The organism is Vibrio sp. 10N.286.49.E11, assembly GCF_041469505.1.
Taxonomy (GTDB): Bacteria; Pseudomonadota; Gammaproteobacteria; order Enterobacterales; family Vibrionaceae; genus Vibrio; species Vibrio crassostreae_C.
In genome coordinates this window covers 1-48941 of the sequence record NZ_JBFRKQ010000061.1, presented here as the reverse complement: position 1 = coordinate 48941, position 48941 = coordinate 1, and the positions used below count along the sequence as shown (strand labels likewise).

Annotated in this window: 39 protein-coding genes; 21 read left to right on the top strand and 18 right to left on the bottom strand. The window is 44.6% G+C overall.

The window, feature by feature from the left end; all coding sequences use genetic code 11:
• Window positions 1-51 precede the first annotated feature (51 nt).
• The 4 genes from AB4167_RS14965 to AB4167_RS14950 all read left to right on the top strand — a co-directional run bounded on the left by AB4167_RS14965 (window position 52) and on the right by AB4167_RS14950 (window position 5056).
• Window positions 52-1416, top strand: a complete 1365-nt coding sequence (locus AB4167_RS14965) for a PTS transporter subunit EIIC (RefSeq protein WP_136982093.1) — start codon at window positions 52-54, stop codon at window positions 1414-1416.
• A 45-nt stretch (window positions 1417-1461) separates the two neighbouring features.
• Window positions 1462-2898 carry a sucrose-6-phosphate hydrolase gene (locus AB4167_RS14960; RefSeq protein WP_372136701.1) on the top strand — a complete coding sequence of 479 codons (1437 nt, stop codon included), beginning with the start codon at window positions 1462-1464 and terminating at the stop codon, window positions 2896-2898.
• 79 nt (window positions 2899-2977) lie between these two features.
• Window positions 2978-4096: a carbohydrate porin gene (locus AB4167_RS14955; protein ID WP_372136700.1), complete on the top strand. Its 1119-nt coding sequence runs from the start codon at window positions 2978-2980 to the stop codon at window positions 4094-4096.
• A gap of 30 nt (window positions 4097-4126) precedes the next feature.
• A complete protein-coding gene (locus tag AB4167_RS14950) occupies window positions 4127-5056 on the top strand; it encodes an aminoimidazole riboside kinase (RefSeq protein ID WP_017060372.1) in 930 nt (309 codons plus the stop codon).
• Window positions 5057-5558: 502 nt separating this feature from the next.
• On the opposite strand, the gene rplY is transcribed toward AB4167_RS14950, so the two are convergent.
• Window positions 5559-5837 carry a 50S ribosomal protein L25 gene (rplY, locus tag AB4167_RS14945; RefSeq protein ID WP_017060373.1) on the bottom strand — a complete coding sequence of 93 codons (279 nt, stop codon included), beginning with the start codon at window positions 5835-5837 and terminating at the stop codon, window positions 5559-5561.
• A gap of 367 nt (window positions 5838-6204) precedes the next feature.
• Between rplY and AB4167_RS14940 the strand changes: the two genes are divergently transcribed.
• Window positions 6205-6933: a glycosyltransferase gene (locus AB4167_RS14940; RefSeq protein ID WP_017070601.1), complete on the top strand. Its 729-nt coding sequence runs from the start codon at window positions 6205-6207 to the stop codon at window positions 6931-6933.
• A gap of 14 nt (window positions 6934-6947) precedes the next feature.
• A complete protein-coding gene (locus AB4167_RS14935) occupies window positions 6948-8255 on the top strand; it encodes an LssY C-terminal domain-containing protein (protein WP_136978087.1) in 1308 nt (435 codons plus the stop codon).
• Window positions 8256-8332: 77 nt separating this feature from the next.
• On the opposite strand, the gene AB4167_RS14930 is transcribed toward AB4167_RS14935, so the two are convergent.
• The 4 genes from AB4167_RS14930 to AB4167_RS14915 all read right to left on the bottom strand — a co-directional run bounded on the left by AB4167_RS14930 (window position 8333) and on the right by AB4167_RS14915 (window position 12846).
• A complete protein-coding gene (locus AB4167_RS14930; RefSeq protein WP_017068035.1) occupies window positions 8333-9679 on the bottom strand; it encodes an ATP-binding protein in 1347 nt (448 codons plus the stop codon).
• Between the two features lie 104 nt (window positions 9680-9783).
• Entirely contained in the window at window positions 9784-10443 is a 660-nt protein-coding gene (locus tag AB4167_RS14925) for a response regulator transcription factor (protein ID WP_017060377.1), read from the bottom strand.
• Window positions 10444-10524: 81 nt separating this feature from the next.
• Window positions 10525-10923 (bottom strand): PepSY domain-containing protein, encoded by a 399-nt coding sequence (locus AB4167_RS14920; protein WP_137001717.1) that lies wholly within the window; start codon window positions 10921-10923, stop codon window positions 10525-10527.
• A gap of 180 nt (window positions 10924-11103) precedes the next feature.
• Window positions 11104-12846, bottom strand: a complete 1743-nt coding sequence (locus tag AB4167_RS14915) for a DEAD/DEAH box helicase (RefSeq protein ID WP_136982096.1) — start codon at window positions 12844-12846, stop codon at window positions 11104-11106.
• A gap of 97 nt (window positions 12847-12943) precedes the next feature.
• Here AB4167_RS14915 and rsuA point away from each other — a divergent pair, with 97 nt between their 5' ends.
• The 3 genes from rsuA to AB4167_RS14900 all read left to right on the top strand — a co-directional run bounded on the left by rsuA (window position 12944) and on the right by AB4167_RS14900 (window position 15716).
• The gene (gene rsuA, locus AB4167_RS14910; RefSeq protein ID WP_017060380.1) at window positions 12944-13639 is read left to right on the top strand and encodes a 16S rRNA pseudouridine(516) synthase RsuA; all 696 of its coding nucleotides are present in this window, start codon (window positions 12944-12946) and stop codon (window positions 13637-13639) included.
• Between the two features lie 200 nt (window positions 13640-13839).
• The gene (locus AB4167_RS14905; RefSeq protein WP_017060381.1) at window positions 13840-15057 is read left to right on the top strand and encodes a Bcr/CflA family multidrug efflux MFS transporter; all 1218 of its coding nucleotides are present in this window, start codon (window positions 13840-13842) and stop codon (window positions 15055-15057) included.
• Window positions 15057-15716 (top strand): DUF2913 family protein, encoded by a 660-nt coding sequence (locus tag AB4167_RS14900; RefSeq protein ID WP_017060382.1) that lies wholly within the window; start codon window positions 15057-15059, stop codon window positions 15714-15716. The genes AB4167_RS14905 and AB4167_RS14900 overlap by 1 nt, the downstream gene beginning before the upstream one ends.
• Before the next feature lie 124 nt (window positions 15717-15840).
• Here AB4167_RS14900 and AB4167_RS14895 read toward each other — a convergent pair whose 3' ends face one another.
• Window positions 15841-17271, bottom strand: coding sequence for a DUF2867 domain-containing protein (locus AB4167_RS14895; RefSeq protein ID WP_372104065.1), 1431 nt, complete (start codon window positions 17269-17271; stop codon window positions 15841-15843).
• A 98-nt stretch (window positions 17272-17369) separates the two neighbouring features.
• Between AB4167_RS14895 and AB4167_RS14890 the strand changes: the two genes are divergently transcribed.
• From AB4167_RS14890 to nhaA, 5 genes are all read left to right on the top strand, one after another.
• Complete coding sequence (locus tag AB4167_RS14890) at window positions 17370-18743, top strand: MATE family efflux transporter (RefSeq protein WP_372136699.1); 1374 nt, start codon at window positions 17370-17372, stop codon at window positions 18741-18743.
• 122 nt (window positions 18744-18865) lie between these two features.
• A complete protein-coding gene (locus AB4167_RS14885) occupies window positions 18866-19537 on the top strand; it encodes an ABC transporter ATP-binding protein (protein ID WP_017060385.1) in 672 nt (223 codons plus the stop codon).
• Window positions 19518-21971, top strand: a complete 2454-nt coding sequence (locus AB4167_RS14880) for an ABC transporter permease (protein WP_137001714.1) — start codon at window positions 19518-19520, stop codon at window positions 21969-21971. The genes AB4167_RS14885 and AB4167_RS14880 overlap by 20 nt, the downstream gene beginning before the upstream one ends.
• Window positions 21961-23109, top strand: coding sequence for a lipocalin-like domain-containing protein (locus AB4167_RS14875; protein ID WP_017068753.1), 1149 nt, complete (start codon window positions 21961-21963; stop codon window positions 23107-23109). The genes AB4167_RS14880 and AB4167_RS14875 overlap by 11 nt, the downstream gene beginning before the upstream one ends.
• Window positions 23110-23384: 275 nt before the next feature.
• Entirely contained in the window at window positions 23385-24551 is a 1167-nt protein-coding gene (gene nhaA, locus AB4167_RS14870; protein ID WP_010441484.1) for a Na+/H+ antiporter NhaA, read from the top strand.
• A gap of 275 nt (window positions 24552-24826) precedes the next feature.
• Here nhaA and AB4167_RS14865 read toward each other — a convergent pair whose 3' ends face one another.
• Window positions 24827-25438 carry an OmpA family protein gene (locus tag AB4167_RS14865; protein ID WP_136978082.1) on the bottom strand — a complete coding sequence of 204 codons (612 nt, stop codon included), beginning with the start codon at window positions 25436-25438 and terminating at the stop codon, window positions 24827-24829.
• Entirely contained in the window at window positions 25438-26745 is a 1308-nt protein-coding gene (locus AB4167_RS14860) for a TolC family outer membrane protein (protein WP_372136698.1), read from the bottom strand. The genes AB4167_RS14865 and AB4167_RS14860 overlap by 1 nt, the downstream gene beginning before the upstream one ends.
• 755 nt (window positions 26746-27500) lie before the next feature.
• On the opposite strand from AB4167_RS14860, the gene AB4167_RS14855 reads away from it, so the two are divergent.
• The 3 genes from AB4167_RS14855 to fabV all read left to right on the top strand — a co-directional run bounded on the left by AB4167_RS14855 (window position 27501) and on the right by fabV (window position 31881).
• Window positions 27501-28130: a TetR/AcrR family transcriptional regulator gene (locus AB4167_RS14855; protein ID WP_017065403.1), complete on the top strand. Its 630-nt coding sequence runs from the start codon at window positions 27501-27503 to the stop codon at window positions 28128-28130.
• Between the two features lie 55 nt (window positions 28131-28185).
• Window positions 28186-30468 (top strand): acyl-CoA dehydrogenase, encoded by a 2283-nt coding sequence (locus tag AB4167_RS14850; RefSeq protein ID WP_017071963.1) that lies wholly within the window; start codon window positions 28186-28188, stop codon window positions 30466-30468.
• A 210-nt stretch (window positions 30469-30678) separates the two neighbouring features.
• Window positions 30679-31881 carry an enoyl-ACP reductase FabV gene (gene fabV, locus AB4167_RS14845; protein ID WP_017060392.1) on the top strand — a complete coding sequence of 401 codons (1203 nt, stop codon included), beginning with the start codon at window positions 30679-30681 and terminating at the stop codon, window positions 31879-31881.
• Between the two features lie 306 nt (window positions 31882-32187).
• Here fabV and AB4167_RS14840 read toward each other — a convergent pair whose 3' ends face one another.
• Together AB4167_RS14840 and AB4167_RS14835 are read right to left on the bottom strand one after the other, a co-directional pair.
• On the bottom strand, window positions 32188-33870 hold the full coding sequence (locus AB4167_RS14840; RefSeq protein WP_017060395.1) for an aspartate:alanine antiporter: 1683 nt from the start codon (window positions 33868-33870) through the stop codon (window positions 32188-32190).
• 249 nt (window positions 33871-34119) lie between these two features.
• Window positions 34120-34383: a GrxA family glutaredoxin gene (locus tag AB4167_RS14835; protein WP_009847069.1), complete on the bottom strand. Its 264-nt coding sequence runs from the start codon at window positions 34381-34383 to the stop codon at window positions 34120-34122.
• Window positions 34384-34789: 406 nt separating this feature from the next.
• Between AB4167_RS14835 and AB4167_RS14830 the strand changes: the two genes are divergently transcribed.
• The gene (locus AB4167_RS14830) at window positions 34790-36082 is read left to right on the top strand and encodes an iron-containing alcohol dehydrogenase (RefSeq protein ID WP_372136697.1); all 1293 of its coding nucleotides are present in this window, start codon (window positions 34790-34792) and stop codon (window positions 36080-36082) included.
• A 124-nt stretch (window positions 36083-36206) separates the two neighbouring features.
• Here AB4167_RS14830 and AB4167_RS14825 read toward each other — a convergent pair whose 3' ends face one another.
• The 5 genes from AB4167_RS14825 to AB4167_RS14805 all read right to left on the bottom strand — a co-directional run bounded on the left by AB4167_RS14825 (window position 36207) and on the right by AB4167_RS14805 (window position 41766).
• The gene (locus tag AB4167_RS14825) at window positions 36207-37061 is read right to left on the bottom strand and encodes a MurR/RpiR family transcriptional regulator (RefSeq protein WP_004734686.1); all 855 of its coding nucleotides are present in this window, start codon (window positions 37059-37061) and stop codon (window positions 36207-36209) included.
• A gap of 360 nt (window positions 37062-37421) precedes the next feature.
• On the bottom strand, window positions 37422-39065 hold the full coding sequence (panP, locus tag AB4167_RS14820) for a pyridoxal-dependent aspartate 1-decarboxylase PanP (protein WP_136982100.1): 1644 nt from the start codon (window positions 39063-39065) through the stop codon (window positions 37422-37424).
• A 118-nt stretch (window positions 39066-39183) separates the two neighbouring features.
• Window positions 39184-39711, bottom strand: a complete 528-nt coding sequence (locus AB4167_RS14815) for a hypothetical protein (RefSeq protein ID WP_017066066.1) — start codon at window positions 39709-39711, stop codon at window positions 39184-39186.
• 174 nt (window positions 39712-39885) lie between these two features.
• Window positions 39886-40791: a lysine exporter LysO family protein gene (locus tag AB4167_RS14810; RefSeq protein WP_136982101.1), complete on the bottom strand. Its 906-nt coding sequence runs from the start codon at window positions 40789-40791 to the stop codon at window positions 39886-39888.
• Between the two features lie 54 nt (window positions 40792-40845).
• A complete protein-coding gene (locus tag AB4167_RS14805) occupies window positions 40846-41766 on the bottom strand; it encodes an HDOD domain-containing protein (protein ID WP_017066065.1) in 921 nt (306 codons plus the stop codon).
• Window positions 41767-42123: 357 nt separating this feature from the next.
• Between AB4167_RS14805 and AB4167_RS14800 the strand changes: the two genes are divergently transcribed.
• Window positions 42124-42705 carry a TfoX/Sxy family DNA transformation protein gene (locus AB4167_RS14800; RefSeq protein ID WP_017060401.1) on the top strand — a complete coding sequence of 194 codons (582 nt, stop codon included), beginning with the start codon at window positions 42124-42126 and terminating at the stop codon, window positions 42703-42705.
• Window positions 42706-42866: 161 nt separating this feature from the next.
• Here AB4167_RS14800 and AB4167_RS14795 read toward each other — a convergent pair whose 3' ends face one another.
• From AB4167_RS14795 to AB4167_RS14785, 3 genes are all read right to left on the bottom strand, one after another.
• The gene (locus AB4167_RS14795; protein WP_017060402.1) at window positions 42867-43409 is read right to left on the bottom strand and encodes a hypothetical protein; all 543 of its coding nucleotides are present in this window, start codon (window positions 43407-43409) and stop codon (window positions 42867-42869) included.
• Window positions 43410-43695: 286 nt separating this feature from the next.
• A complete protein-coding gene (locus AB4167_RS14790; protein ID WP_017071960.1) occupies window positions 43696-44193 on the bottom strand; it encodes a response regulator in 498 nt (165 codons plus the stop codon).
• Window positions 44186-46129 (bottom strand): ATP-binding protein, encoded by a 1944-nt coding sequence (locus AB4167_RS14785; RefSeq protein ID WP_136982102.1) that lies wholly within the window; start codon window positions 46127-46129, stop codon window positions 44186-44188. Before AB4167_RS14785 ends, AB4167_RS14790 begins: the two co-directional genes overlap by 8 nt.
• Before the next feature lie 183 nt (window positions 46130-46312).
• Here AB4167_RS14785 and AB4167_RS14780 point away from each other — a divergent pair, with 183 nt between their 5' ends.
• Window positions 46313-47575 carry a DUF945 family protein gene (locus AB4167_RS14780; protein WP_136982103.1) on the top strand — a complete coding sequence of 421 codons (1263 nt, stop codon included), beginning with the start codon at window positions 46313-46315 and terminating at the stop codon, window positions 47573-47575.
• Between the two features lie 163 nt (window positions 47576-47738).
• Window positions 47739-48833, top strand: a complete 1095-nt coding sequence (gene serC / locus AB4167_RS14775) for a 3-phosphoserine/phosphohydroxythreonine transaminase (protein WP_017065411.1) — start codon at window positions 47739-47741, stop codon at window positions 48831-48833.
• Window positions 48834-48941: the final 108 nt, after the last annotated feature.

The window sequence follows — 48941 nt, the reverse complement described above, 5'->3', positions numbered from 1 at the left end:
ACAAGTTAAATACAGGTTGTTATTTCTTTGCACTCTTTGGAGACGAAAATTATGGCGCGAGATGCGAAAGTTGTAGCGAATAGAGTTATGGCCTTGCTGGGAGGTGAGGGCAATATCGCACAACTGAATCACTGTGCAACACGACTGCGTGTTGTGGCCAAGGACGATGAACAAGTCGATGCTGAAGGACTCAGCGCAACAGAAGGTGTACACGGGTACTTCTTCCAAAATGGTCAGCACCAAGTGATCTTGGGTACCGGATTTGTGGGTAAGGTTTTTGCCATTATGAAAGGCAATGAAGCCATTGAAGAAGCCCCACAAACTGAAGAGAAAAAAGACAAAGTCAGCACGTTCCAAACAGTAACACGTACTTTCTCTGACATCTTTGTTGCCATCATCCCAGCGTTGGTTGCAACTGGCTTACTTATGGGCTTGCGTGGGCTGTTGGTTAACGGCTTCGGTATTGAACTGTCGCCACAGTTAAATACGTTGTCTCAAGTTTTAACCGATACTGCCTTCATCTTTATTCCAGTATTGGTGACATGGTCTGCCATGCGCGTGTTTGGTGGTAACCCAGTGCTCGGTATTGTATTGGGCTTGATGCTGGTGGCACCGCAACTCGCCAATAAATGGGATGTCGCCTTTGGTAACGCCGAAGCGATGATGATTCCATTCATGGGTTTCGAAATTGCGGTGACTGGTTTACAAAGCTCGATTCTTCCTGCGGTGTTTATGGGGTGGTTTGCTGCCTTAGTTGAGCGCACATCACGCAAACACATCCCTGAAGTTCTGGATTTGATTCTGACACCATTTATTACGTTGTTGGTCTCTTTGATTGCTGGCTTGGTGTTCGTTGGTCCAATCCTACTCGGCATTGAAAAACTCATTACCGAAGCCGTGCTCTACTTCTTACAAATCCCATATGGCATTGGTGGCTTGATTTACGGCGGCGCAATTCAATTCATGGCGGTAACAGGTATGCACCACACCATCGTGCCTATCACTATTGCGATGGTGACAGACACTGGCTTTGACTACATCAACCCATTGGGTACCGCTGCAATCGCAGGCCAGTTTGGTGCGGCAATGGCGGTGATGTCGATGCAGACAGACAAAGTGAAGCGTACAGGTATGTTTGGTGCAGCGTTGCCAGCTCTGTTTGGTATCACTGAACCAGCGATGTTCGCGATTACTCTACCTCGCGTAAAACCTTTCTTGTATGGCTGTATTGGCGGTGCGTTAGGTGGCTGTTTGGGCGCGATTGCGGGTATAGGCTCTGCGGGTACGGGCGCAACTATGTTACCGGGTATTCTGCTTTACCTTGGCGGCGGTCTAGGAATGTATGTGCTTGTTATGTTGGTGGGTGCGGCTTCGGCTTTCGCATTAACAAAGCTGCTTTACAAAGAGCCTAAATAATTTTTCACCACCCATTTGAGTGAATATCTTTTTCTTGGAGTTGTTATGGATTTTTCTAATCGTCAAAACCGCTTTGTCCGAATTCACGAGGTGAGCGAGGAGTATTTGGCGGATATTGAGCACAAAACACAAACAGACCCGTTTTACCCGAGCTACCATATTGCACCAAAGCACGGCCTGTTGAATGACCCGAATGGTTTGAGTTACTTCAATGGCGAGCACCATATTTTTTACCAGTGGTTCCCGCTTGGTCCAGTGCACGGTTTGAAGCACTGGTACCACGTATCGACCAAAGATTTCGTGAACTTTACTGACCGCGGTATCGCGTTGTACCCAGACCAAGATTACGACCATCATGGTTGTTATACCGGTGTTGGTGTACCACACGATGACCAGTTGTACATTTTCTACACGGCGAACTTGAAAAAGGAGAATGATCAACGTCATCCGACTCAAGTTCTCGCGATTATGGACAAGCAAGGTAACGTGGAAAAGAAAGGCGTAGTCGTGGATTTCGATCCAAATGCCTACACTGCAGAGATTCGTGACCCAGTGCTGGTTTGTCGTGACAACGATTATCACATGTTGATTGGCGCTCAAGATCACAACGAAAAGGGCACGCTGGCTTATTATCACGGCAACGATATTGATGATTACCACCATATGGGTGACATCGATGTGGGTCTCGAAGACTTTGGCTATATGTGGGAGTGTCCTAATTACTATGAAACCGATGAAAACGGGGTTTATATCTTCTCACCTCAAGGCGTGAGCTCAGATAATAAGTATGATCTTAAGAACGTCTTCTCAGTGGTTTACATGGTCGGTGAACGTATTGATTTTGAATCAAAAGTCTTCAACAACCAAGGCTACCATGAGCTTGACAAAGGCTTCGATTTCTACGCGCCACAAACTTATCTGGATGACCAACAACGTCGCATCCTTATTGGCTGGCTGGGCAACTCAAAAAGTGACTACCCAACCGATAAGAATGGCTGGGCACACATGTTGACTCTGCCACGTGAGTTGACGATTGATGGTAGCTACCTAATTCAGACACCACTGAAAGAGCTTGAAGCGCTGCGTCAAAACTCAGTGGATGTTGAAGGCTCTATACCGGTGGAATTAACGTCACGTTCGTTTGAGTTAGAACTGAATGTGGATGAGTCTTTCACTCTGACTCTGGCTAACCAGAAAGGTGAGCAGATGGTGTTCCAAGGTGATCGCGATGAGCTGATTCTGGACCGCGCTCACGTTTCACATCTACACGCGGAAGCATACGGCACGGTTCGTTATGCACAGCGCCTAGAGCAAGCACAAACTATTCGCATCTTTGTCGATAACTCAGCGATGGAAATTTTTGCTGACAACGGCAAGACAGTGTTCACCTCTCGCATCTTCATCGATGAGCTGTCTCTGGTCGCGCTCAATAATGCGACTGGCGCACTGCATTACATGTCTGCGATACAGGCTGCTCGCTAGCCACCAATAAATTATTCCAAAACAAAAAATAAGGCCCTCGTCGGGGAGGGCCTCTTATTGCCAAAATATAGGGTTTAGCATGAAAAATACACTAAAAATGTCGCTCGCTGCGGCTTCAGTAATGGCTGCAATGACAGCGAACGCTGGAATCAGCATTGTTGATACGGAAGAAGGTAACTTCTCTGTTGGCGGTAACGTGGAGTTGAACTTCAACTACCAAGACCGTGAATCACACGATAATAATGACAGCGAATTTAACCAAGACGGCCGCGTTCTAATTGAATTTGCTGGCGAAAAGTACACGAGCAATGGTCACTATGTGGGTGTGAAAGCACAGCCTTTGTTTGAGAGCACAGGCAATATTGCACTGGATGATGCGTACTTTGAGTTTGGTAAGAAAGACGATTGGGCTATTAAAGCGGGTCGCTTTGAAGCTTACGACATGTTCCCTGTTGGTCTTGATGTATTCCTAGAGTACTCAGGTGACACAGCGAACGACCTGTATTCAGACGGTGCGGCTTACACGTACCAAGCGAAAGAGGCGCGTGGTCGCGGCTCAGACGGCCAAATTATGTACAGCCAAACTTTTGGCAACTTGTATGTTGAAGTCGGCGCAATGCTCGGTGACCGCTCTAACTTGTTCGATGGCGGCATTGAAGGTAAATACCACGGTGAGCAAATCGACACAGTTAAAGATTCATTCCTAGTGCGCCCAGTTGTGGCTTACCAAATGGGTGATTTCAAGGTAGCCGCTTCGGTGGAAACCAACCTAGTTTCAGACGCGATTGTGGCGAATGGTGTTGATATCTCAGATCGTACGGGTTACGGCTTGACTGGTAACTGGACCAACGGCGATTGGAGTGTAAATGCGAATGTTGCTTACATGGATGCTGTAGACGAAAACAACCTAACAGCGGGTGTTAACGCACTTTGGAATAACTTTGGCCTAGGCTACATTCACGCAATCAATGAGTATGAAAACAAAGAGTTTTCTTCTTGGGCTGAAGGCGACGTAAACGTATCAACATGGTATGCATCTTACGCATTCCGTGATGTACTTGAAGTACAAGACTTTTCAATTCTTCTAGGTACATACTACACGATGGTTGATAACAAACTGGACCAACAATCGGACGCATCCGCCTTTGCTGAAGAAGACGATTTCGGTGCTCGTGTACGTCTGTTCTACGAATTCTAATTTAAACGTCGTTACTAGAGGCAAAGTGATATGAACAAGGTTTGGGTAACTGGAGATGCTGTTGTGGATTTGATTCCAGATGGCGAGGCTCGTTATTTAAAATGCCCTGGTGGCGCACCAGCAAACGTTGCTGTGGCCATCTCTCGATTGGGTGGTGATACCGCTTTCTTTGGTCGAGTTGGGCAAGATCCGCTAGGACGCTTTATGAAGCAAACCCTAACGGATGAGAAGGTGAATACCGATGACATGCTGCTGGATGAAGCTCAGCGAACATCTACGGTGATTGTCGACTTAGATGATGATGGTGAACGCAGCTTTACCTTTATGGTTAAGCCAAGCGCCGACCAATTTTTCAGCGTCGAAGACATCCCAACATTTGCATCTTGGCAATGGATGCACAGCTGTTCGATCGCTTTGGCTAACGAGCCATCACGCAGCGCAACGCTTGAAGCGATGAAGCGAATGAAATCAGCAGGCGGCTTCATCAGCTTTGACCCTAATCTAAGAGATGAGGTATGGTCAGACCCATCTCAGATCCAAGAAGTGGTGATGAATGCGGTCAATCTGGCAGACGTAGTGAAGTTTTCTGAAGAAGAACTGACGTTCCTGACAGACACTGATACCCTCGATACGGCTTTAGATGCATTAAATGCGGCGCCTAACAAGCTGATCATCGTGACGCTAGGCGCTCGTGGTGCGTTGGCGGTTTACAATGGTGAACGTCGAGTGATTGAGGGCACTAAAGTTGAACAAGTTATTGATACAACAGGTGCTGGTGATGCATTCGTTGGAGGCTTGCTAGCCAAGCTGTCTCAGAATACGGACTGGTGTTCTTGGAGTCAGGTTGAAGCTGCGGTGCACTGGGGTAACGGCTGTGGCGCACTTGCGACGACGCAAAAAGGTGCTATGACGGCACTGCCAAGTTTGGCTCAACTTACGAAGTTAGTTAGAGAGTTGTGATTATTGTCTTTTCACTTTCTGAAAAAAGTCGCTCAACAAGAGCGACTTTTTGTTATCTAAAGAGTGGGCAATATGCCGCAACATAACTGAAGGTGCTTGTTCTTTACTTGCTCATTATTAATGACTTTCCATACCTGTAGTTATTCATAAATTGCTAATGTTCGATTTTCTGAGGCTGATGTTTGTCCAGAAACGACTTAGACAGTTTTTCCTATATTTAAATTTGGTTAGAAATATGCCTAGCATTTTAAACAAGAAAAACTACTGTATAAGTCCACCTTTCGTCCACCCAAGCAAAGCTGAGATAAAGTGGGGAAGGGGAAAGTTGATTATTTTCAGTGTATTGAGCGAGATTTACGACGTTTTTGAGGGCTCAAAAACGGTGAAACCCCGATGTTGGTAGCATCGGGGTTTCGAATTTCTAGATTTCTCGACTGGTAAGATCGATTATCTTTTCTATGCAGAAGGCTGGATTAATCCAATCTTATTCCTTGGTAGGGAATTAGATGCGGATGAAGTCCATGTGCTCAACTTTTGGCTTGAACGCGTGACGTTGAACGTCTTGTGGCTTAACCTTAACTTCTGCGCCGTCAATCAGTAGAGTGATTGCTTCGTAGAATTCAGGCTTGTCCATTTGGTTGATCACGTCAGCGTGAACAAGTTCGATAGCTACAGCTTCAGCTTCGCCACCGTAGATTACAGCTGGGAATTTACCAGCGTGACGTAGGCGGCGGCTCGCACCTTTACCTAGTTCAGTACGTACTACTGCTTCAAATTTCATAGTTTTACTCTCAAATTAGTAAAAATTAACTTCACACCTCAATGCGACCTTGAGTGTGTGGTAATGCTTAAACATAAAAGTTCATGCTTAAGCGAGCGCGGATACTAACATCACATTCCAATATGAGCAAGTCAGAAGCCCATCTCAAAGTGAATTTCCTTCGATAATGGGTTCGTTTGGAGATAAAACGTTCGCTAACGCTTGTTTAGCGCATTTTACTCCCTTTTACATCGCAATCCTTATCTATTTATATCACTGCTAAATCATCAAGTTAATGAACGGAAAATGAATGTTTGCCTAAGACTTGGTTAAGTCTTAGTTCGTTAATCTTAGTGTTAATTAAACAGCAGAATGAATAGGTGAAAATATGAAACCGGTAAGCATTGTCGTAATTACGCTAAACGAAGAGAAACGCATTAGCCGCTTAATGGAAGAGTTGAGCGTGCAAACCCACCAAGAGTTTGAAGTGATTGTTGTCGACTCGAACAGTGAAGATAACACCAGAGAAGTGGCGCAAGCTTATGAAAACGCGTTGCCAAAATTAACGGTGCATCACATGGAAAACCGTGGTGTGAGCCTTGGCCGAAACACGGGTGCTTCATTGGCGCAATACAACCGAATCCTTTTCTTAGATGCTGACGTGAGCTTGCCTCGAAACTTCCTTGCGAAAGCGCTTTATGAACTAGAAGAGAAGAAGCTTGAAGTGGCGGGTGTGTACATGAGCTCGAAAGGTTTGCCGCTTGTACACAAGTTTGGTTACGGGCTATTTAACGCAGGCTTGTTTACTACTCAGTTCTTTTTCCCGACGGCGATTGGCGCATGTATTTTCTCGACTAAACGGGCGCATGATGAGATCGGCGGTTTTGATGAAGAGATCGTCCTGTGTGAAGATTGTGACTACGTAAAACGTGCGAGCAAAACATGGCGATTTAGATTCCTAAATATGACTTTTGGTTTTGACCCACGTCGCTTAGACCAAGATGGCGTTGTGAAGACAGGCTCTACTTATCTTAAAGCCAATGTAAGACGCTTCTTTAAAGGAGAAATGCGTAATAACGAGATGAACTACAAGTTTGGTCACTACAAAGAACAGTAAGCGTTGAGGTTGTTATGTTTGATGGACTAGGGTTGTTTCTGGGAGCATTGGGTGATGCTCTCATTGGCCCAAACCTATTTGTACCGGGAGAGCCGTTCTTTATCGCAGCGGGCTTTCAACTGTATTCAGGTGCATGGATGGCGTTGGTTTTGGTGATGCTAGGTGGTTTGCTTGGTGATCAACTCAGTTATTTCATTGGTTATAAATACGGTGTTAAGGTGCAACGAAGGCTCATTAAGTTTCGCCCTAAAACCAAAAGATTAATTGCGCGCTGCCGCTATCTGGTTGCTCGCAAAGGCACATACATCATTCTTTTTGCTCGTTTATTAGGGCCTATCGCTTGGGTTGTGCCATTTATAGCTGGCTCGCATCGTGTACCGTGGCGTAATTTTAGTGTGTTGGCGTTTATCGGTTTGGCCCTTGGTGGAGGGCAGTTCATTGCTTGGGGCATGTTACTGGCGCACGGCGTTGAAAACTTCCCGTGGCTTAATAGCCTTAAGATATTTATCTCGGAGCATAATAGCTTGATCGTTGGTGTGTTCGCGGTATTAGTCTTCACCATTATCGGTTACCGAATGAAGTGGCGATGCTTAGTACTTAAGTCTAGTGCGCTGTTGTTGGCGTGGGTATTGTTTGCGAACTACGCTCACTTTTTCTGGAAAGCGGATGACTTTCAGAATCAACCAGATACGGCTCAAATAAACAAAGTCGACTGGAACTCGGTTACCTATAAAGCGTTCCCCGGTAAATCTTCGTTCTACTCGGCGCAAGCGATCAACGTAATTTATGTTGGAGCAACCCCAAGAGACTTAATGAAGCAATTAGGCTGGATAGAGAATCAAACCTTCTCTCGAAATGAGATTGAATGGGTTGGTTATCTCGCATTGCTTAGAGAAAAAACGCCGCCAGTGTCTGATTTATATTGGCGAGACAAGCCGCAAGATATGGCTTTTCAATTGCCGGGTAACCTGATGAAGCGCAGCCATATTCGTTGGTGGCGTGCAGGTGTTGATATTAAAAGTAACCAGCCTCAGTGGTTAGGCGCAATTAGCTATGATGATGGCCTTAAAGTCACGCCTTACTCAGGCATTGTGACCGTGCTTCATAACATTGACCCTAATGTTGATGAAGAGCGAGATCGGCTTGCTAATCAGATACGAACGTTACTACCAGACATCGAGTTAGACAAGTACCCATTAGCAACGGTGGAAGTGATCAATGACGATCATGACTATTACACTGATGGCCGGGTATTAACGATTGGAGCAACGACCCTTAGTGATAATTCACAAACTTTGGATGTTGCTGTGAACGATATATAGAGTTGTATATAAGGTCGATAGAATTAAGCCCTAGCATTACGTTAGGGCTTATTGTGTTTAACTTTTACTTAGCTTGTTCAGCCTTTACTTACTTTAAGCACCAGAGAAGCTTTTAAGCCGCCCATTGAGCTCTTGCTGAGCGTTAGGCTGCCTCGGTAACTGTGTGCCATTTCATTTACGATATTAAGCCCTAAGCCTGTTCCTGGTGTGGTTTCATCAAGTCGGACGCCACGTTTGGTCACTTGCTCAAGCTTCTCTTCAGGAATGCCTTGGCCATCATCTTCAATCACCAACTCTATGTTGCCATCGTCGAGTTCATTTGCATGGACGCGAATAATGCTGCCAGCCCACTTGTAACTGTTCTCGAGTAGGTTGCCGACCATTTCATCAAGGTCGGTTTTTTCTACCGCCACTTCAATCTCAGAGTCTAGCTCGTTAATCATGGTGACTTCATTGGCAGCGTAGACTTTATCAAACGCCATTGAGATAGCTTCGACACGCTCACAAGGTGAAGACTTCACCGAAAGAATGTTCATTGCACCTGCCATACGAGCGCGGCCAAGGTGATAATCAATTTGGCTTTGAATCTGATGAATGGGCTGTTGCAGCAGTGCCTTGTCATCCTCTGGAAGTCGCTCTATCTCATTTTTTAGAACTGAAAGCGGTGTTTTCAACGCATGAGATAAGTTACCCGCGTGGTTACGAGCTCGTTCTAATAACTCTTGATAGTGAAAGAGCAGGGCATTGAGGTCAGAGACTAATGGAGAAACCTCTTTCGGGTAGTTATCGCTTAACCCTTGTTGCTCGCCGTTTCTTAGCATTACCAGTTCGCGTTGCATCTTGCTGAGCGGTAATAACGACCAACTGACTTGAATACCGATCAACATCAGCACGCCAACAAACAGCAACATTAGGATCAACCAGACTTGACCAGTAAGCTCTGTCAGTGTGGATTCTAATGGATCTTCATCAATACCAATGGTGATCGTGACAGGGTCGCTCAGTTCAGGCAGGTAGATATCTTGCTCGATGTAAATCAGCTTTTCTTTCTCTGGCCCTTTGACTGATGTGTGAATCGGTGAACGCTTGATGGTGAGGTCTTTATCCCATAGCGAGCGAGATCGAATGATCTGCTCTTGGGTAGCGGCGCGCCAATAAATACCACTGTAGGGCTGGTTGAACCTAGGATCAGACAGACGCTCTGCCATGATCAGGTTACCACTGTCATTGGTTTCGATATTGGCGGTTAACTCATCCATGGTTAAGCCAAGCTGCTGCTTCATGTCATCGACGAGGTAGTCGTTAACCAGTTTCGGAATCCCGACACCAGCCGCTAATATCATCGCACCTAGCCAAAAAGCCGCAGCAAGGAGCAAGCGGCTTTTTAAACTGATGTTTTTAAGTGTTCGTTTCTTTAGATTCATGCATTTCCAACCTGCCTTTGCTCATCGTAACTTATCGTATTGCGATGATCAGAACAGGCTGTCCACTTAATTAATGGTTGCTCTTGGCGTGATTGACGACTGAGCTATTCAGCATTCAGTTGGTAGCCAAGGCCACGAACGGTTTTGATGATCTTTGGTGCGATTTTCTTACGAATACGACCGATGAACACTTCAACCGTGTTTGAGTCTCGGTCGAAGTCTTGCTTGTAGATATGCTCAACCAACTCAGTGCGCGAGATAACCTTGTTTTGGTTATGCATGAAGTACGCGACAACTTTATATTCCAGCGCCGTGAGGCTAACTGCTTGACCTTGCCACAACACTTTAGAACTGCGTGTGTCTAGGCTTAGATCACCGATTTGAAGTATCGGAGCAGCACTGCCTGATGCTCGGCGCAGTTGAGCTCGGATACGGGCAATCAGCTCGACCATCTCAAATGGCTTAGTTAGGTAGTCATCAGCACCGGCGTTCAAGCCCTCAACACGTTGAGTTAGCGTGTCACGAGCACTTAAGATAATCACTGGCGTGTTGATGTTTTCGTCTCGAATGCCTTTTAATACCGTTAGGCCGTCAAGCTTAGGTAAACCTAAATCGAGGACAATCGCGTCCCATTCTTCTGACGTTGCACGGTAGAGTGCGTCGATACCATCTTGAGAGAGCTCTGGAACCCAGTCGGCCCCCTCAAGTGTTTCAATAATTTGTTGGCCCAAACGAGGCTCATCTTCAACGACTAAAATTTTCATAATTGTTCTTCTAATTTCTTCTAATGACTGTTCGTTGTGCTTAATTGCTCGTCGTGATTAATGTAAAGTTGCGGCTCTGAATTATTCGCCGTGTTTAATTGCGTCTTTAAAGTTTCGGCCTTTGATCATAAGCATTTCTAACGTCTCAGCGTTGTATTCGACTTTGATTATGTTGTTTTGGTAATTGATTTTTAGTTCATACACCCAAATGTCGTCATCTTCTTCTAGTTCTACTTTAATGATTCTGCCATGAAGATCGTTTTCAACCGCCGCATACATTTCTGAGAAAGGGCGAATGTAGCCTTCTCGTACGGCTTCATAGACTTCGTCTTGATCTTCTTCAAATTCGATGCTGGTTCCTGCTTTATGAACGTCCTGCACTAATTCATGACCATTATGATGTGAGTCAGCCCATGCGCCAGCAGAAACAAATAAGCCTAAGCTTATAGAAAACAAAGAAATCATAGCTTTACTAAACATAGCGAATCCTAGAGAAGGTTGATAGCGTTCAGTATAAAAAAGTAATTCTGAACAGAAAGTGAACCTGATTAATAATGAGAATTTGATACCGAAAAACTTAACGCTTAAATGGCGCAGGCTTTAATACATAAGATTAATTGCCGAGTGTTAAGAACGTAAGACTTACTTTTATTCTTAACCTTAACGCTGCTGTAGTTCGTCTTCGAATATCTTGTCTCTCATTTTCCAAAAGCGTCCGACTTTACGGGCAATCACGAATTGAGGTGGGCGGAATCTATGTTGGTGAGCAACCACTTTCGTCGGTGAGGCTTCTTCGAAAGGGCGATGTCTGTCTGCAAGGTGAGGGCGAACAAACTGGTCTTTGAAGTTCTGCTTCTGCTTTTTGCTGGTTAATGACCAAAACTCATGCACTTGCGCTTGGTTTTCTCCGCGATAGGTGACCTTAAGTTGTGATTTACCTTTCTCGTCTTTAAGCACGTTGAGGTCCATTTCCAAGCATTCAAATACCAAGGCATCTTTTAGGTTCAGTGCTTCTTTTAGCTTTTTGTCTGGGTCGACTAAGGTTGCATCGCACTCATGACAAATGCGCGCAGCAATGTCATTATCAGCACCACATTCACCGCAATATTTCGCTCGGAAGCGATAATTACAGTGCTCGCGCTCGCCCGTGTCTTCATCGGTAAAGTAGCCTTGGCATTTGCGCCCAAAGTGCTCAAGCAAGAAGCCATTGCTGTCTAGCTTGCCCCAAAAGTTATTATTGAAGCCGCACGCAGGGCAAGGGATGGTGATGATTTCACTGTCTGAATCGGGTTTAGGGTCGCCAACCTCAGGTTGGTAGAGGTCGTAACTGTTGCCCGCATAGTCGAGCACCAAACACTCTTTTTTACCCGGAGATAGGCGTAAGCCACGGCCAACGATTTGTTGATACAAACTGATGGATTCTGTCGGGCGCAAAATCGCGATTAAATCGACGTGTGGCGCATCAAAACCTGTGGTTAATACCGATACGTTAACCAAGAACTTGATTTTACGTTCTTTGAAGTCGCTGATAATTTGGTCACGTTCGAGAGTTGGTGTATCACCAATCACAATTGAAGCTTCACCTTCTGGCAATAAGCCGAGGATCTCTTGCGCGTGTCGAACGGTCGCAGCGAATACCATGATGCCTAGTTTATCTTGGGCTAGGTGAATAATCTGATCGACAATCTGTGGGGTCGCTCGTTTCGATTGCTCGATCACCATGTCGAGTTCTGCTTCTTTGTAGCGACCAGTGCTCGCGGGCTTTAACTGCGAAAAGTCATAGCTCAACACGGGTGCATCAATTATGCGTGCAGGAGTTAAGAAACCTTCATCGAGCAGGTAACGAATCGGCAGCTCAAAGATACAGTCGCGGAAGAAACGTGGCTCATCTGAACGCACTTGACCGCGAGTGTGGTATTGATAAATCCAACCCATCCCAAGACGATATGGGGTCGCTGTTAATCCAAGCACCTTGATGCCCGAATTATTCTCGTGTAAGTGAGTGATGACTTTCTGATAACTACTGGTCTTTTCATCGGGAACACGGTGGCATTCGTCGATAACCAACAGCGAAAATTGGTTAGAGAATGAATCGAGATTTCGCACCACAGATTGCACCGAAGCAAACACGACTTGTTGGTCGGTCTCTTTGCGTCCTAAACCCGCAGAGAAAATCGAGCCTTTCAGCCCGTAACCTTCATACTTTTCATGGTTCTGTTCAACCAACTCTTTTACGTGAGCAAGCACCAACACTCGACCTTTCGCAAGCCTTGCTAACTCTGCAATCACAAGGCTTTTTCCTGCACCTGTCGGAAGCACGAGCACTGCCGGAGTTTGGTGTTTTCTGAAGTAATGAATCACTGATTTTACAGAATCAGCTTGGTACGGGCGGAGTGTATACATATCGCGTCTTGTAAGAAGGAAAACAAATAGTGTGAAATAGCTCAACTAATTGAGCAAAGGTGACTATAATACCCGACTTAGATTAGTTGAGGTATTCATGCGTTTAGATAAATTTCTGTGCGATGCATTAGGCGTCACTCGAAGAGAAGCAACACACTTATTAAAATCCAAGGCAGTGACAGTAAATGATGTCATTCAAAAAAGCGGCTCACTCAAGGTAACTGAAGAGTGCGTTGTGGAATGGCAAGGCAATGAACTGAATGTTCACGGCCCACGTTACATCATGCTTTATAAGCCAGAAGGCTTTGTTTGTTCGCATGAAGATGGCGCAAATCGTATCGCGTTTGAATTACTTGATGAAATAAAAATGGACAAGCTGCACTTTGCTGGTCGTCTAGATATTGATACAACAGGTCTTGTGTTGATTACAGACGATGGTAAGTGGTCTCACCGTATCACTTCGCCAAAGCACAAGTGCGAGAAGACGTACCGTGTGTGGTTGGTTGAACCTGTTGAAGACGATTACGTTGAAAAATTCAAAGAGGGCATCCAGCTTAAGAGCGAAGATGGCCTAACACTTCCTGCACACCTAGAAGTTCGTGCAGAGCGTGAAGTGCTGCTAACGATTCACGAAGGCAAATACCACCAAGTTAAACGTATGTTTGCTGCTCTTGGTAACAAGGTAGAAGCACTACACCGTGAACGTATTGGCGAAATTGAGATGGACGAATCTTTAGAGTTAGGTGAATACCGTTACCTAACGCAAGAAGAAGTCGATTCAATCTGGAAGTAGTCCTTAGCTAGAAGTTGCTCTTAACAAGAAATTGTTCTTAACAAGAGACCACTTTTGCTGGAAATAGCCCTTTCGTTGTAAAGCCGACCATGGATAGCGTCGGCTGATGATGTTGACTGGTACTAGGAAAGTCTCAGCCAATCTTTGACTCGCGTACTCACGCTAGTCCCTAGCTCTATCAGTTGAACATTCGGAGAACCATGCAAACATCGACCTCACAGAGCCAAAGCTCCCAACTAGAAACACCTCAATTAGGCTTAGTGCTGTTTTTGATTCTAGGTGCGATTGGTGCACTTACTCCGCTAGCCATTGATATGTATCTGCCAGCGATGCCGACCATTGCTAAAGATCTTGGTGTGACGGCGGGTGAGGTACAAATCACGCTAACAGCCTATACCGCAGGTTTCGCGCTGGGGCAGTTGCTGCATGGCCCGTTGGCGGATAGCTATGGTCGCAAGCCTGTACTGCTTATTGGTGTGTTCTTGTTTGCTATCGCTTCTATGGTGAGTGCGACAACTCATGGCATTGAAGCGCTGACTTACATCCGTACCGCTCAAGGTTTTGCTGGTGCTGCGGCGGCCGTTATCATCCAAGCGGTGGTAAGAGATATGTTCGATCGTGAAGATTTCGCAAGAACCATGTCTTTCGTTACTTTGGTGATGACAGTTGCGCCATTGGTTGCTCCGATGATTGGCGGTTACTTAGCGTTGTGGTTCGGTTGGCGTTCAATTTTCTGGGTTCTGGCTATTTTTGCGGTGATCGTGATTCTGGCGGTATCGATGAAGATCCCAGAAACGCTTCCTGCAGAAAACCGACAACCATTGCGCTTTAAAACAACGATTCGTAACTATGCTCGACTGTGTAAGAACCCAACGGCGATGGGCCTGATTTTCTCTGGTGCATTCTCATTTTCAGGGATGTTTGCGTTCTTAACGGCAGGTTCATTCGTTTACATCGATATCTATGGCGTTCGCCCTGATCTGTTTGGCTACCTGTTCGGCTTGAATATTGTTGCTATGATCTTGATGACGAGCATCAACGGTCGAATCGTTAAGAAAGTGGGCTCTCACGCTATGCTCAGAGTCGGTTTAACCATTCAATTGTTTGCGGGCTTAGGTCTGTTAGTCGGTTGGATGTTAGATATCGGTTTGTGGGGTATTGTGCCATTCGTGATGCTGTTTATCGGCACACTGTCTACCATTGGTAGTAACTCAATGGCACTGCTTTTAAGCGGATACCCGAATATGGCCGGCACAGCTTCTTCGCTTGCAGGCACATTAAGATTTGGTACTGGTTCTGTAGTGGGGGCAATTGTTGCAATGCTACCAAGTGACACTGCAGGGCCAATGGCTATGATGATGGCAGCATGTGCAATACTGTCAGCATTACTATATTGGACATTAGGAAAGAAGGCATAATGTCAAAATACTATATTGAAATTCAGAAGTTAGTGAACGATGCGCTGGGCGAGCTGTATGCTCTGCATAAGTCTGGTAAAGCGATCGACGCACCTATCGCGAACAACCTTTATCTTGTTCGTTGGGTAACAAAAGCGATTAAATCTCAAGCTTATGATCGCGTGATTGTGCCTGACTTAGTTCGCTGGCAGAAACAGGGTCGCTCAAAAGGCAACAACTCTGATTTAACTTTTACCTTTAAACGTATTTCTGCGTTTTACGGACGTTTTTTCCCTGAAGGCGAAGAGCCTAAAACGCTAAAAGACAGTGATGTTGAAGCGTTCATGGACAAAATGTACGAGATGGGTTGGAGCGTATCGAGTGAAGACGAGCTAACGACTGGCGGCAAGATTCAATTCTTCACCGATGGCGAGCACTCTTTTGCTTTATGCGGTAAACAGTGTGACGACTCTTTCGACGGGGAGTTGATGGTTAAGCCAATGAACTGGTTTGTTCGTGGCAACCATGCTGAGTTCATCCAAGCGGCGATGGAAGCGGGCTTCATGCTTCACAAAGTAACGGACTATAAGTCTGCGGTGAAGTATCACGGTGAATACATCGTTTACCCTGCTAACCAAGGCAACCAACTGGCTGAGATCCCAATTAGCGTTATCGGCTAATAGCGGATTCGAGATGAGAGATACGAAGAGCGGAATTATCCGCTCTTTTTTGTCTCTCATAGCACGTGTCGCTAATTTGCTTTTAATCTTTTCGCATCTCGTCACTCGAATCCCGCATCTGCTTTTAATCCTGTTCTTTAGCCTGCTTCTCAATTGCCTTCACCATGCCTTTAAAAATAAACAGGTGGGCTGGCATCATAGCAAACCAATACAGTAACCCTAGAAACCCCTTTGGATGCCACCAAGCCGAGATATTCAGCTCGCGAGAGTCACCGTGGTCAGAGACAGTAATCTCGAGTCGCCCTAAACCGGGGCCTTTCATACCGAAAAGCAGAGATAAAAACTGATTCTCTTCACAGCGAATGACCTTCCATGAATCGATTTTGTCACCGACTTTTAGGTTGGGCCCTTCTGGCATTTGTCGAACCGGTACACCGCCACCGAAAAGAACATCCAACCATTCGCGTGTGCGCCATAAAGTGTTAGCAAAGAAGTAACCTTGCTTCGGGCTTCCGATTTGCTGAGCAACATGCCAAAGCGATTCCAATGAAGCGCTTGAGGTGATACTTGCGCCTGTTTTCTTCGGGTAATAGCCATACCCAGCTTGCCAGCGTTTGAATGCGGTTTTATCAAAGCCCCATACATTGCTTTTGACAAAGTTTCCTTCAGCGTGAATGGCTTGTTCAACCATATTTTCGAACGAGATAAGCTTTTGAGGGTACTTTTCTCTAATGATGGTCGAACTGGCGATGAAGTCGTGCTTTAAGCCTGCAAGTAGTGCTCTACCTATGTTAGACGGTACAGAAGTCACCACGCCTAACCAATATGAAGCAATCTTTGGTGTCAGTAGCGATGTCGCCCATAGCCTGAGTGGACGATCGGCGGTTTTGGCAATATGAGCAAATTGGTTTCGGTAAGAGACAATATCCGGCCCGCCAACCTCAAAGGTTTGGCTTTCGCTAGGCGTGTCTTGTGCGAGTTTTAGTAAATAGTGGTTCAGGTTCTGCAAAGCAATCGGGTTGGCTTTAGAGTCAACCCATTTTGGCGCAATCATAATCGGCAAGTTGTACACGAAATCTCGCATGATCTCGAATGCCGCAGATCCTGGGCCAATGATCACGCCAGCTTGAAGTTCGGTAACGGGTACAGGCCCTTTACGAAGCAATTCGCCGGTTTTCTTTCTCGCTTGAAGGTGCTCTGAATCACCAGTCTGAGGCTGTAAAGAACTCAGGTAGATGACGTGTTGATTCTTTGGCCCAAGAGCAGAAACAAAGTTACGGGCTAAGTTCAGCTCATAATCGATAAAGTCGTGGCCTTCCGCCATGCCATGGACGAGAAAGAAGATAAGATCAAAGTCGGGGACTAAGGCTTGTGTCGCAGCTTGATCGGCCAGATCAAGATACTCAAGCAATAAGCTTTCGTGAGGCTCGGTCCGTGCCTTTAAATAGTCGATATGCCTTGCTGCTGCCGTAACTTGATAGCCTTGCTCAAGCAGGAGAGGGAGGAGTTGCGAACCAACATATCCAGAAGCGCCTAAAACCAGTACTTTCTTCATTGTTACTCCATTTATATCTGTGGTTAAAAACCGAACATTGATATAATAGCGCGATATTTATCTTTATTCATCAATACGTTCCGTTTAGGTATCTCTCTATGTTGCTCTCTTCAATTATTCATCACACACGAGGTGATTTTGTTCGCAGGCTTATTGCGATTGCACTGCCCATCACCTTGCAGAGCATTATGTTTTCAAGCCGAGGCTTGGTGGATGTATTGATGTTGGGCCAACTTGGCGAAGCAGACATTGCAGCTGTGGGGGTGGCGAGCCGAGCGATGTTCGTGACGACCATTATGCTGGTGGGTGTTACCACGGGCGGTGCTCTTCTTACTGCTCAATATTGGGGCGCGGGTAACAGACAAGGTGTGAGAGAAAGCACTGCGCTGACGTGGCTGGTGTCGACACTGTTTGCTTTACTGACTATCGCGTTTTTCGTTTCATTTCCTGCACAAATCATGGGCGTGACGACCGACTCTCAAGAGGTCATCAACTTAGGCGTTGAATACATCGTAATTACGTCATTTAGCATGCTAGCGGTATCGTGTGTCAGCAGTATGGCTGTGGGTTTGAGAGCGATGCACAAACCCGGGCTAAGTACATTTTTCAGCGGTATCGGCATCCTGTCTAACGTGTTCTTAAACTGGGTGCTGATCTTCGGTAACTTAGGCTTTCCTGCGCTTGGAATCAAAGGTGCGGCGATTGCGACGGTACTGAGTGGCGCGATTGAAGTCGCGACTTTGTTTGGTTATCTCTATTTCTCTAAGCATTTATTAGCATTTAAGTTTTGCGATATTAAAGCGGCAGCTTCGATTGATAAGGTGATTCGCTTCTTGAAGCTGTCTCTGCCGACCACGTTTAACTTCTTAGCATGGGCGGGTGGTTTGTTTGCTTACCACGCGATCATGGGGCAATCGGGCGTTCAAGGTCTGGCTGCGCTATCGGTCATGACGCCGGTTGAATCTATCTCATTGAGTTTATTGATTGGCCTTTCGAATGCGGCAGCTGTTTTGGTGGGTAATCAACTTGGTGCGAAAAACAATGAAGCGGTTTACTATCAAGCGCTTGGCTTAACAATTTTGTGTTTCTTAACTAGTATTGTTGTAGCCGTTTTTCTCTATTTCGTTCAAACGCCAATACTTAATGCCTTTAGCGCACTGACGGAAGAAACCAGAGCCCTCTCAGAGAAGTTCATTCTGATCCTCTGTGTGGGTATTGTCATTCGCTCGGTGCCATTGACTGTGATCGTTGGGGTGTTGAGAGCGGGTGGTGATGTGAATTTCTGCCTCTATCAAGATTTGATTGCTCAGTGGGTGATCGGTATCCCATTGGCAGCCATCGCGGCTATCTATTTTAAGTTTCCACCTGAGTGGGTATATCTGCTTTTCCTAACGGAAGAAGTCCTCAAGTGGGGCGGGTCGCTCTATCGCATGAAAACAAGAAAATGGATTAAAAACTTGATAGGAAGTTGAAGTAGGGCGCACCAATCGCATCACTTTATCGTTGGCGTGTGATCTATCTTTCAAAATACTTCCTCCTAACAGGGAATTAGTGTAGATTCTCCTTCCAAATTCTAACTAATGCGAGCTGTTTAATGTTAAAGCTGTCAGACCTATGTAAAGGCTATGTCGATGGGGGGGAGTTTCACCCTGTTTTGCAAGGTGCTGAATTAACATTAAACCAAGGTGACCAGCTGGCATTAATGGGAGAAAGCGGTTCAGGTAAAAGTACTTTACTGAATCTTATCGCGGGCTTAGACCTAGCGGACTCAGGTGAAATCGCTTTTCCTCACTTCAATATGCACGACTCAACCGAGCGTGACCGCACCGCTTATCGCAGAAACAACATTGGCCATATTTTTCAGCAATTCAACTTACTGCCAACGTTAAATATTGCCGATAACATCCGTTTTTGCCGCCAGTTAAAAGGCTTACCTGAAGACAAAGGTCTCTGGAGACAGATTCTCTCTGCTTTAGATCTTATGCCTTTACTTGGCCGTTACCCTGAAGAAGCGTCTGGTGGCCAACAACAACGTGCGGCCATTGCGCGTGCGCTGTATATGGAACCAAAAATATTGCTGGCCGATGAGCCGACCGGTAGTTTAGATGAGCGTAATGCAGAAGCGGTAATGCGTTTGCTGACCTCTTTGGCTCGTCAATTAGAATGTACGTTGCTGTTGGTAACACACAGTGAAAAAGTAGCTCTGCATATGGATGGTAGGATCCGTCTGCAAGGAGGGCAACTGCATGTTATGGCCCGTAGTTAAGGCACTACTCGGTCACTATCGACGTTACCCACTGCAGATTATTTTGGTATGGCTTGGTTTAACCCTCGGCGTATCACTTTTGGTTGGTGTTACTGCTATCAACCAACACGCCAAGCAAAGCTATGCGCATGGCGAAAAACTCTTTTCGAATCCTCTTCCTTACCGTATTCGACCAAAACACAACGCCAATAAAATCCCGCAAGGCTTTTATATCCAACTTCGCCGTGAAGGTTTTCAACAGTGTTCTCCTCTTGATCACCATCGTATCACTGATGAAAATGGCGCAAACTTCATGGTTGTCGGTATAGATCCTGTTTCTATGCTTCAGCTACAACCTGGTATAGCGTTAAAAGATCTCACCGCTTTGAACCTCATGAAGCCACCATATCCAATCCTTGTCAGTGATGATCTTGCTGAACACATGGAATGGCACAACGGTGATTACATCCCTTTGATGGATGGTTCTGAACTTGGTCCTGTGGTTGTTGATCAAAATAATATGATTAATGGTACAAGGTTGATTGCGGATATCTCCTTGCTCCGAATGCTTAAACGCAGTGCTGGGCTTTCAGTGATTGCTTGTTCAGACATGCCCACTGAGAAGTTTGAACGTCTTAAAAATATGTTACCTAATGGTTTGACGATCTCTCGTAGCTCTAAGGCAGAGCTTGAGTCGCTGACCAGTGCGTTCCACTTAAACCTAAAAGCGATGGGTATGCTGTCGTTTGTGGTTGGCTTGTTCATTTTCTATCAAGCAATGTCGCTTTCTTTTATTCAGCGTCAACCGTTAGTCGGGATTTTAAGACAAACGGGTGTGTCTGGTTGGCAACTGACTAAAGCGCTCTGTTTAGAGTTACTGCTATTGGTTTTACTGAGCTGGATATGCGGCAATGTATTTGGCGTGATGCTAGCAAACCAATTGTTACCTGCCGTATCTTCAAGCTTGGGCGATTTATACGACGCTAACGTCGGCTTAACGATCGACTGGAATTGGCGTTGGAGTGGTTACAGCTTACTGATGGCATTGATTGGTGCTTTCTTAGCGTGTGCGTGGCCACTGGTTCGTTTACTTAAGTCTCAACCGATTCGTCTGTCTTCTCGTTTGTCTTTGATGCGTTTTGCGGGTACCGAGTTCACTTGGCAAGCGTTGATTGGCTGTGGCTTCTTGGTTGCTGCTGTTGCTGTGTATCAAGCCCCTCAGACTCAAGAAACGGGTTTTGCGATTATCGCGCTAATGCTGATCAGTGTGGCGCTATTTACCCCGTTTTTGATGTGGAAGTTATTTAACAGCCTCTCTTATTCGTTGCGCTGGGTTCGTGCTCGCTGGTTCTTTGCTGATGCAGCTTCCAGTATGAGCTACCGTGGCGTGGCGACGATGGCGTTTATGTTAGCCTTAACAGCCAATATTGGTGTAGAAACCATGGTCGGTAGCTTTAGAGATACCACTGATAAATGGCTAACACAGCGTTTGGCTGCCGATCTGTATATCTACCCAACCAACAATGCCGCTGCTCGTATGAGTAATTGGTTATCTGACCAACCTGAAGTGGATTCGGTTTGGTGGCGTTGGGAGAAAGATGTGGCGTCTCCAGTCGGTAGTATTCAGGTGGTCAGTACGGGGCCTTCTGAAGGTGAGCTAGAAGCGCTGACGATCAAATTAGGTATTCCGAATTACTGGTATCACTTACATCACTCTAAAGGCGTGTTGATCAGTGAATCGATGTCTCTCAAGCTGGGGATTCGCCCTGGCGACTACATTGACCTCTATGATAGTCTCGGCTCTGGTTGGCAGGTTGTCGGTGTTTATTACGATTACGGTAATCCTTACCATCAAGTCATGATGTCGCATCGAAACTGGCTGTATGGCTTTGCAGGGCGGGGTAATGTCGGCCTTGGGGTAATACTCAAAGACGATGTGAATTCATTAGGGCTTCGCAGCCGATTAGAAAGCGTATTCAGGCTTGGCTCCGAGCGCGTTTTCGATAACAACAACATCCACAGTCAAGCGATGCGGGTGTTCGATAGGACGTTCGCGATTGCAGATACATTAGGTAACATCACCTTGGTTATCGCCGTCTTCGGTATTTTCTTTGCGACGGTTGCGGGAGAAGTGTCTCGCCAAAGGCATATTTCCTTGCAGCGCTGTTTGGGTGTCTCGGCGAAAGAACTGATCCTGACAGGTAGTTTGCAGTTGTTTGTGTTTGGGCTTATTTCCTCCTTAATTGCGATTCCGCTCGGATTAGCGCTAGCGAGCCTAATTGTTGATATCGTGATAAAGCAGTCTTTTGGGTGGTCACTTGAGTTACAAGTGATTCCTTGGGACTATTTGCAGACATTTGCATGGGCCATGGCAGCATTGATGCTAGCTGGTGCTTTACCAGTGATGAGAATGATTCGGAACACTCCGATGAAGTCACTGAGGGATGCGCTTTAGTATGTTTTTACGGAATACTTCAACTAAGTTAAGACAACGAATTCTGTCTTCTCTGCTATTAATCAGTTTCTTCGGCATCTTTTTAAGTGTTTGGGGTTATTACTCCTATTTCATCGATCCTGGTGAAAAGGGCGTGAATGAAGTTAACTCAATATTGGTTAATGAACACTTCAATGTGTTCGAACCTGTTTTGCCAGACCGTAATGTTTCGCTACCACAAGATTTTAAGTTCCACCCAGAGTTTCAGCACGAGTGGTGGCATTACTTTGCATCTTTGAAAGGTGATGATGGTAAAGACTATTCGGTCCAGTGGAGCTTTTTCCGTATCGCAACGGACGAACGTGAAACACCAGGGTGGCAAAGCCCTCAAGTCTATATCTCAAATGTAGTGGTCTCTTCTAAGTCCAAAGTATGGAAAGAACAGCGCATGGCTCGTGGCGGCATTGGCCAAGCGGGAATGACTAATCGTCCATTCAGGCTTTGGATTGATAACTGGAACTGGCGTGCACTCGGCAACACCCCATTCCCAGGACGCCTTCAAGTGCAAACAGACACGTTTGGACTTGAACTCGACACCATTGCAAAAGGGCCCTATGTGCTCAACGGCGATAACGGTTATCAGAAAAAGCACGACTTATTACCTGTCGCGTCTTATAACTTCAGCGCTCCATTTTTATCGTTGAGTGGTGTGTTGAACCTAGACGGCGTTACCAAGGAAGTGGAAGGAACTGCGTGGGTACATAAAGAGTGGGGCAGTGGCTTACTTGGAGTGGGCCAACAAGGTTGGGATTGGTTTGTATTTAACCTCGATGACGGCACAGCGCTGAGCATTAACCGCTATCGTCATAACCAACAGTTGCCTTACATATTCGGGACATTAGCAACGCGCTCAGGCAAAGTTTACCAATTAACGGAATCCGACATTTCCATTCAACCATTGCAAAATACAACGTTGATGAATGGAAGACGGATGCCTTTGCAGTGGATCATTAACGTCCCTAAGCATGATATTAACCTCACAACGCGTATTATACGCAGGGATATGTGGCTTCCATTTGTCATACCATATTGGGAAGGGCCGATTAAGGCGAGCGGGAGTCATGAAGCGACAGGCTTTATGCAGTTAACTGGCTACTAAAAAACACCTAAGGCTATAATTTGATAGCCTTTTTTTATGCCTGCGCCTTTTAGCGTCCCCCAATGAATTGTGCATACAGGTTCGATGCTCTCATCTATACTTAATTCATGGTGCATAACAACATTATGGAATATACGACGTATTGTTTAGTATTTGTAGGAAAAACCGAAGTTAAACATCCGAAGAAGTGATTATCTATCAATTAAACTTGGATATAAACTCGTGGTTATTCTTTGTTATTCGTTTATTTAAATAATAAATATAAGGGCGAAATCATGACCGACGTCATCCGTGACTTCTTTAAAATGGAATCTGCTGGCGGCATCATACTAGTCATCGCTGCGGCGATCGCAATGTTTGTAGCAAACTCACCACTGAACGAAATGTACCAAGGTGTACTTCACAGTTACGTTCTTGGTATGTCTGTGTCTCACTGGATTAACGATGGCTTAATGGCTGTCTTCTTCCTTCTAATCGGCTTAGAAGTTAAGCGCGAACTTTTAGAAGGCGCATTAAAGTCTAAAGAGACAGCAATCTTCCCAGCTATCGCAGCTGTGGGTGGTATGTTAGCTCCTGCACTTATTTACGTGCTATTTAACTCAAGTAACCCTGAAGCGCTTCAAGGTTGGGCTATCCCAGCAGCGACTGATATCGCATTCGCATTGGGTATCATGGCTCTTCTTGGTAACCGTGTACCGGTAAGCTTGAAGGTATTCCTGCTAGCACTGGCAATTATCGATGACCTAGGTGTTGTTGTTATCATTGCTCTGTTCTACTCAGGCGACCTATCAACACTTGCACTTACAGTTGGCTTCATCGCGACTGGTGTGTTGTTCATGCTAAACAACAAGCATGTGACTAAGCTGAGTGTTTATCTCATTGTTGGTGCAATTCTGTGGTTCGCAGTATTGAAGTCTGGTGTTCATGCAACGCTGGCTGGTGTAGTAATTGGTTTTGCTATCCCACTGAAAGGTAATAAAGGTGAACATTCTCCGCTGAAGCATCTAGAACATGCTCTGCACCCATACGTCGCTTTTGCAATCTTGCCAGTCTTTGCTTTTGCAAACGCAGGTATTTCATTGGAAGGTATCTCAATCTCAAGCCTAACAGGTATGCTACCGCTTGGTATCGCTATGGGTCTATTGATTGGTAAGCCTCTTGGTATCTTTGCATTCAGCTGGGGTGCGGTGAAATTGGGTGTTGCTAAGCTCCCTGAAGGTGTGAACTTTATGAACATCTTCGCAGTATCTGTCCTGTGTGGTATTGGTTTTACAATGTCTATCTTTATTTCATCACTAGCATTTGGCCCAACGAATGTAGAGTTTGACACACTAGCTCGACTAGGCATCCTGATGGGATCTACAACAGCTGCAATTCTAGGTTACTTCCTGCTAAGCGTTTCTTTACCGAAAACAGCAAAGCAACAAGAAGTAAAACTATAATCAGCGGTAGGCTCGTTTAACGGCGAGCCTATTCACTGATTAACAAGCTAACTTCTGAGTAGCAAGACGAGTCACAGAATCATCCTCCCCGATTCATGTGACAGCAAAGAACAAAAAAGCCGTGATAGGGGTTCCTATCTCGGCTTTATTGATCCTAACTGCTAGTATTTTTAGTTTGGTTAGTTATTGATGATCTAAAACTCCTAGATTCAACTCATTATTTTGATCGGCATGAATTGCGGATCGTTTTGGATGACCAGAGTGACAGTGTCATGTTATTTTTCTAGCGTGGTAAATATGGTCCACTCCTCGACGATCTGCTCATTCAGCCCGACAACCGTTGCTGTTACTCGACGGTTCAGTGCATGAGAAGTAGCATCGTTGCCATCGCTCTCTAAGCGGTTTTCACCGTAACCGACAACTCTTACTCGGCTCGGGTCTATACCATTCGACAATAATTCATCTTCAACGTGGTGAGCGCGCTTCTTTGATAACTCTAAGTTGTATTCACTCGCGCCGACTTTACTGGCGTAACCTTGAATTTCTATCGATGCACTTTGGTAGGTTTCTAAGAACTCAGCCATGGTAGTTATTTGATCTGAGAAGATAGGGTTAACTTCATAGGAGTCATTGGCGAAAAGGATGTTCAGCCGTCTGACTTCTTGCGAGCTAACCGTCTCTCCACAGCCTTCGTTGTCTACCAGAGACGACTCTGGTGTGCCAGGACAGGTGTCTCGTGCATTGACCACACCATCGTTATCATCGTCTTGCAGGTCAGAAATTTGCTCCGCTTCTGGCGTTTCTATGTAGGGCTCTTCATTTTGGCTAGAGCATGCACATAGCGTTATCGTTAATGCGGAAAGTAATAAATAAGGTCTCTTCATCATTAATACTCCACTGCCGTTGTCCACTCGTCTGGAATGTCGACCAGTAGAGCGTTCAATAGAGAGCCTGTCGCGTTCATTACACGGTATTTAGCGTACTGTTCAGAGTAATGCGCATCTAAGTAATCTTTGCGGGCTTCAAACAATTCGTTTTCAGTGTTAAGCAGATCAAGTAGCGTACGTTTGCCGATTCGATATTGTTTCTCATAAGCGATAACGGTTTCTGACGCCGAATCCACGTGATCAGACAAGAAGTTCTTTTGTTGTAACGTCAGATCCAATGCACTCCAAGAGAGGCGAAGGCCTTCTTCAACTTGTCGATAAGCACGATCTCTTAGATCTTTTGCTTTATTGAGTTGGTAAGCTGCAGCTTCTGAATTAGCACTATCGGTACCACCGTTGTAGAGGTTGTATCGCATTCTCAACATTGCCAAAGTCTCTTGGCTCGAACCTTCATCGCCTCCAGCATCATCTCGCCATGATTGAGATGCCTCGATAGAGAACGTCGGGTAGTTAACCCCTTTTGATTGTTTGTACTGGAAGTGCGCTGAATCGACATCTGCAGTCGCGACTTTGATGACTGGGTGTTGGTCCAGAGCATCAACAAGCGCGTCTGATAATGACAGAGGAATCATAGAAATATCGGCTCTTGGGTAGACCAAGCCAAGCGGTTCTTGACCCACTATTCTTCTAAATTGAGTGTGGGTATCAATTAGGTTGTTCTGTGCGGCTAATAAATTGCCGTGCGCTTTTGCAATCCTAGCTTCTACTTGAGATACATCTGCGGTTGAGCCTATGCCTGAGGCTGCTCGTTTTTTGATGTCTTTATAGATTTTCTTGTGGATAGCAAGGTTACTTTCCGAAAGGGCTAAAACTTCAGTTGCTTTGACTGCATCCAGGTAGATCTGTGTGACCTCTAGCGCTTTGTCTTCGGCATCCGCGAGTAATTGTAAGCGAACCGATTCCGCTTCTGCGGCAGTACGGTCAATATCATTGAGAGTCGACGAACCATCCCACAACAACTGAGTGAGGGATATGGTGGCTTCCTTTCGTGTGAGATCGGTATCAGGACCGTTGTTTGGCGCAGGGTTTATGCCTTCATAGCCAATACCAGCATCCAGGTCGATACTAGGTCTATAAGCACCACCTGCGGCGTCATTTCGTTTCCGTACACTCACAAACTCATTAAAGATACTCTTTATCTCAGGGTTTGTAGCCAAGGTAATGGCTACGGCCTGTTCTAAAGTTTGAGCAGAGAGTGGAGCTGCAATAACTAAGCAACACATAATAGGTAATTTCAACAGTCTCAAAGTAGGTCTCCTTCTACTTTTAAAAGCTCCCGCCGCTTCCCAACAAGCGTTTAACTACTTAATTGAGAAGGGTATTAAACGAAGCTTAGGACATCTGCTAGAAATTGCTAAGTTTGTTGGCTTTATTTCGAATGTAAGTCTCTATCGCTATTGATTAATTTATCAGTTGTGACAGGTGGCAAGCTTCGAGTAGATGTGTTGAAAATAAATGCAAGGCTAGAATTCGGCTTGGGCAGAGATTGGTAAACGTTGGTTAGGAGGTTGTTTGAAATACGTATCTCAGTGATAGCAATGTGCCAAGCGTGGTAGTTCGATTTTTAGTAAAAAATGACAATATAAAAAGAATCGATCGCGCTGTTTAGTTTGTAGTTGTAGCTGTGAAGAAGGGTAAGTAAGGTTTCACCCTAAACAACAAACAAAAAAAAGCCCAAACCAACACGGTTTGGGCGGATACAAGTATAGGAGTTAATAAGGAAAATGCAGTAATTAAGAAAGCAGTGAGAAGAACAAGTTTGACGGCCTGTTAAACTTCTAAATACGCTGTTTTCTACCTAATTTAGGACTCTCCATTTCCATTTCAGTTCCAAGAAAATTCATTATTTTTTTCTTTTTTTATAAACACACAGCGATTCAATCGGTTAGTGCTGAGTTTTATTAACTGGTACGACCAATTTGTGAAAATGTGATGTTGCTTGCTTGTTAAATAAATGTACAAAGCGTATATTTCAAACAGTTGTTTAATACGAGTGATTGAAATGGCACCAAGAAGTACAACCAAAGACAAAATCTTAGATGTGGCTGAAGGCTTATTTGCTGAGCACGGTTTTAATGACACCTCTTTACGTACGATTACGAGTAAAGCGAATGTCAACTTAGCTTCAGTGAACTATCACTTTGGCGATAAGAAGACTCTGGTTCGTGCGGTACTCAATCGTTACTTAGAAGCATTTATGCCAGCACTGCAAGATGCATTAGTGAACTTAAACTTGAACGAAACGTATTCTATGAGTGACGTGTTTGAGTCGTTGAGACAGCCACTAAGAGCACTTAATGATGTTAGGCCAAATGGTACAAGCCGATTCATGTTACTTATCGGCAGAGGCTATACGGATGTGCAAGGACACTTGCGTTGGTTCATTACTACTCGCTACAGCGAAGTACTTTCTTTGTTTACGACATCTGTAATGAAGGCGAATCCGAACCTCACTCAAGAACAGTTATTTTGGCGATTACACTTCACCCTAGGGACTTGTGTATTCACCATGGCATCAAGTCAGGCTCTGGTAGAAATTGCAGAGAATGACTATGACAGAAAGATAGATGCTAAGGCAGTGGTCGATATTCTTATTCCATATTTAGCCGCTGGCATGTCAGCAGAAGAATAAAACAATAAAAAGCGAAACATTCACAACCAATATAGTGAACAAAAGGATCTGAACTATGAGCTCTCTAAGACAAAAATGGGTAAGTGACCCAGCTTTTAAACTCTTTAAAAAAGTACTACCACCACTATCTAGCACCGAGAAAGAAGCGATGGAAGCGGGTAGCGTGTGGTGGGACGGAGAGCTGTTTTCTGGTAAACCAGATTTCACTAAGCTGCACCAATACCCAAAACCTCAGCTGACAGCAGAAGAGCAATCGTTCATGGATAATGAGCTTGAAACCTTGCTCGCTATGCTTGATGACCACCAAATTGTAAAAGAAGATCGAGACCTTCCTGAAGAGGTGTGGAACTTCTTACGCAAAGAGCGTTTCTTTTCGCTAATTATTGCGAAAGAGTATGGCGGTCGTGAATTCTCAGCACACGCTAACTCAACTATCGTAACTAAGATTGCGACTCGCAGTATCAGTACTGCGGTTTCAGTAATGGTTCCAAACTCTCTTGGTCCTGGTGAGCTGCTGTCTCACTACGGCACTCAAGACCAAAAAGACTACTGGCTACCTCGTCTTGCTGACGGTACAGATATCCCATGTTTCGCACTAACAGGCCCAGAAGCGGGTTCTGATGCGGGTGGTATCCCTGATGTCGGTACTGTGTGCATGGGCATGCACGAAGGTAAAGAGACGCTAGGTATCAAGCTTAACTGGAACAAACGCTACATTACACTAGCACCAGTGGCGACGGTACTTGGTCTGGCTTTCAAACTGCACGATCCAGAAAAGCTACTGGGTGACAAAGAAGACATCGGTATCACTTGTGCGCTAATCCCGGCTGACCACGAAGGTGTTGTGATTGGTGAGCGTCATGACCCACTTGGTCTTGCGTTTATGAATGGTCCAACACGCGGTCACGATGTATTTATTCCTATGGAATGGTTAATCGGTGGTGCCGATTACGCAGGTAAAGGCTGGCGTATGCTGGTGGAATGTCTGTCTGCAGGTCGTGGTATCTCATTACCCGCACTTGGCACGGCGATGGGCCACCTAACGGCGAAAACGACCGGCGCATACGCTTATGTTCGTAAGCAGTTCGGTATGTCGATTGGTAAGTTTGAAGGAGTTGCAGAGAGTTTAGGTCGTATTGGTGGCTTAACGTATCTACTAGAAGCGACTCGTACACTAACAACTACTTCACTCGATATGAAAGAGAAGCCGGGTATCGTTACGGCTATCGCGAAATATCACATGACAGAAATGGCGCGTACTATCCTGAATGATTCAATGGATATCCACTCTGGTCGTGCAATTCAAGATGGTCCAATGAACTACTTAGCTGCGCCTTACCTAGGTATTCCAGTTGCTATCACAGTAGAAGGTGCGAACATCTTAACTCGTAACCTGATGATCTTCGGTCAAGGTGCGACACGTTGTCACCCATACGTGCTAAGCGAAATGGAAGCGGCAGCAAACCCAGATGAGAAGCAAGGTGCGAAGGATTTCGATAACTTGTTGTTCAAGCATATCTCTCACGCAACTAAGAACACGTTTGGTGCGTTCGGTGCGGCATTGACAGGCTCTAAGTTCATTAAAGCGGATATGAGCGGTCCAACGAAGCCTTACTACCAAGACTTAACTCGCTTGAGCCGTGCGCTTGCAGTGAGTGCGGATTTCGCAATGCTTACACTAGGTGGCGAACTGAAACGTAAAGAGCTTATCTCTGCACGTCTAGGTGATGGTCTAAGTTACCTATACATGGCGTCTGCAGCGCTTAAGAAGTATGAAGATGAAGGTCGTCAACAAGCTGACCTAGACTACGTACACTACGCGGTTCAACACTGTTTCCATAACGCGGCTAAATCGCTACAAGAAGCGTACAGAAACTTCCCGAACAAGATGGTAGGTAAAGTACTTAAAGGTCTAGTTTTCCCTGTCGGTAACCACTTTGAAAAACCAAGTGATAATCTAACGGTACAACTGGCAGAAAGCTTGATGACTCCGGGTGCACACCGTGAACGTCTAACTCACCTTTGCTACATAGGCAAAGAAGAAGAGGATAGTGTTGGCCTAATGGAGAATGCGTTCAATGCGATGTACAGCATCAAGCCTCTCGAACGTAAGATCTTCAAAGCAGTGAAAGAGGGCAAAGTGGCTCGTAAAGGTCTATTGCAAGATAAACTTGCTCAAGCACTGGCGGCAGATGTTCTTACTCAAGACGAAGTTGACCAAATCATTGCAGCAGACAAACTTCGCTACGCAGCGATTCAAGTTGACCACTTCAGTCATGATTACAGTGAAACTTTGACGCGAAAAGAGTTAAAACCTAAGCTAAATAGCGTTGCTTAGATAAATAAATGACAAAAGGCACCTTATTAGGTGCCTTTTTTTGTTTTTGTCGTAGAAGTCGCAATAGACGCGTTAACAAATGGTGACTTAGTCAGCAAATATTCGCTGAGTGCTCCAACCACTTGCATTTTCACCACATTTTTACAGAAATTAGATGCCATTTGCGTACGAAACTTTTATCCTTAACCTGATTTTTTAAGGAAGTTGAATATGATCATCAAACCTCGAATTCGCGGATTCATCTGTACTACAACACATCCAGTCGGTTGTGAAGCTAATGTAAAAGAACAAATTGCTTACACAAAAGCTCAAGGCCCAATCGCAAACGCACCTAAACGTGTACTAGTTGTTGGCTCTTCAAGTGGCTACGGCTTGTCTTCACGTATTGCGGCTGCATTTGGTGGCGGCGCTTCAACTATCGGTGTTTTCTTTGAGAAAGCCGGTACTGAGAAAAAGCCGGGCACAGCTGGTTTCTACAACTCAGCAGCGTTCGACAAGCTAGCTAAAGAAGAAGGCCTGTATTCAAAAAGCCTGAACGGCGATGCTTTCTCTAACGAAGCGAAACAGAAAACAATTGACCTGATCAAAGAAGATCTAGGCCAAATCGATATGGTTGTATACTCACTGGCGTCTCCAGTGCGTAAAATGCCAGAGACTGGCGAAGTAATTCGTTCATCTCTAAAGCCTATCGGTGAAACGTACACGTCAACTGCGGTTGATACGAACAAAGACACAATCATCGAAGCAAGCGTAGAGCCTGCAACTGAAGAAGAGATCAAAGACACTGTTACTGTAATGGGCGGTGAAGATTGGGAACTTTGGATCAATGCTCTTTCTGAAGCTGGTGTTCTAGCGGACGGTTGTAAGACGGTTGCTTACAGCTACATCGGTACTGAACTAACGTGGCCAATCTACTGGGATGGCGCACTAGGTAAAGCTAAGATGGATCTAGACCGTGCAGCGACAGCGCTGAACGAGAAGCTAGGCCAAACTGGCGGTACTGCAAACGTTGCTGTTCTTAAGTCTGTAGTGACTCAAGCAAGTTCTGCAATCCCTGTAATGCCTCTTTACATCGCTATGGTGTTCAAGAAGATGCGTGAAGAAGGTATTCACGAAGGTTGTATGGAACAGATCTTCCGTATGTTCAGCCAACGTCTATACAAAGAAGACGGCAGCGCGCCAGAAGTGGATGAAGTGAACCGTCTACGTCTAGATGACCTTGAGCTTCGCGAAGACATTCAAGATCACTGTCGTAACCTATGGCCTCAAATCACAACTGAGAACCTAAAAGAACTGACTGACTACGTAGAGTACAAAGAAGAGTTCTTGAAGCTATTTGGTTTCGGTGTTGAAGGTGTTGATTACGAAGCTGACGTTAACCCAGCTGTTGAATTTGATGTAGCTGACATCTAATTCAAGTTATCGAATCTAAACGAAATAGGCGCTCATTGAGCGCCTATTTTTTTGTCTGCTATTTGGTTCAAGAGATTAAGAGCAGATATGGGATTCGAGTGGCGGGATGCGAAGAGATTTAAGAGCGGATACGGCTACCGCGATTCGAAGGGGGACAAGAGTAGAAATAAGGGATGAAGAGAGTTAAGAGCAGGAGTGGGGAAGAAGGCTTGAACCGCTTAAAACAGGTTATAAAAAATGCACTAACCCAAAGTGAATTAGTGCATTCGAAATATCTAAGCTTGGCTGCTTTTAATGCAGCAGATGCTAGCTAATTATGATGATGAAAGTACCTGCTAAGGTCATCAATATATTGGCTATCGCATAAGTACCCGCATAACCCAGAGCCGGAATCGTTGAGCGAGCGTGGTCATTTACGATGTCCATCGCTGGAGCGCAAGTTCGCGCGCCAATGATTGCACCGAACAACAAAGCTCGGTTCATCTTCAATACGTAAGCGCCAACCAAGTAAGCGAAGAATACTGGCAGCACACTCACTACTAGGGCAATACCTATTACCTGTGGGCCAACTTGGGTTAAGTGCTCAAATATCTTACCACCGGCGCTCAAGCCGATACCGACCATAAAGAACATCAAACCGAGGTCTTTGACCATGTTCAGAGCACCTTGAGGCACATAACCGAAAGTAGGGTGGTTCGCTCGTAGGAAACCAAGCATGATGCCCGATAGAAGCAGGCCAACCGCGTTACCTAGCCCAAACGATACCTGACCGAATGTCATGGTGATCAAACCAAACAAAATACCCAAAATGAAGAAGCTACAGAAGGCCATCAAATCCGCCATTTGGCTGTGGATTGAGATGAAACCAATTTTCTCAGCTAGGCCGTGCACTCGACTCTTTTCACCACTCACCTGTAGGACGTCACCTTTAGAAAGCACGATGTTTAAGTCCATCGGCATTTCAATCTGAGCACGTACTACGCGGTTAAGGAAACAGCCGTATTCAGACAGGTTTAAGTCTGATAGGCGCTTACCTGCGATACTGTCACTCTTAACGACGATCTCTTCTTCCACGATACGCAGATCGAGAAGGTTACGGTCGAAAACTTCTTTACCGTTACGGAAGCTTGGGTCTAGACGAGCGTGGCTATCTGGGAAACCAACCAATGCGATCTCATCGCCTTCTTGCAGAATTGCATCACCATCTGGATGGGCAAGAATACCATTACGTCGAATACGCTCGATGTAACAGCCTGTTTGGCGATAGATGCCCAGTTCACGCAGATTCTTACCGTCAGTCCAAGAGATGAGCTCTGGTCCCACTCGATAAGCACGAATAATGGGCAAGTAAACCTTACGCTGACCTGAAGCGCCTAACCCACGTTCTTGGGCGATTTGCTCTGCCGAGTCGTGTAGGTTCACTTTTTGAAGTTTTGGAATCAAGCGAGCAAACATAATCATACTGATTAAGCCAACCAAGTAAGCCATCGCGTAACCGACTGAAAGGTTTTCGATAATCAGGCTCAAGTCCATGTTTCTTGGTAATTCTGCAAGCCCAGAATTCAGAGCATCTTGAGCACCTACCAATATCGGCGTTGCTGTTAAGGCACCTGCCATCATGCCTGCAGATAAACCAAAGCCTAGGCCAAGGTAATGACTACTGAAATAGGTTAGGGCAATTGCGGTAGAAAGTACCACAAGGCTCAGAATGAGGTAGTGCTTACCGTCTCTGAAGAAGATACCGAAGAAGTTTGGTCCAGCTTCAATGCCAACACAGTAGATGAACAGCATGAAACCAATGGTGAGCGCATCTGCGTTAAAAGAAAAGCCAAGATGTCCCATGATAAGGGAAGTAATCAAAACACCGATTGAATTACCAAGTTGGAGGCTACCGAAACGAATTTTACCAATGGCTAATCCAATCGATAAAACAACAAAGATGAGGAGAATGGGGTTTTGTTCTAACAGAAAAACAACGTCGATATTCACGGTGGTCGCTCAATAATTGGCGTGGAACACAGGGTAAGTTTGAGAGGTGAATTGTATCTAAATATAAATAAATTATAAGCAATATTTTGTTAATTTACTTGATTTTGACCTTATTCTTATTCCGTATGAAAACTGGTCATAAAAAAGCCCGCTACAGTGAGCGGGCTTTCTATAAATCGTACAGTCTAACGCCTAAATGGGTCAGCTGTTTAAGGCTTTAGCCCTGATTCTCGTTTGAGAAATCCTAGCTTAGTCGAAAAGACCTAGGTTTTCTTTTGCGTATGCTTCAAATTCTGTGCAGCCGCCGATGTGGTCTTGGTCGATGAAGATTTGTGGAACTGTATCGACAGGTTTACCAACAGTCTTCTCTAGATCAGCTTTGCTGATACCTTCAGCGTGGATGTCAACGTAACGGTAGTTGAAGTCATCGCGTTTAGCTTTAAGAGTTTCAGCATGCTCTTTTGCACGAACACAGAATGGGCAAGCAGGGCGACCAAAAATAACTACAAACATTTAATTTCTCCTAAATACGGGATGAGGCTCGTTAACTCGATTATGTTAACTATTCTTTAGTGAATGCCACTCAAAATTTCATAAAACCAACTATGCCTCAATGCCATGGGGAAATAAAGATGGAATTACCTCTTAATACAATAGGTTTTGTCTATCAGAGCAAATAATGGCCACAAAAAGGATCCATGCTGATTTCTGATGGGTATTCAGATTGATTACCCTTAATTTAAGAGTGTGAATTACCCCTAAGAATACGACATTAATCCATCTTTAATGCGACAAGTTGCACCTCGTCAAAAAAAGCGCATACAGAACGAGGCATCTTAATACTGATGCACTATATAAAGGCTAAATTCCAATAACCAAGAGTTCGCAGTTTTGTTCGGTCATAGGCGCAGGAGGCACCATGTTTCAATTTATGACATCTACAAAGATCATCTTTGGTGATGGAGCACTTTCCGCTTCATTGTCTCTCTTTAATCAATATGGCTACAGCGTGCTATTGGTTACAGGCAATACATTAGAGCGCACTTCAATTGTTACTGACTATCTTGATGCGCAGAGTATGCGTTATCAGCACATTGCCGTTTCCGGTGAACCTAATATCAAAATGGTTGAAGAGGCGGCTATTTCTGCTCGTCGATTTAAGCCAGATATGGTTGTCGCCATGGGGGGCGGTAGCGCCATCGATATGGGCAAAGCGTTGGCTGCGGTTTTACCTAATCAAGGCAATTTATATGACTATGTTGAAGTGGTCGGGCGTAATGTTCCTCTTAAAACCAAACCACTTCCGTTTATCGCAATTCCAACCACAGCGAGTACCGGCGCCGAGGTCACTAAAAACGCGGTGCTGAAATCAGGCCAAGACCAAGTAAAAATCAGCCTGAGAAGCCCAGACATGCTGGCCGACGTTGCGATTGTCGACCCAACCCTAACTCATGGAACCAATCTATATCTATCAGGGCGAGGTGCGATGGATGCCTTTACTCATCTAATGGAAGCCTACGTGTGTGGTGAACCGAATCCGTTAACCGATATGATTTGTGAAGAAGGGCTGCGTAAGTTGAGTGGTTCTGTGGTTAAAGCGTGTGTTTATGATGAGCCTCAAGCGCGTTCTGATCTTGCTTTCGCTTCTATGCTCGGTGGTATGGCGATAACTAATGCCAAGCTTGGCGCAGCCCATGGTTTAGCCTCCGCACTAGGAGGTAAGATTTCTGCGCCTCATAGTGTGATTACCGCGCGTTTAGCGCCGTTTGTGATGTTGGAGAACATAGCCGTTGCAAAAGAGCAGCAAAGAAGCGACATCCTAGCGCGTTATCAGCGAATCGCTCAGATAGTAACAGGTAACGTAGAAGCAATAGAAGAGGAGGCAATTTCTTGGTTATCGGAAGTGCTTGATACGCTTAAGTTACCCAACTTGTTGGAATTTGGTGTCTGTGAAGCCCAGTTTGATGAGGTGTCTGCCGACGCGCTCAAATCAGTGGCGATTAAAGGAAACCCTTTGCCGCTTAACCAAGAGAGGCTCGTGCATATTTTGAAGCAAGTATGCGAGAAGTGCAGTTGTAGAGAAGGGCATCATGAGGGAGCTTCAATGAATCAAATTGGGCAAGAGCCAGTTGTCGAGTCGAGCTTTACCATTATCAATTCTTATGCGTCCGAAAACAGCGTGGTTGAGAAGGGCAATAGTTGGACTATCTAACGGTCTTAAACTTGTTCGTTGTATAAGTCATTTTATACAGACAAATAAAAACGGAGCTCTAGGCTCCGTTTTTTTAATTCAACTTGTTCTCTGGTCATCTGTTTTCAGTTCATGACTAAGCAGATTAGAACTGAGAGTACTTCTCGTAACGTGAATCACGAAGTGACTCTTTGACGCGCTTTAGGTTCTCTCTGAAACCAGAACCACGACGTAGCGTAAAGCCTGTCGCTAGCACATCGATAACCGTCATCTGAACAACGCGACTTGCCATTGGCATGTAAACGTCAGTGTCTTCTGGAACATCCAGAGAAATAGACAACGAGCTCGCTTTATCCAGTGGAGAATCTTTTGCTGTGATAGCAATAACTGTCGCACCGTTTTCACGCGCTAAGTTTGCAATCTCAACTTGGCTTTTAGTGCGGCCAGTATGAGAGATAAGAACAATAACGTCGTTATCACTGCAGTTAATGCAGCTCATTCGTTGCATCACGATGTCTTCGAAACATGTGATTGGGATATTAAAACGAATAAACTTGTTTTGAGCATCTTTGGCGACAGCAGAAGAGGCACCCAGTCCGAAGAACGAAATGCGTTTTGCTTGAGTCAGCAAGTCAACAGCACGGTTTACTTGCATCGCGTCTAGACTGTTTTTAGCAACGTCTAGACAAGCCATAGTTGATTCGAAAATCTTATGCGTATAAGCATCTGGACCATCATCTTCTTCAACATTACGGTTCACGTAAGGTGTACCGTTTGCCAAGCTTTGAGCTAGGTGAAGTTTGAAGTCAGGGAAGCCCTTTGTGTCTAATCGACGACAGAAGCGGTTAACTGTAGGCTCACTCACGTCAGCCATTTTAGCTAAGGTAGCAATGCTAGAATGAATTGCAGTTTGAGGGGAAGCCATAATTACTTCGGCTACCTTGCGCTCAGACTTGCTGAAATTTTCCAGGTTTTTTTGTATTTTTTCTAATGTATTCATAGTGTTCACAAGGGTATAGAGAACAACTTGCTAGTTAATATCTTTTACCAGGGGGTATGGCTGAAGCAAATATCAGTAAACACAAAGCCAAATGTATATTTGGTATCGTAAATACTGCTGCGTCAAATAGATATCAAGCTAACTAGCACCATAGAGTCAGTATAAACCCAACATACTATTTACTAATACAAAAACAGGGCATGAATGCTTAAGAATATGACAAACCTCAACAAAATTTTAGAAAACTACAGAATTGGAAGAGAGTTTGAGCAAAAAGAATGCAAAATGAGTATGAACTGACAGCTTAGTTACATCAAAAAGAAAGAAATTTTCAGTTTTGATGCAACTAAAATTGAATGACTATGCGTTGATTTGCGTAACCAGTTTGTTGATTTTGCCCATCAAGTTTGGTGCTAGTTTAGAGATCTCACGCTGTTCTTCAAGCACTGACGAAAGAATATCATTGCCTGTTAGTGGGTTTGCTAATACCACGCGGAAAACGATGATTGGCTGATGTACCCATGCTTCAGGGTTTAAGCGTGTACGTGACACGAAAGACTTACCTGTTTCACGCTGCTTCTTCTGGATAAACTTAGTCAGCTCATTGAGCAACTCATTCAGTTCGATACGATGTTCAGGCTCAGCTTTAAGCAGTGCAGCTTTGACTGATTCAGGTACGTAGCGATAAGTCAGTAGGCAAAGCTCAGGTTCTGAAACCAGTTCGAAGTCGCTCTGATCTTTAATTAGGTCGGCAAAGTAGCGTGCTTTGTTAATGCTTTGGTCTATCAGCAGTTCATAACCTGGGCGGCTAATGATGTGCATTGCGGCGTAAACCAGCATTGCCATGCCTGAACGAGAACCTTCTAACGTATGGCTGCCTAAATCTTTTGAGCCCTTACGAAGAATGTATTGAGCATGATGTTCAATCGCAGTCATCGCATCTGGCTTCTTAAACAGAACCATGCCCGCACCCATAGGGATATAAAGCTGTTTATGCGCATCAATCGTGACTGAATCCGCGAGTTCAATACCATCAAGCAGATGACGATGATTGTTAGACATTAGAGTCGCACCGCCCCAAGCAGCATCAACGTGGAAATGACAATCGGATTCGGCACACACCTCAGCAATGTCTCTTAGCGGGTCGATATTACCGGTTTCGGTTGTACCAGCCACACCAATGACGGCGAAAGGTTTGATCTTGTTCTGCTTGAGTTGCTCAATCTTGAGTCTTAGATCATCAGTACAAATACGGTTGTCGTTATCTGTTTTAACAGACACTAGACCTTCTTGACCAATACCAAGGACATCCGCGGCTTTTTTCAGAGAGTAGTGGCCACGTTCAGAGACTAAGATGGCAAGGCCTTCGTAGTCGTAGTGCTTCATGGCTTTAAACAGGCCTTCTTTTTCTACACCTTTGAACGAACCTTGCGCTTTTAGAGCGTTGTTACGTGCAACCCAGAGCGCTGTAATGTTCGCGATGGTACCGCCAGAACAAAACGCACCTAAAGAGTGGTTTGCGCTGTGCATCCAACGAGAATAAAACTGGTCACTATCTTGATAAATCAGGCGATGTAACATGCCCAGAACTTGACGTTCTAGGGGAGTGAAAGCTTTTGAGGTCTCGATTTTTACTAGATTCTGATTCAACGCAATCATGATTTTTGAAAGCGGCATCAGGAAGTACGGCAACGCAGAGGTCATATGGCCAATAAAACTTGGCGAAGACGTGTGAACCGAATGAGACACAAGAGAATCGAGGAGATGCTCAGTATGTTCAGAAACAAACTCAGGCTGCTCTGGGATATGAGCATTTGAAAAATCTTTCTCAATTTCACGTAGCGGCTTTTCTTCAGCCACAATATGTTCACGTAAGAATTGATTCAGGTTTCGTGAAAGTTTGTCTTCAATTTGAGTGAGTGTTGAATCTGGGCCTTCAGGTACCGTGAAGATACGTAGAAGACTGTCGAAGCTAACATCTGCTGTTTTTTGTTCCGTAACCATAGCAAGCGAGTTATTTTTCTAATATTGACGCGAGCGGGACAATCTAAACGAAAACGGGAACAATGTCCCGTCTTAATTATGAAATCCAACTTCTCAAAAAAGCATATTAAATGCGGGGTTATTTACACTTAATCGCTTCAAGTTTACTGATCGACTGGTTGTAACGCTGCAGCGCTGAGTCGATTTGCTTAGGGTGACTAAGCAGCTCTGCAAAGGCAGAACGTAGTTCGTAGTTTTGAGCGTGAGGCGTTGATTGGCGGTCATCGAATGTTGTTTTCGCGATTTTACCAAGCTCATCATCACGTGTTGATAGCGTTTTAATGTCGTGTTGCTCAAGTTGCAACCAACCTTCTACAGGTTGCTCTGTTGCCACTTTGCTTGAGTCGTTTACTAAGTAGTAGTGAACCGCAGCACGGTTAAGCTCAAAGTGGTGCTTACGACCTTCTAGGAACCACTCACTCACTTCTGTTAGCTCTGGATATTGCTCAGAGGTTAATGCAGCAAGGTCGGCATACCAATTCAAAGAAGCGTCGATGTACGCATCATATTTTTTTGCTTGGCACTGGTTTGTCTCAGACATTGAATCTGCTGCAAAAGAGAAAGTAGAAGTTGAAGCTAGCAGTAATGCGACGCAAAGGCGTTTCATAGTGGTTCCTTTTGTAAGTTTATTCTTTTTATAACTTTGTCGTTACAGGTTACCGTGATCGTTATTTGTTGAGCAATGACACTTAGTGTCTTTTTATTTCGGTAACTGTATCGGTGTCTTGGGCATTGGTATTCGAGTTGCATTCTAATCTAAAACAAACGCTATTCCTGCGATCTAGTTAGCAAGAGATACAAAGAACAACATCAATATCGGAACAAGCAAGCTGAGGATAAAGCCACTGACGATAGCGATAGGCACACATCTAACGCCGCCTGTTGTTTGAATGACCGGTAAGGTGAAGTCCATCGCAGTCGCACCAGCATAACCAATGGAAGTGCATGGGTAGCTGCGAATTAGCACTGGAATCAGTACCAAGGCAACTAACTCTCTTAACAGCTCAAGCATGAAAGAAGCGCCACCATAGACAGGACCAAAGGCGTCACCCATTAAGATACCAGCCAGAGAGTACCAACCAAATCCAGAAGACATTGCCAAGGCTTTGAACAGAGGGATATCTAGGATGTAAGCCGCGATTACACCACCTAACATTGAGGTGATGATAATGGTGATTGCGATAACCATACCGTGCTTGTTGAGTAAGATCTGACGAAGTGTGAGTCCGCTATTACGCAGCTGAATGCCGATAAAGAATAGAAGAACAAACAGAATCCATTCGCTTGCGGTATCAACCCAATCAAGGCCAATAGGCAGCACTAAGCCAGCGATTAGCCCTGAACCTACCACTAAGATGAGTTTTGCAGATTCCATCGCCATAGAAGAGAGGGGAAGCTTCTTCTTGCTACTGTCGGTTTTGAGTGGCAATAACTTATCAATAGCGGGCAGTGCCATTAGGTTACATAAGCTTAAGCAGACAAAGAAAGTGACGGTATATAGAAGGATTGTCTGCAGGTTACTGCCTAGGTTATCGAGGGCGGCTAAGCTTAGTCCCATTAACGCCAGAATCACGTAGATCAACCGCGATGTTGAGCGGTTGATAAATTCTAATGTCTGAGCGTTCGAAATTGCAAAAAGATACCCCACGACGAGTGGCGCAAATATAAAGATCATCCCTGTAAACATGCTTTCCCCATTGCATTTACTTCATATTACACTTACTTGTAATTTAACAGTGACTTAGAAGCCGCTAGTATTGATCACGTCGCTTAGCTTTGCATTAAAATCATGCTTGCTCAAGTTGCTTAATTTATAAAGCACCTCTGCACCTGTCACGTTAAGTTCAACTTCGTGATCATCGATGTTCTCATCCTTGTTTCTGAACATCAGCAGGTGGTTAGCGATTCGAGCGATATCTAAGTAAGAGACTTCACGCTGTTCGTGGTTATTGATGGTATTGCTGCACACATCAATAAAGTCGCTGTCGAAGCCCCAACGGTTAAGCACCAATTTACTGGTAGCAGAACATTGGCCTTGGAAGATTTGTAGAGCGATGTCGTGATCTAGGTAATTGCCATTTTCGAGGTAGAGGTGGTATTCGCTAACCAAACAGAACAAACCAATATCAGCCAGTAATCCAACAAGCAGCGATTTTTCATGCTCAAGGTAACGGTATTCAGTAGGGGAGAGCTCTTTGAAGCTGTTGGTAACAAGCACCATAGTAGCGCCCAGCTCTTTTGATACAGAAGCGCTCTGAACCAATACCTTATTACATTCTTTACTGAGGTTGACTGAGTGTTTGAGTTGCTCAATAGCCTGAGCCGTCACGATGTCACGTACTCTTAATATGCCAAGGCGCGACACCGCCGTCATAATATCAACACAAGTAATATTACGTCGGTTAAAGACGACAGAGTTAGCCACACGAATGACAATAGCAGCGAGGCCTGGGTCTTCGAGTAAGCACTCGGCAACGTCAGCAATCCCAGTTGATTCAAGGGTACAAAGCGATTGAATCTTCAGTACAACGTTAGGGATAGGAGGAAGTGTTATTTTTCCCGCTGAGATAGAATGTCCAACAAGTTGGGCAAACTCTGATTCTAGACCCTTTAAGAGAAGAGTCTTATTTTGAGGTAGCCAGAAAAACGATAAATGATTCATATAAAAAGTAAAAACAGGTCTGTCCTGCCATTTTACAAGCCACGATGCTGCGAGGCAATACTCACCCGTCTACATAACCTTTAATAATTTGAACCGGTGTATCACTAGGTGTCCAAATTCAAGCATGGTTTGATAGTTTACTGTGAAGTCAATCATGAAAAACCGGAATACTCAATTGATTGATGTGAACTAAGTCCAGACTTATTTTTCTTTTCGAAGTATGATTTATTTAAAGGTGAAAAACGAAACCATAATATTCACCTATAGAATAACAAAATAGATTTAAAATTTTCGCATAACAAGCTGCTTGTCTGGTGATCAACCTAATCGGGGTAATTTGATTAAGGATCAACGGATATGACCGAGACAGCATTTATTAATTACGTGAATCAATTTGGTGAGCATCAAAAACGTTCTATGTTCGGAGGTATTGGCCTCTTTCAAAATGACGCTATGTTCGCTTTATTGAGTGAAGGTTGTTTATTCATTAGAGGTGGAAAATCATTAGATAAAAAACTGACCGATCTTGATTGTGAAAAGTATCGTCATGTAAAGAAGCAGACAACAGCAACCGTAAACTATTACGACATTACGGATCTGTTTACCTGTGAACATCCTGAATTGGATAGTATTATTCGTACTTCAATCGATAATTCAATTCAGCAGCGTAGCTTCAAGAAGTCATCAGCTAGCCGTAGATTAAGAGATCTACCAAACATGCAGCTTACGTTAGAGCGCATGGTTAAAAAGGCGGGTGTGGATGATGTTTCAATGTTTATGCAGTTGGGCGCACCTGAAGTGTTTAATAAGGTTCGCGAAGCGTACGGAAACGATGTTGACCTAAAACTACTTTGGAAATTTGCGGGTGCAATTGATGGTATTCACTGGAAACTATTACAAGAGCCACGCAAACAGCAATTACTAAAGAGCTGCCACTAAAGAAGTTTACCTTATATGCTTAAGATTACTGTTAATAAATAAAAACCGAGGAATGTCCTCGGTTTTTTTGTTTCTGTCTTAGCCGGATTTCTTAAAAGACTAAGTATCAAAAGGCTAAGTGCTCATAGAGAGCTTATTTGCTAGGGCTTGAGCTTTAAGTATTAGTACTTGAAGCGAGCAGTGAACATAAGTTGGTCACCGTAGAAGTCGTTAATACGAGCTTCAGCACCTAAAGAGAAAAGCTCTGTAGAGTGGAAACGCGCGTAAACAGAACCTGTCCAATCATCGTTGTCATCGATAGAAACGTAACCACCTTTACCACCAACTTCTAGTTGTGGACCAAGCCATTGGCGAACACCAATGTTGATTTCCATACCGATATCAGTAGAGCTTGAGTTCTCAGGTTGAACGATACGAGCTAGCATTTCACCTGTTAGGTCTGCCCAGTTGTTTAATGGAGCGTGGAAACCAAGACCTACAGCTGAGTCGTAATCGCTTTCAAATTCTGAATCGATACGTGCTATAGCGTGAGCGTTCGGGTGAATGGACTTACTGAACGCACCACCAAATGTTAATGGGCTAGCACCGATACGTGCTTCAAAGTAATCATAGTTAAAGTTGCTCATTACCTGTGGTTGTTCATCAACAGCTAGTGCTTGACCAGAAGCCAATAGCATAGCGGTAGTAAGTAGAATTTTGCGCATAACGACCGTAAACCTATATTAGTGTTAATTCCTTTGGTTTGAGACAAATCGGCAAACCATAAACATTGAGACAGTTTAATCTAACTCACGGAAAAGTAATCCTTTAAAATGTAAAACCTTACTCATTTAGTTAAAAAACAAGCAAATTAAGGATCAGTATGTAACGGAGATCTCATGTTTAGGGCGAATGAGAAAAATAGACGAGCGAATTATCCAAAATTTGTATACATTCGGAAGGTTTTTATATCGGATGACGCTATTCTCAGTATCCATTAACCAATCAGTGCTATTCACCAAAACTGGTGCGTTTATCCGCCATTGAAGTCAGTATGCGCTCGGTATCTAAGATGGAAGTCCAGTTTAGCAATTGCTTGTCGTTGGCAATGACATAGTCAGTCAATTGTTGAGTAATCGTGTCTCTCAGTTGATCGCCTTGCCAAGGTTTTGAAATATAGAAATCAAGTGCAGCGTTGTTAATGGCCGTGACGGTATCTTCCAGCCCAGCTTGCCCTGTGAGCAGCAGCTTACGTGTTGGTTTCGTCGCGTCGTGTTGATTGAGTTCGATCAGAAAATCGATGCCGGTCTTTTCTGGCATGATGTGGTCGCACAAGATTAACGCGAGCTTAATACCATCTTGTCCCATTTCTTTGATTACTTGCTTGGCTTCATCGACCGACTCTGCACCTTCAACCAGAAAGTTCTCTTCAAATATCGCCAAGTCCTGAAGGACACTATTGAGAACTTCAGGTTCATCATCGACACATAAAATTAGGTACTTATTCATGAGGTGCTCCTTCTTGTTTGAATGGAAGCCACACTTGCATGTTTGTATGGCTGCCTACCTCTGACTCCACCAAAATAAACCCTTGATGAGCCGAAACGATTTGTTGAGAAATGGATAACCCAATCCCTAAACCAAAGTTGCCTTCTTTTTTAGTCGTGAAATTTGGGTTGAAAATGGTGTTGATGTCTTCTTTGGCAATGCCGTGGCCAGTATCGGAGATTTGCACCACAAGAAACGCGTCGTCGCCTTTTGTCTGTTGAGAAGTGGTGATGGTCACTTTTCCTCGTTCAGATAGGGCATCGAGCGCATTGGAGATAAGGTTGGTCCACACTTGTTGCAGCGAGAGCGACTGGCACAATAAAGGCGGTAAGTCGGTATCGTAATGCTTTTCGAGTTGGTGGTGTTTAAGCCTGTTTTCGAAGATCACTAAGGTATCTTCAAGCCCTTCGTGGATATCTGTGTAGTGGCGAACTTCTTCATCTTCTCTAGCATAGCTTTTTAAGCTTTTGACCATATCGGCAATACGCTTGCTGCACACTTGAATTGAGCGGATAGAGTTTCCAACATAATGGTAATGCTCTAAGTCATTGAGCAGCTCTTTGCCTGCGACAGGGGACGCCTTTAATGTGTTTAGAACCGTAGAGTCTTGGCTTAGGTTTAGTCTCACGGCTTTTTTTGCTAAAGCACGGTCATTAATCGTCGACGTAAGATGCTTTACGAGCTGTCTTTCTTGGGCTGTTGATAGTGGCTTAGCTAACTTTGAATGTGCCAGTACGTCAGTCCCTTTATTGGACTCTGGAACGGATAGGTTTGCCAATATTTGGTCGAGATGGTCTGACAGAGTTTCGATGCTTCTTAATATGGCAGCAATCGGGTTATTCAGCTCATGTGCGACTCCCGCGACAAGCTGCCCGAGCATCGCCATTTTCTCTTTTTCGATCAGTTGCTGATGTGCAGACTCTAGTGATTCTAATGTTTGTTGCAGTTTGATCTTATTGGTGATACTGCGTTGCAAACGTCGATTGAAATGACGGAGCAGTAGATTGGTAAATAACGGCAGTAGAGTATTGTTTGAATGCATCACCTGAGCAAAGCTATCTTTATCCAGCTTGATAACGCGTGTTTGCGTTAGGGTGACCGCGGTAGAAAACGAAGGTTCACCTGTCACAAATGACATCCCGCCAACAATGTTCCCTTTGGAGTGACGTACCACTTCCCGCTGTTGCCCGAGTTCATCTTTCTTATATAGAGCCGCTTCACCCTCAATGATCAGCCATAAAAAGCGATTGTCTTCGCCTTCCACAGTGAGCAGATGCTCGGGGGAGTAGTCACGAATGGCCTTGGTTTTATCATCTTTTGAAAACACATCTTGTAAGGCACTGACAACACGTTCTGCAAGGGCATTATCAGAAAGCTGGTGGTAGTCGTGAATGAAACCCGATTGGAAAGAGTGAATCTTTTGCTCAATGTGCGCTCTGAGTAAGCGCTGTTGATCCAATGCATCGCTGTAAGAGAGCAGGTTTTCTGAGTCGTATTGGATGACAAAAGAGGTTAGCTCTTTTTGCGCTGATTTGAATAGAACCTGATCTTGAACCGGCTTGGTTAGACAGTGGTTGAGCCTGCCTTCATTTACAGCGGTTAGAATGGATTGAATGTCTGACGAAGCGCTGACTAATATCGTTCTTGCGGTATTACTATGGGGCAGCTGTTCAAGTTCAATCAGAAATTGCACGCCATTAAATTCAGAATGATGATGAGTGATCACCAAGGCAACGGTTTGGTTGTGATCATGAATATCTTCTAATGCGTGATGTGCGTCTTCGATGTTCTCGGCAGTATAAATATCGAATACACAAGCCAACGGAGCCAGCTCCGAACGTATTCTTTCAATGCTAACCGGATTATTGTCCAAACAGATAACAGCGTATTGATTCACAGCTCAACCTTAATAGTAGCGACGTCTCTAGCCTAGCAAGAACCGCCGAATAAGGATGAGAGCTAGCCGTTAATTTATTGAGGCAATCGAAGTATCGAGCAATAGACTGATTTAACTCAATGTTTCTTGTTTGCTACTGATGGGGTAGACTAAAAAAAACAGACACGTGTAGAAAGAGAACTCATGGAACAGTTAAGAAAAATTGGTGCAATTGGCGGAGCAATCTCATTGGCACTATGTTGGCCTTTAGCGGTTGGCCAAATTGGACAAAATGCTATTACTGACGGTGTTGCAAAGCTTAACAATTCAAGCATTCAAGCTGAGATCGTGGAATACGATAGAGGTTACTTGTCTTCCAACGTAACCACTCGTTTAACTGTGACGGATGAAAACCTGAAAGAGCAACTTGCGATTGATGGGTTGCCGAGTGAGTTTGTCATAAATAGTGCGGTTAGCCATGGTTTGGTGAGTCTAAATGCACTGTCGACGTTTGAGAATACCGATATTCTGCCTTTAACTCTGACCACTAGTACTGAGCTAAACGGCAACACTGACTTTAACTTTGAGTTAAGCCAGTTCAATCACCAAGGTTCTGATGAGAATGGGACTTCGGTCTCGATCACTAAATCGAATCTTTCTGGCCATGCGACTGTTTTAGGCCAAGTTGATTACCAGCTTTCAATCCCTTCAGTTCAAATTGATTTTGAAACCGGTGAAGAGGTAACGCTGTCTAATCTGAAAGGTGTGGGTTCAGGCCAACAAGCGAAAGGCTACTGGTTAGGTACTCAGAATTTTACTATCGATAGCTTCTTGGTTTCAGATTCTGCAATGCAGCCTTTCATGACCATTGAAAATTCTAAGTACGATTTTGAATCACATCTAGATGAAGCAACTAAGCGTCTGCGCAGCAACCTCAAGCTGGATATCGCAAACATCGAGACCAGTGAAGGCCAGTTGAACAACCTAAACGTCGATTTTGAAATGTCGAAGTTGGATAGCGAGTCGTTTGAGAAAATCTTTGAGATTTACCAATCTAATCCTGTGATGACGCAAGAAGACGTTGCAGAGATCATTCCATTTATCGATATCCTGTTTGCTAAAGGTTTCGACCTTTCAATGAACAACATGTCGTTAGAGTTAGGTAAGGGACAGTTCGAATCTAAGTGGTTGGTGAGCGTGCCGGAAGGGACCGAAAACATCAGCAGCAACCCTTCGATGATCATGCCTGCATTAACGGGCAACGTTCACTCTAGCTTCTCAAATGAACTTGTTGAAGAGTATCCATTCATCCGTGAAGGTATCGATGAATTGCTTGTGATGGAAATGATCAAGGAAACAGACAGTGGTTATGAAATCAGCGCTGACTTAGAAAATGGAAACCTAGTGTTCGAAAATGGACAAGAAATTCCATTAATCGCTCTACTTATGCCGGTTTTTGTTCAATAAACAGAGCAGGCGTGAATACTGATAGGGTGATTTAGCAGGTTAAGCTTAAACATTTTATACGGTACAAAACAAAAGAGGTCTTAAGACCTCTTTTGTTGTTTTTATGTTGGGTAAAACATGGTATTACTTGCATAGTTATTATTTAGCAGGAGCAATCATCCCCATGGAACTTACATTAGATAACGTATTCAACTTCAGTGCTGGCCCAGCTGCACTGCCTAAACCGGTAATGAAACAAGCGCAAGCGGACTTTATTGATTGGAATGGTTTAGGGACTTCCGTGATGGAAATCAGCCATCGCAGCAAGGAATTTATTCAAGTTGCTGACGAGTCCGAACAGGACCTACGTGATCTTCTGAACATCCCAGACAACTACAAAGTTCTTTTCTGTCAGGGGGGCGCTCGTGCTCAATTCGCTGCTGTTCCTCTAAACCTTTTAGGTGATGCGACGAAAGCGACTTACATTGATGCGGGTTACTGGGCAGAAAGTGCAGTGACTGAAGCGAGCAAATATTGCGAAATCGATGTATTCAACGCGAAGACGTCAATTGATGGTAAAGCAGCGGTTGTTCCAGCTAAAGATTGGAAAATTGACCCGGAAGCTGCGTATGTACATTTCTGTCCGAATGAAACCATCGATGGTATTGAAATCAGCGAGCTTCCTCAAACGGATAAGCCAATCGTAGCGGATATGTCATCTAACATTCTGTCTCGTAAGATTGATGTGTCTCAGTACGGTGTTATCTACGCGGGCGCGCAAAAGAATATCGGCCCTGCGGGTATCTGCATTGCAATCGTACGTGATGATCTACTCGAACTCGCAAACGACGTGTTGCCGAGTATTCTGAACTACAAAGTACTTGCTGAAAAAGACTCAATGTTCAACACACCACCAACGTACGCTTGGTACCTATCAGGCCTTGTGTTCAAGTGGCTGAAAGCTCAAGGTGGCGTTGAAGCGATGGAGTTGGTGAACAAAGAGAAAGCAGCGCTGCTTTACGATGCAATCGATAGCTCAGCTTTCTACAAAAACGATGTTCACACTGCAAACCGTTCTAGAATGAACGTGCCGTTCCAACTGGCGAAACCTGAGTTAGATGGCAAGTTCCTAGAATTGGCTGATGCTGCAGGTCTGAAATCACTGAAAGGCCATAGAGCAGTAGGTGGAATGAGAGCTTCACTTTACAACGCAATGTCTCTGGAAGGCGTTCAAGCGCTGGTTAGCTTCATGAAAGATTTCGAAGAGAAATACGCTTAATCGATGATAGGGCTTTGACTGATAAATTGCTTATTTGATTTTTATTGTGTCGAATGCACCGAACGAGATAGATGCCGCTTTTGCGGCATTTTTTTGGTTCATCGCGGA

What these genes read in the sequence shown, in the direction of transcription:
- AB4167_RS14965 (WP_136982093.1), top strand. Translation starts at nt 52, where the DNA reads ATGGCGCGAGATGCGAAAGTTGTAGCGAATAGAGTTATGGCCTTGCTG.
- AB4167_RS14960 (WP_372136701.1), top strand. Translation starts at nt 1,462, where the DNA reads ATGGATTTTTCTAATCGTCAAAACCGCTTTGTCCGAATTCACGAGGTG.
- AB4167_RS14955 (WP_372136700.1), top strand. Translation starts at nt 2,978, where the DNA reads ATGAAAAATACACTAAAAATGTCGCTCGCTGCGGCTTCAGTAATGGCT.
- AB4167_RS14950 (WP_017060372.1), top strand. Translation starts at nt 4,127, where the DNA reads ATGAACAAGGTTTGGGTAACTGGAGATGCTGTTGTGGATTTGATTCCA.
- rplY (WP_017060373.1), bottom strand. Translation starts at nt 5,837, where the DNA reads ATGAAATTTGAAGCAGTAGTACGTACTGAACTAGGTAAAGGTGCGAGC.
- AB4167_RS14940 (WP_017070601.1), top strand. Translation starts at nt 6,205, where the DNA reads ATGAAACCGGTAAGCATTGTCGTAATTACGCTAAACGAAGAGAAACGC.
- AB4167_RS14935 (WP_136978087.1), top strand. Translation starts at nt 6,948, where the DNA reads ATGTTTGATGGACTAGGGTTGTTTCTGGGAGCATTGGGTGATGCTCTC.
- AB4167_RS14930 (WP_017068035.1), bottom strand. Translation starts at nt 9,679, where the DNA reads ATGAATCTAAAGAAACGAACACTTAAAAACATCAGTTTAAAAAGCCGC.
- AB4167_RS14925 (WP_017060377.1), bottom strand. Translation starts at nt 10,443, where the DNA reads ATGAAAATTTTAGTCGTTGAAGATGAGCCTCGTTTGGGCCAACAAATT.
- AB4167_RS14920 (WP_137001717.1), bottom strand. Translation starts at nt 10,923, where the DNA reads ATGTTTAGTAAAGCTATGATTTCTTTGTTTTCTATAAGCTTAGGCTTA.
- AB4167_RS14915 (WP_136982096.1), bottom strand. Translation starts at nt 12,846, where the DNA reads ATGTATACACTCCGCCCGTACCAAGCTGATTCTGTAAAATCAGTGATT.
- rsuA (WP_017060380.1), top strand. Translation starts at nt 12,944, where the DNA reads ATGCGTTTAGATAAATTTCTGTGCGATGCATTAGGCGTCACTCGAAGA.
- AB4167_RS14905 (WP_017060381.1), top strand. Translation starts at nt 13,840, where the DNA reads ATGCAAACATCGACCTCACAGAGCCAAAGCTCCCAACTAGAAACACCT.
- AB4167_RS14900 (WP_017060382.1), top strand. Translation starts at nt 15,057, where the DNA reads ATGTCAAAATACTATATTGAAATTCAGAAGTTAGTGAACGATGCGCTG.
- AB4167_RS14895 (WP_372104065.1), bottom strand. Translation starts at nt 17,271, where the DNA reads ATGAAGAAAGTACTGGTTTTAGGCGCTTCTGGATATGTTGGTTCGCAA.
- AB4167_RS14890 (WP_372136699.1), top strand. Translation starts at nt 17,370, where the DNA reads ATGTTGCTCTCTTCAATTATTCATCACACACGAGGTGATTTTGTTCGC.
- AB4167_RS14885 (WP_017060385.1), top strand. Translation starts at nt 18,866, where the DNA reads ATGTTAAAGCTGTCAGACCTATGTAAAGGCTATGTCGATGGGGGGGAG.
- AB4167_RS14880 (WP_137001714.1), top strand. Translation starts at nt 19,518, where the DNA reads ATGTTATGGCCCGTAGTTAAGGCACTACTCGGTCACTATCGACGTTAC.
- AB4167_RS14875 (WP_017068753.1), top strand. Translation starts at nt 21,961, where the DNA reads ATGCGCTTTAGTATGTTTTTACGGAATACTTCAACTAAGTTAAGACAA.
- nhaA (WP_010441484.1), top strand. Translation starts at nt 23,385, where the DNA reads ATGACCGACGTCATCCGTGACTTCTTTAAAATGGAATCTGCTGGCGGC.
- AB4167_RS14865 (WP_136978082.1), bottom strand. Translation starts at nt 25,438, where the DNA reads ATGATGAAGAGACCTTATTTATTACTTTCCGCATTAACGATAACGCTA.
- AB4167_RS14855 (WP_017065403.1), top strand. Translation starts at nt 27,501, where the DNA reads ATGGCACCAAGAAGTACAACCAAAGACAAAATCTTAGATGTGGCTGAA.
- AB4167_RS14850 (WP_017071963.1), top strand. Translation starts at nt 28,186, where the DNA reads ATGAGCTCTCTAAGACAAAAATGGGTAAGTGACCCAGCTTTTAAACTC.
- fabV (WP_017060392.1), top strand. Translation starts at nt 30,679, where the DNA reads ATGATCATCAAACCTCGAATTCGCGGATTCATCTGTACTACAACACAT.
- AB4167_RS14835 (WP_009847069.1), bottom strand. Translation starts at nt 34,383, where the DNA reads ATGTTTGTAGTTATTTTTGGTCGCCCTGCTTGCCCATTCTGTGTTCGT.
- AB4167_RS14830 (WP_372136697.1), top strand. Translation starts at nt 34,790, where the DNA reads ATGTTTCAATTTATGACATCTACAAAGATCATCTTTGGTGATGGAGCA.
- AB4167_RS14825 (WP_004734686.1), bottom strand. Translation starts at nt 37,061, where the DNA reads ATGAATACATTAGAAAAAATACAAAAAAACCTGGAAAATTTCAGCAAG.
- panP (WP_136982100.1), bottom strand. Translation starts at nt 39,065, where the DNA reads ATGGTTACGGAACAAAAAACAGCAGATGTTAGCTTCGACAGTCTTCTA.
- AB4167_RS14815 (WP_017066066.1), bottom strand. Translation starts at nt 39,711, where the DNA reads ATGAAACGCCTTTGCGTCGCATTACTGCTAGCTTCAACTTCTACTTTC.
- AB4167_RS14810 (WP_136982101.1), bottom strand. Translation starts at nt 40,791, where the DNA reads ATGTTTACAGGGATGATCTTTATATTTGCGCCACTCGTCGTGGGGTAT.
- AB4167_RS14805 (WP_017066065.1), bottom strand. Translation starts at nt 41,766, where the DNA reads ATGAATCATTTATCGTTTTTCTGGCTACCTCAAAATAAGACTCTTCTC.
- AB4167_RS14800 (WP_017060401.1), top strand. Translation starts at nt 42,124, where the DNA reads ATGACCGAGACAGCATTTATTAATTACGTGAATCAATTTGGTGAGCAT.
- AB4167_RS14795 (WP_017060402.1), bottom strand. Translation starts at nt 43,409, where the DNA reads ATGCGCAAAATTCTACTTACTACCGCTATGCTATTGGCTTCTGGTCAA.
- AB4167_RS14790 (WP_017071960.1), bottom strand. Translation starts at nt 44,193, where the DNA reads ATGAATAAGTACCTAATTTTATGTGTCGATGATGAACCTGAAGTTCTC.
- AB4167_RS14780 (WP_136982103.1), top strand. Translation starts at nt 46,313, where the DNA reads ATGGAACAGTTAAGAAAAATTGGTGCAATTGGCGGAGCAATCTCATTG.
- serC (WP_017065411.1), top strand. Translation starts at nt 47,739, where the DNA reads ATGGAACTTACATTAGATAACGTATTCAACTTCAGTGCTGGCCCAGCT.